The sequence below is a fragment of the Kitasatospora cystarginea genome (genome assembly GCF_039533515.1).
Taxonomy (GTDB): domain Bacteria; phylum Actinomycetota; class Actinomycetes; order Streptomycetales; family Streptomycetaceae; genus Kitasatospora; species Kitasatospora cystarginea.
This window is the reverse complement of record NZ_BAAATR010000050.1, coordinates 1-52648: the sequence shown is the minus strand read 5'-3', so window position 1 is coordinate 52648 and position 52648 is coordinate 1. Positions and strand designations below refer to the sequence as shown.

32 protein-coding genes and 2 pseudogenes are annotated in these 52648 nt (G+C 68.3%); 7 read left to right on the top strand and 27 right to left on the bottom strand.

Features of this window, described 5'->3' with window-relative positions; all coding sequences use genetic code 11:
- Positions 1-99 precede the first annotated feature (99 nt).
- Positions 100-243 (top strand): annotated as a pseudogene (locus ABD369_RS35150) (ATP-binding protein); the annotation flags it as partial.
- A gap of 23 nt (positions 244-266) precedes the next feature.
- Here ABD369_RS35150 and ABD369_RS35145 read toward each other — a convergent pair.
- The gene (locus ABD369_RS35145; protein ID WP_344640695.1) at positions 267-584 is read right to left on the bottom strand and encodes a hypothetical protein; all 318 of its coding nucleotides are present in this window, start codon (positions 582-584) and stop codon (positions 267-269) included.
- 593 nt (positions 585-1177) lie between these two features.
- On the opposite strand from ABD369_RS35145, the gene ABD369_RS35140 reads away from it, so the two are divergent.
- Positions 1178-2206, top strand: coding sequence for a tyrosine-type recombinase/integrase (locus ABD369_RS35140; protein ID WP_344640694.1), 1029 nt, complete (start codon positions 1178-1180; stop codon positions 2204-2206).
- An 18-nt stretch (positions 2207-2224) separates the two neighbouring features.
- Here ABD369_RS35140 and ABD369_RS35135 read toward each other — a convergent pair whose 3' ends face one another.
- On the bottom strand, positions 2225-3004 hold the full coding sequence (locus tag ABD369_RS35135; RefSeq protein ID WP_344640693.1) for a hypothetical protein: 780 nt from the start codon (positions 3002-3004) through the stop codon (positions 2225-2227).
- Between the two features lie 1028 nt (positions 3005-4032).
- Here ABD369_RS35135 and ABD369_RS35130 point away from each other — a divergent pair.
- Positions 4033-5421 (top strand): phosphotransferase family protein, encoded by a 1389-nt coding sequence (locus tag ABD369_RS35130; RefSeq protein ID WP_344640692.1) that lies wholly within the window; start codon positions 4033-4035, stop codon positions 5419-5421.
- A 220-nt stretch (positions 5422-5641) separates the two neighbouring features.
- On the opposite strand, the gene hemC (ABD369_RS35125) is transcribed toward ABD369_RS35130, so the two are convergent.
- Entirely contained in the window at positions 5642-6577 is a 936-nt protein-coding gene (gene hemC / locus ABD369_RS35125; protein WP_425557843.1) for a hydroxymethylbilane synthase, read from the bottom strand.
- Between the two features lie 103 nt (positions 6578-6680).
- Here hemC (ABD369_RS35125) and hemC (ABD369_RS35120) point away from each other — a divergent pair, with 103 nt between their 5' ends.
- A complete protein-coding gene (hemC, locus tag ABD369_RS35120) occupies positions 6681-7607 on the top strand; it encodes a hydroxymethylbilane synthase (RefSeq protein WP_344640690.1) in 927 nt (308 codons plus the stop codon).
- Here hemC (ABD369_RS35120) and ABD369_RS35115 read toward each other — a convergent pair.
- The 5 genes from ABD369_RS35115 to ABD369_RS35095 form a co-directional block, all read right to left on the bottom strand.
- Positions 7604-8572, bottom strand: a complete 969-nt coding sequence (locus ABD369_RS35115; protein ID WP_344640689.1) for a hypothetical protein — start codon at positions 8570-8572, stop codon at positions 7604-7606. The genes hemC (ABD369_RS35120) and ABD369_RS35115 overlap by 4 nt on opposite strands.
- A gap of 118 nt (positions 8573-8690) precedes the next feature.
- Positions 8691-8858, bottom strand: a complete 168-nt coding sequence (locus ABD369_RS35110) for a hypothetical protein (protein WP_344640688.1) — start codon at positions 8856-8858, stop codon at positions 8691-8693.
- Complete coding sequence (locus ABD369_RS35105) at positions 8855-9277, bottom strand: ATP-binding protein (RefSeq protein ID WP_344640687.1); 423 nt, start codon at positions 9275-9277, stop codon at positions 8855-8857. Before ABD369_RS35105 ends, ABD369_RS35110 begins: the two co-directional genes overlap by 4 nt.
- Positions 9274-9432 carry a hypothetical protein gene (locus ABD369_RS35100; protein ID WP_344640686.1) on the bottom strand — a complete coding sequence of 53 codons (159 nt, stop codon included), beginning with the start codon at positions 9430-9432 and terminating at the stop codon, positions 9274-9276. The genes ABD369_RS35105 and ABD369_RS35100 overlap by 4 nt, the downstream gene beginning before the upstream one ends.
- Before the next feature lie 156 nt (positions 9433-9588).
- Positions 9589-10788, bottom strand: a complete 1200-nt coding sequence (locus tag ABD369_RS35095; protein WP_344640685.1) for a helix-turn-helix domain-containing protein — start codon at positions 10786-10788, stop codon at positions 9589-9591.
- Between the two features lie 216 nt (positions 10789-11004).
- Here ABD369_RS35095 and ABD369_RS35090 point away from each other — a divergent pair, with 216 nt between their 5' ends.
- The gene (locus tag ABD369_RS35090) at positions 11005-12051 is read left to right on the top strand and encodes a hypothetical protein (RefSeq protein ID WP_344640684.1); all 1047 of its coding nucleotides are present in this window, start codon (positions 11005-11007) and stop codon (positions 12049-12051) included.
- A 132-nt stretch (positions 12052-12183) separates the two neighbouring features.
- On the opposite strand, the gene ABD369_RS35085 is transcribed toward ABD369_RS35090, so the two are convergent.
- The 11 genes from ABD369_RS35085 to ABD369_RS35035 all read right to left on the bottom strand — a co-directional run bounded on the left by ABD369_RS35085 (position 12184) and on the right by ABD369_RS35035 (position 41356).
- Positions 12184-12819 carry a hypothetical protein gene (locus ABD369_RS35085; RefSeq protein WP_344640683.1) on the bottom strand — a complete coding sequence of 212 codons (636 nt, stop codon included), beginning with the start codon at positions 12817-12819 and terminating at the stop codon, positions 12184-12186.
- A gap of 68 nt (positions 12820-12887) precedes the next feature.
- Positions 12888-13631, bottom strand: coding sequence for an aminoglycoside phosphotransferase family protein (locus ABD369_RS35080; RefSeq protein WP_344640682.1), 744 nt, complete (start codon positions 13629-13631; stop codon positions 12888-12890).
- Positions 13632-13964: 333 nt separating this feature from the next.
- The gene (locus ABD369_RS35075) at positions 13965-16313 is read right to left on the bottom strand and encodes an RNaseH domain-containing protein (protein WP_344640696.1); all 2349 of its coding nucleotides are present in this window, start codon (positions 16311-16313) and stop codon (positions 13965-13967) included.
- A gap of 422 nt (positions 16314-16735) precedes the next feature.
- A complete protein-coding gene (locus tag ABD369_RS35070) occupies positions 16736-20080 on the bottom strand; it encodes a pPIWI_RE_Z domain-containing protein (RefSeq protein ID WP_344640681.1) in 3345 nt (1114 codons plus the stop codon).
- Positions 20073-21221, bottom strand: coding sequence for a pPIWI_RE_Y domain-containing protein (locus ABD369_RS35065; protein ID WP_344640680.1), 1149 nt, complete (start codon positions 21219-21221; stop codon positions 20073-20075). Before ABD369_RS35065 ends, ABD369_RS35070 begins: the two co-directional genes overlap by 8 nt.
- Before the next feature lie 188 nt (positions 21222-21409).
- The gene (locus ABD369_RS35060; RefSeq protein WP_344640679.1) at positions 21410-22489 is read right to left on the bottom strand and encodes a PDDEXK family nuclease; all 1080 of its coding nucleotides are present in this window, start codon (positions 22487-22489) and stop codon (positions 21410-21412) included.
- 84 nt (positions 22490-22573) lie between these two features.
- Positions 22574-24871: a UvrD-helicase domain-containing protein gene (locus tag ABD369_RS35055; RefSeq protein ID WP_344640678.1), complete on the bottom strand. Its 2298-nt coding sequence runs from the start codon at positions 24869-24871 to the stop codon at positions 22574-22576.
- Positions 24868-31671: a DEAD/DEAH box helicase gene (locus ABD369_RS35050; protein ID WP_344640677.1), complete on the bottom strand. Its 6804-nt coding sequence runs from the start codon at positions 31669-31671 to the stop codon at positions 24868-24870. The genes ABD369_RS35055 and ABD369_RS35050 overlap by 4 nt, the downstream gene beginning before the upstream one ends.
- Positions 31668-37055, bottom strand: a complete 5388-nt coding sequence (locus ABD369_RS35045; protein ID WP_344640676.1) for a hypothetical protein — start codon at positions 37053-37055, stop codon at positions 31668-31670. Before ABD369_RS35045 ends, ABD369_RS35050 begins: the two co-directional genes overlap by 4 nt.
- A gap of 5 nt (positions 37056-37060) precedes the next feature.
- Complete coding sequence (locus ABD369_RS35040; protein WP_344640675.1) at positions 37061-39862, bottom strand: SNF2-related protein; 2802 nt, start codon at positions 39860-39862, stop codon at positions 37061-37063.
- A 327-nt stretch (positions 39863-40189) separates the two neighbouring features.
- Positions 40190-41356: a serine/threonine-protein kinase gene (locus tag ABD369_RS35035; protein WP_344640674.1), complete on the bottom strand. Its 1167-nt coding sequence runs from the start codon at positions 41354-41356 to the stop codon at positions 40190-40192.
- 888 nt (positions 41357-42244) lie between these two features.
- Between ABD369_RS35035 and ABD369_RS35030 the strand changes: the two genes are divergently transcribed.
- On the top strand, positions 42245-43147 hold the full coding sequence (locus tag ABD369_RS35030; RefSeq protein WP_344640673.1) for a DUF5655 domain-containing protein: 903 nt from the start codon (positions 42245-42247) through the stop codon (positions 43145-43147).
- Between the two features lie 71 nt (positions 43148-43218).
- On the opposite strand, the gene ABD369_RS35025 is transcribed toward ABD369_RS35030, so the two are convergent.
- From ABD369_RS35025 to ABD369_RS35005, 5 genes are all read right to left on the bottom strand, one after another.
- Positions 43219-44499 (bottom strand): MFS transporter, encoded by a 1281-nt coding sequence (locus ABD369_RS35025; protein WP_344640672.1) that lies wholly within the window; start codon positions 44497-44499, stop codon positions 43219-43221.
- A gap of 362 nt (positions 44500-44861) precedes the next feature.
- Entirely contained in the window at positions 44862-46127 is a 1266-nt protein-coding gene (locus ABD369_RS35020) for a DUF317 domain-containing protein (protein ID WP_344640671.1), read from the bottom strand.
- 22 nt (positions 46128-46149) lie between these two features.
- Positions 46150-46599, bottom strand: a complete 450-nt coding sequence (locus tag ABD369_RS35015) for a hypothetical protein (protein WP_344640670.1) — start codon at positions 46597-46599, stop codon at positions 46150-46152.
- 105 nt (positions 46600-46704) lie between these two features.
- Entirely contained in the window at positions 46705-47442 is a 738-nt protein-coding gene (locus ABD369_RS35010; RefSeq protein ID WP_344640669.1) for an SPDY domain-containing protein, read from the bottom strand.
- Positions 47443-47561: 119 nt separating this feature from the next.
- A complete protein-coding gene (locus ABD369_RS35005) occupies positions 47562-48416 on the bottom strand; it encodes an SPDY domain-containing protein (protein ID WP_344640668.1) in 855 nt (284 codons plus the stop codon).
- A gap of 311 nt (positions 48417-48727) precedes the next feature.
- Here ABD369_RS35005 and ABD369_RS35000 point away from each other — a divergent pair, with 311 nt between their 5' ends.
- A complete protein-coding gene (locus ABD369_RS35000; RefSeq protein WP_425557842.1) occupies positions 48728-50452 on the top strand; it encodes an IS1634 family transposase in 1725 nt (574 codons plus the stop codon).
- 44 nt (positions 50453-50496) lie between these two features.
- Here ABD369_RS35000 and ABD369_RS34995 read toward each other — a convergent pair whose 3' ends face one another.
- The 3 genes and pseudogenes from ABD369_RS34995 to ABD369_RS34985 form a co-directional block, all read right to left on the bottom strand.
- The gene (locus tag ABD369_RS34995; RefSeq protein WP_344640666.1) at positions 50497-51246 is read right to left on the bottom strand and encodes an SPDY domain-containing protein; all 750 of its coding nucleotides are present in this window, start codon (positions 51244-51246) and stop codon (positions 50497-50499) included.
- Between the two features lie 43 nt (positions 51247-51289).
- Complete coding sequence (locus ABD369_RS34990) at positions 51290-52048, bottom strand: hypothetical protein (protein WP_344640665.1); 759 nt, start codon at positions 52046-52048, stop codon at positions 51290-51292.
- 73 nt (positions 52049-52121) lie between these two features.
- Positions 52122-52556 (bottom strand): annotated as a pseudogene (locus tag ABD369_RS34985) (DUF317 domain-containing protein); the annotation flags it as partial.
- Positions 52557-52648 lie beyond the last annotated feature (92 nt).

Here is a 52648-nt window from a genome sequence, read left to right as displayed (position 1 = left end):
CGCGCTTTCGCGCTCAGGTGAGCTCGGCGACCCAAGAACCCCCCTCCAAGTTCATCCCGACTGCGTCGGGGATACAACGAAGCGCCACGCGGCGCACGCTGGACCAAGACCTTCACCGACCCCCGCCTCTGCGCGGCCATCGTCGACCGCCTCACCTTCAACGGCACCATCATCGAAACCGGCACCGACTCCTACCGACTCGCCAGCACCCGTGCCCGCGCCGACCAGCAAGCCGTCGGCTGATCCACCGCCCGAAGCGCCGGCCGCTACCGGGAGTTGGCGTTCCCGACCTCGACTGCCAACGCGGCCATGTCCCGCAGGCGCTCGTAGTACTCGATCGCGCCGCCCTCATCATCGATCGACGGCAGGACCCTTTCAACGGCCGCGAGGCAGGCGAGAAGGATCCTGCGGCGCTTCTCATCGAGAGGTCCTGACAGCGACGAGGAGACGCAGCCGGCGATGTCCGCGTCCAGCAACACCATGTCTTCGCCATCGATCTCTCGACCGCGAATGTGTGGCGGGAATGGCGCGTGCATGTGCTCTTCCCACAGCCGTGAGAGCAGGTCCAGTTCCGGTTCGCTCATGTTCGAGATCATGCCTCACAGACCAGGCTTCGCGGGAGACAGCTCCCGCAGAGCCGCCGGATCACCGCTCAACCTGCTTCCTCGGCCGCCGACAGGAAGCCTGCCTGCCGACGCGCCGGTGCTGCTAGATCTCGACAATATTTTCCCGGCGCCAGGACATCGTCCGCTCTCGAAACCCGCCGATAAGTGCTCTCCGTAGTCACCTACGCAGCCACCGCTGGATGAAACATGGCCACGGGTCGGGTTGGGGTGGACGCAGTGTCGTGCGCTGTGGGTGTGCTTCGCGCCCCTTTGCTCGGTGCGACTTCGTGGCTGCTGGGTGGGCAGGCACGTGGAGGAAGTTGCTCGTGTGGAGGGAGAGTTCGATGGCGGGTAGTGGGGCTGAGTTCGAGCGTGGGCGGGTCTATCGTCGCTGCGGTTGCCGGGGTGTGGATCGCCGTCCGATCGGGGCCCGCTGCCCGCGACTGATGGCGGATCCCCTACACGGGAGCTGGGCGTACGCGGTGGATATGCCGACGAACGGGGAGGGGCGCAGTACCCGGCGGCGCAGCGGTTACCGGACGCGGGAGGATGCCGCGTACGCGCTGCAGTCCGTGCTCAACGCGGAGGTCACGGGCGTGTTCGAGGACCGCAAGCTCACGGTCGGTGCGTTCCTGCTGGAGTGGGTGGCATTGAAGAAGCGGACGCTCAAGCCGTCCACCGCGGCCGCCTACGACAAGTGCGTCCGCCGGGAGCTCATCCCGGTGTTCGGCCGGATGCGATTGAAGGACCTGAGCTCCCGGCATGTGGCGGCCTGGCAGGCCGATCTGCGTCAGCAGGGCCGCGGCGCACCAACAGTCTACCGGCTGGGGGCGACGCTGCGCAGCGCCCTAAGCCATGCCGTCCACAAGGAGCGCCTGATCAGCTACAACGCGGCCGAGGGCGCCATCGGCGCGCGGCCGGCGGCGGCCGAGCGTCTGTGCTGGACCTCGATCCAGGTGGCGGCGTTCCTGCGCCATAACGCGCTGCACTACCGCGACCAGGCTGCGGACGTCTTCGAGGTGATGCTGGGCACCGGAATGCGGCGCGGGGAGGTGTTGGGGCTGCATTGGGAAGACGTCCACTTCATGGAGCGCAAGATCTTCGTCCGCTGGACCCTGGCCACCATCGACAACAACGAACTACACCTGTGTGCGCCGAAGACCAAGGCAAGCCGGAACTGGGTCAGCGTCAACCCGCGGGTCCTGGCCGCGCTGCAACGCCAGGCCGACTATCAGCAGGCCCTGCTGCCTCCGGGAGCCCCATTGCGCGGACTGGTCTTCGCGAGCGCCGACGGAGCCCCGCTGCGCCCGCAGTACCTTCTGAACCAGTTGCGCCGCCGCCAGGCCGAGGTCGGGCTACCACAGATCACGATTCACGATCTGCGGCACACGGTGGCCACCATCATGATCACCTCCGGGGTGCCCATCGCGGTCGTGTCGAAGGCCCTGCGTCATTCGACCATCGCGACGACGATCAACATCTACGGGCATCTGCTCAAGCACGCGGCCGACGACGCGGTCAACGCGCTCACCCAGGCCTACGAGCTGGCCGCGACGGACCTTGACGACTGGCCGGGCTTCGGGGCTCGCGACGCTGCTTGACCACCGGGAAGGGCGGTGTCAGCCGCGCAGGAGCAGGTCGGCCACCTTCGGGGGAGCCGCGAGTTCGACCCGGCCTACCGACCAGTCGACGCCGGTCTGAAAGGCCGCGATCGCCCCTGCTCCCCAGAGGGTGAGCGGGTCCACCTCGCGGCCGGTGAGCGGCTCCACTTCAAGCAGCGGGATTGCCATCCTCACCAGGTGGAAGGGCTCGGCCAGCTGCGCGTCCGCGTGCTGCCGCGCCTGGTCGGCTGAGGACGTGATGAGGCGCTGGACACTGTCCAGCGCCTCATCACGTGCTTTGCGGCGACGGCCGAACGCCTCGTAGACCGTAGCGGACGCCGCTCGTACGCAGTCCGCCACCGGCGCCTCACCTTCGGCGCAGGCGTTCTGCCAGCGCTCCCAGGCCTCCGCCAGCAGCCACTCCCCGTCGACCCCCCAGGTCCCCGCGCAACCCGGCAGCACATCCCGGAGCCCGATCGGCGCGGGCAGGGCCGCAACGCAGGCGGCCGTCAGAAGTTCGAGGGGGTCCATGGATCGGGCAGCCGCGCCGCGCGCCTGCTCGACGGCACAGGTCAGCGCGGACAGCCTGGGCCCTGCCCAGGGCTCCAGCCAGGGGAAGGCTGCGGTGGCCGCGAAGCCCTGAAGCGCGCGTGTCTGCGCGCGCCGCCACACCCGCACCGCCTGGGCGGGCTCGGCACCCGCCGGCCCTGGGGTCGGCGCCGGATCCGTCTGCGCACCGTCACCCAGTACCACGGCTGGAGTTCTCAGTCCTGCCACCGCGACAGCAAACTCGCTCACGGGATGGTCCGCCGGCAACGTCCACACGCAAGACCTGCACAACGGCCCGGCCGGAAGCCCGACACGGCCCGGCCGCGCACCTGGACCCAGCCGACGGCAGGCCCGGTCACCGTGCAGCACAGCCGGCCCCCCGGGGACGCTGTAGCAGTCCAGAAGGACGGAACCCAAGGGACCCAGCGGCACGTCATCGCCGAGGATCTGGCCCAGCCGCACCCGGCGCGCGCCGGCCCTCAACACGCCGTGCCCCGCAACCCGCGGCGTGCCGGGCCCCTTTGCGCCCCAGCAAGGAAGGACGACTGGCCAGGGCGGCTCCCGCCGACGTGGTGGTCGCATGGTGGTCGCAGGCCTCCGCCATCCGGAACCACCTCGACACCGACGTCCGGCCCAGAAAATGCGGACAGAACGGAAGGAAGCTCATAAATTGAACAACGCTCACGCTCGACCGCGTCAACCCTGCGACGAAAGGTCACCCGACGCAGGACATCCGAAGCGATTGACGATCCGACCACCGATCGGGCCATGTGCGCCAACTCCAGCCATAAAGCGGCGAGTTGACTGAATCAGCTCGCGCCCGGCTGCGCTCCGCGGCCGGACGAGATGCGACCACCCTGCGACCACTACCCCGCGACACACACAAAAGGCCGTCCCCATCTTCAGATGAGAACGGCCTCCGACCTGCGGTTACGCAAGTCGGGACGACAGGATTTGAACCTGCGACCCCTTGACCCCCAGCTCGCAGCATCGGACTGATAGTCAGCCCGGATGCCTGCAATCATCCTACCTCACACGCAAGTTCACCTCTCAGGCCCACAAGGCTTCGAACTCGCTCCCGAGTACGCCCCAGTGACTACTTCGCGCAGGAATGTCCAGATCTGCCCATAGGCGCTCATCGCCGCTCATCAGGCGTGGTCCCCAAATGGTCCCCAGGGCCTCCCGGGGCTCCACATCACCGACCGTAAGCCCGGCTGTTCCGGCCTTCTTTCGGCCAGGTTAGACCCAGCCACCTGCACGTGTCCAACGTCACATCTATGGGCGGGTTCGTCAGTCGAGCAAGACACAGGTCTGGCCGCAACGGTTCCTGTGTCACCGTCCGCAATCACAGTGAGAGCGCCGATCACCGCGACGGCCGATCCGCTCCGGCGCAGCCTCCGCATGCCGCGATGGTGCCGCACCCGGCCGATACGGAGAGGGCGCCCGCTGAGTGGCCGCCCGCGAAATTCACTCGTTCGGGTGATGCCTGGAGGCGGCTCCGTAGAGCCGTGTGTCCCCGTGGCGCGGAGCCGTCACGGGGATCCTCCGGCGCTCCGCCGGGCCTCCCCGGGCGCGGCGGTTACGTCAGCGGGCGGGGCATCCGAGGGATCCGGCCGACCGGCGCTGACTGGCTATCCGCGTGTGGCTGGTGGAGCTGCATGTTGTTTTGGGGATGTGGAGGTTTGTGGGGCAGGCTCGTACTCATGGCTGATCACGCAGGCACCTCCCTGGGGCCAGGGACCCTCGAGGTCCTGAGCAAGCGGGTCCTCGGGGGCGAGCTCGTTGTCGACGAACGGCGGCTGTCCGGCGGTTTGAGCACCGACAACGTGCTGCTGCGCACGGATCGCGGCAGGTCCTTTGTGCTGCGGCGCTATCCCGGACGGAACACCAGCGCGGTCGAGGCGGCCCTTCTGGACCTGCTCCAGGACCGGGCTCCGGTTCCGGAAGTCGTCTACGCCGATGACAGCGGGGACCTGCTGGGCGAGCCGTTCATGCTGACACGCTTTGCCTCCGGGGTGCCGCTGACCGCGGTCTTCGCCGGCGCGGCTGAGCAGGACGGGCCGCAGCTGGCGGAGGCCGTGGGACAAGCCCTGGCGGCGATTCACACGGTGCGGTTCGGCCAGCCAGGCTTCTTCTCGGACGGAGCCCTGCGGCCCGATGCGCCGCCGCCAGAGCACCACGATGATCTTCCGGCCTTCGTCGAGGCATGCCTGGCCCGTGGCCACGCCGACGCCGTGCTGTCGGCCGATGAGCGCCGTGCACTGGTGCAGATCGCCGCTCGGTCGGCCTCGCTCGTGGCTGCTACTGCCGGTACTGCTCAACTGGTCCATTCGGACTTCAATGCCAAGAACCTGCTCATGCGCCCCGGTGACCACGGGACCTGGCGCGTCTCTGCGGTCCTGGACTGGGAGTACGCCTTCTCGGGGTCCGGTCTCTTCGACGTGGGCAACATCCTGCGATTCCCGCAAGAGCTGTGCCCCGGCTTCGGGGATCACCTGCCTGGGGCGTACGAGAAGGCCGGCGGGGAGCTGCCGGACCGCTGGCGGGAGATCAGCGAGATGCTCGATCTGTTCGCGCTCTCGGACCTGCTCACCCGCTCGCCGGACCACCCGCTGTTCGTGAAGGCCGCGGCGGCCGTCCGGCACCTGGTATCCCGGCACCTGTGAAGCGCGCTGGCCATGCGCGGCGATTGTCACTGGGCCGTCCCCGCCATGGCGACGAGCACCTCGCGGGCTCCCTGATAGGGGTAGCGTCCGTGGGCTACGGCGGCGTTGTCGACGAGGATCAGGTCCCCAGGCCCCGGCAAGGACGGTGAGCGACGGGGGCCCGAGTCTTTCGAGTGAAGCGGTGCGGGGCCCTCGCTGCGGCAGGGGCCCCGCACCAGTCTCAGTGGGCGATGGCGTCGATCAGGGCGTGTGCGCCGTCGCGGATCAGTGCTTCGGCGACGGCTTTGCCGAGGGCCTGGGGGGTGAGCTTGTCGCTGGTGCGGCTGGCGGTCAGTACGGTCGCGCCGTCGGGGGTGAAGACCATGGCCCGCAGGGCGAGGCGACCGTCCTTGAAGGCCCGGGCATGTCCGGCGATCGGGCTGTTGCAGTGGCCGCGCAAGAGGTTCAGCACGGTCCGCTCTGCGGTGATCTCCCGGGTGGTGAGGTGGTCGCCGAGCGGGGCCAGCAGCGCGATCATCTCGGCGTCGTCGGCACGGCACTGGAGCCCGAGGACGGCGGCCCCGAGCGGCGGGCACATCTGCTCGACCGACAGCACCTCGCTGATGTGGCGTTGTTCGCCGATCCGTTCCAGGCCGGAGGCCGCCAGGACCAGGGCGTCGACCTTTCCGGCCTTGAGGGCGGCCAGCCGCAGGTTCGCGGTGCCCCGCACGGTCACCAGCTCCAGGTGGGGGTGGCTGGCGGTGAGCTGGGCGATCCGGCGGACGGCAGCCGAGCCCACCCGGGTGCCGGGCGGCAGCTGGTCGAGGGTCAGGCCGCCCGGGTGGATCAGGGCGTCGCGGATGTCGGCGCGGGCGGGGTGGGCGGCGAAGACCGTGCCCGGGGCGTTCAGCGGGTAGCCGGCCACGTCCTTCATGCAGTGCACGGCCATGTCACAGACGCCGGCGAGCAGGGCTTCCTCGATCTCGCCGGTGAAGGCGCCCTTGTCGTGCAGCTCTGCCTGCCGGCCGGGTTCGAGGTCGCCGGCCGCCGTGAACGGCACGAGCTCGATCTCGGCGTCCGGGTAGCGGTCGCGCAGGTCCTCGGTGACCCGGGCGACCTGGGCCAGCGACATCGGGGAGGTGCGGGCGCCGATGCGGATGGTCCGGGTGGTGTCCAGCACGAGGAGCTCCTTCCAGGGTTCCGACATACCGTCGGAAACCGGGCGTGTTCGATGCGAGTAGCATGCGGTCAACATCTGGTCAGGTACTGGGAGTTGGCTTATGAGCACACTGGTGGTGGGGTCGCGGGCCAGTCATCTGGCGAAGGCCCAGGTCAGGGAGTTCCTGGCGCCGCTGCGGGAGCGTTTCCCCGACGTGACCTTTCGCCAGCGGGTGATCACGGAAGCCGGCGACCAGGACCGCAGGTCGGCTCTCAAGGAGGTGTCGGAGCGCGGCGGCGGCTCGGCCTTCTCCGTGAACCAGGTGGACGCGCTGGTGTCCGGTGAGGTCGATGTGATCGTGCACTCGCTCAAGGACCTGCCGACCGCGAACCCGCCCGGCCTGATCCTCTTGCCCCCGCCTACCCGCGCGGACGTGCACGACGCGCTGTGCGGATCGACGCTGGCCGGCCTCCCGCACGGCGGCAGGATCGGCACCTCGGCGTCGCGCCGGATCGCCCAGCTGCTGCACGTTCGCCCGGACCTGGTGCCGGTGGAGATCCGGGGGAACGTCCCGACCAGGCTCGGCAAGCTCAGGACACAGCGGCTGGACGCCGTGGTCCTGGCAGCCGCCGGGATCAAGCGACTCGGCCGCGGCGAGGAGATCAGCGAGATCCTGCCGATCGAGCTGTTCCCCCCGTCGCCCGGCCAGGGCGCCCTGGGCATCCAGATCCGGGAGGACAACGAGCTGGCCCGCGAGATCCTGGCCGGGTCCGGCGACCCGGTGACCGACGCGGAGGTGCGGGCCGAGCGGGCGATGCTGGCCGAGCTCCACGGCGGGTGCTCGGTGCCGGTCGGCGCGTTCGGCAAGGCGGACGGCGACGTGCTGACCCTGCACGGGCAGGTCACCTCCGTGGACGGCAGGCGGCAGGTGGAGGCCCGGCTCTCCGGCCCGCTGTGCGAGCCGGAGAAGCTGGGCGTGCAGGTGGCCGGCCTCCTGCTGGACCAGGGCGCGGAGGGCATCCTGGCGGAGGTCCGGCCCGCCGCTTAGGCGCGCAGGCGGGCCAGGTCCAGCGCGGCATAGGTGATGATCCGCTCGGCCCCGGCCCGCTTGAGCATGGTGAACAGCTCCGCCAGCGGGCGGAAGTCCCGCTTCCCGGTGGCCGGGCCGAGCGGCGCCAGGCGCGTGTACTCGCCGGAGACGGAGAACGGCATCAGCGGCGCCGGGGTGCGGCGCTTGAGGGCCGTGAGGATGTCCACCGACAGCATCCCGGGCTCCAGCAGCAGCATGTCCGCCCCCTCGCCGAGGAACGCGAGGCCGGTGTCGACGGCGCTCTCCGGGCTGCGGGGGCTGATCTGGAACGGGCGGCGGGCGCCGGAGGCGGGGGTGGCCCGCATGGTGGTGCGGTAGCCCTCGTAGAGGGCGGAGTCGAAGATCAGGTGCGGCATGGTCGCCACGTCGCGGTGACCGGCCTCGTCCAGGGCCTGGCGCACGGTCCAGGTCGTGCCCCTGGTCATCGCGGCTGGGCCGACAATGTCGGCGCCGGCCCCGGCCTGGATGACGGCCTGGGCGGCGGTCAGCGCGGCCGTCGCGCCGAGGTCGATCCGCCCGTTCACGGTCAGGTGGCACTCGCCGGTGTCCGTGTGGCCGCACAGGCAGTTCTCCGTCATCACCGCCATGCCGGGCTCGGTGTCCTTGACGGCGTGGATGGCCCGCACCATCAGGCTGTCCGGCGCGACAGCGCCGCCAGCCTGCGGGTCGCGGTGCAAGCTGTTGGCGAACACCTTCACCGAGCGGATGCCAGCGGCGGCCAGGTCACGCACGGCCTGCGGGATCTCGGCGACGGTGACGGTCGGCATCGGCCGGTCGGTGTCCTCGCCGTCCTCGCGGACCAGCAGGACCATGCTCAGGTCGGCCGCCGTCAGCTCTGGGCCCTCCAGGAAGCTGCGGACGGCCGGGCGGCCGTGCAGCCGGTCGGAGACGGCATGTGCGGCGGTGTTCGGGGTGGTGGTCATCTCGTCCTCTCGGTCCGTGGTGTGTGGTGCCGAGGTGCGCGGATGGGGGGCGCCGGCCGGTGTCGTCGGCGGGCGGCGCCCCGGGCCCCCCCGCGGGGGGCGCGGGGCGGGCGGGGGCTCAGGTGGTGTCGGGCGGGTCGCTGTCCGGGGCGGTGGCCGCCATGGTGCTCTGGGAGATCTCCTGATGGTGCACGGCGATGCCGAGCAAGCCGATCACCGCGAGGTGCCCGAGCACGACCAGGGTCTTGAGGGCGTCGTGGACGGGGTCGCGGTGCTGGCCGGTCATGACGCACCCCGCATCTGCAGGTCCGCATGCACCGTCTTCCCCAGCGGCTCCAGGGTGCTGCCCCACCGCCCCTTGGTGAGCTGGTGCACGAGGGCAAGGCCCCGCCCGCCCTCGGCACTCAGGCTGGCGTCTATCAGGACCGGCAGAACCCGGCTGCCGTCGGTCACCGAGATCCGCACCGCCGTGGCGGTGATCCGAGTGACCTCGAAGGTCATCCTGAGGAGACAGCCGGTCTTGGCGGCGTTGCCCACGAGCTCGGAAGCGATCAGCTGGGCGTCGTCGATCAGCTCGTCCAGGCCCCACTCGGCCAGCTTGTCGCGGATCAGACGGCGGGCCGCCGAGGCCGATTCGGGCCGGTAGGGCAGGTGGGCGACGGACGGCTTCTCGGTGACGGGCGCCGGGGCGGTCGCCGTGCTCACGAGGCCGGGCGCATCCGGGGGTCGGCGGCCGGGGGGAAGTCGGCCCATCCGGCCGCCGCGGTGGCCAGGGCGCTCCGCCGCAGGCGGTCCCCGGCGGATCTGCGCGGCCCGGACGGCGTCGGGGCGGGGTGCGGCGGGCGGCGGGTAGCGGCCATCACGGCTCCAGGGAGATCAGTGGTGTGGTGGAGACGCCGGTCCGGACCGCGTACGGTCCGGACCGGGCTCATGCCCCGGGGCTTCGCCTCTTGGGGGCCTGAACACCACAATGCCGCTGATGTAAGGCCGTGAATTTCACCAGAAGTGAAAGATCGTCAGATACCCGTTCGTGTGATCCAGGTTGACAGCCGTAGACTCCGGCGGCTAGCGGAGCGTGATAGGGCGGTTACCGTTTCGCGGGCGAGCGGGTGCCGGGAGACCTGCTCGGGCGCGACCGCGTACGCCGCATCGAGCTGGTCGAGCGCGGCTTCGGGCTTGGCCATCCACCGGTAGGCGCGGGCCAGGTCGATGTAGTGATGCCCGATCCTGGTCGGCGCCCACCCGGCTGGGAACCGCATGCCCTTCGCGGCGGCCACCGCCTGGTCGTGCTCGCCGGCCTCCACTAGCGTCATCACCCGGTGGACGTGCACGTTCGTGGGCCCGAAGTGCAGCGACAGGTCCAGCCGTTCGCCGGTCTGGGCAGCGACCTTCTGGGCCTCGTCCAGGTGGTGCTTCATCACGTCCGTCTGCCGGGCCCGGGCGGCGACCACGGCGGAGCCGAGGTGGAGCTGCCCGGCCGTGACCAGCGCGCTCGGCGTCTTGGCGTCGGTCCCGTCCAGGTGGCCGCGGCCGGACTCCTGGAGGCGCCGGCATGCCGCCAGGTCGCCGACGCGCAGGTAGGCGGTGACCCGCAGGTACTCGCGGGCGGCCCGCAGCGCGGGCGCCCGGTCGCCGGCCCGCTGGGCGGCCCAGTCCATCCGGGCCAGTGCGGTCGCGGACAGGTCGCTCAAGCCGATCGCGATCCCGACCGAGTGCCCGCACCGGTAGGCCTCCGCCAGCAGGCCCCACGCCTGCCGCTGCTGTTCGCCGGTGAACTCGTGCGCGGCCGTGTGCAGCTCGACCAGCAGCCCCGGCAGCATCGCCACCATCGGCTTGTACTTCGCCGCCTGGGCGAGCGCGTTCACCTGCCGCACCGCCGCCCGCAGCGCGGGCAGGGCCCGCGGGCGCACGGCCTCCTGCGGCGGCAGGTCGTACAGGTCGAGCGTCGTGCGGATCGGCCCCATCAGCGGGACCAGCGGGTCATCGGCCATGCCGTCACTGTACGAGGGCGGCTGAAGGTCGCCCGGCTCAACTCCCAAGGCCCTGGCGACCGCTGCCACGAACTCGGGCGTCGCCGGCTTGTGCCCCGACACCACCTTCGTGAGCAGGCTGTACGAGACGTGAGCGCGGTCGGCGAGCTGCCGGTGGCTCAAACCCCTCACGTCTTCGTAGGCCGCGATCCGCTGGCCGATGCTGATTCCGTCCGGAGGTGCCATGCTGGTCCCCATCCCGTGCACGCCTTGAACCCGTGTGCACGGGACCGTACCCCCAAAGCCGCCCGCCCACAGATCGTTTCAGCAGCCGGCGCTGAGTGCCCAGGGGGACTTGATGTGCGCGGGTGAATCTGGGAGCACGGGCCCACGCCGAGTTCTGCTCGCCGAGGATTCGCGTTCCAGGCCGAGGCGGGGTGGCGCCCTCGGCTGCGGAAGCGGGTGGCGGCAGAGCAGTGCCGGCAAGGCCGCGTGCCCGGCGTGCAAGGCCACTTCGAGACACGCCGAGCGCTAAGCTGCGGCCAGGACAAGCCCGGCTGGGAGAATGCCGGTATGGACTGGGCTCGCTTGGGTGTTGACGCAGCTCGCACCTTGGTATGGCCCGTCACGATCCTTGCCGTTATCTTTCTCTTCCGTCGCCAAATTCGCGAGTTGCTGCCTCACGTGCAAGAGGCTGAGTTTGGTGGGTTGAAACTGCGACTTGACACACTTCAGAAGGAAGTCAAAGAATCTCCTGAGAATACGCGTCGCCGATTGTCGTCGGAGGATCTAACGGCCACACGATTGGCGATTGAGGAACAGCTCATTGAGCTCAGTCAGGTCAGGCTGGGATTCGACCGGCATCGGACCCTTCGCCCCGAGGTCTTGGTGTCCGCGTTGTCCGACAAGGACGTCCTCAGCGAGTCTGTCGCCGCATCCCTGACGGACTACTTCTGGATCACTGATCAACTGCTGCGCGCACCCAGCATGGACGACAATGAAGCTATGCATGCTCTTTGCGTCGGAGACATGCTGTTCGCCAATGTGCGTCATAGGTACTTGGTCGACCATCTTGTGCATGACTTCATGGGTCATGCCACCTGGCGGCCTCCGCCAGGCGAACCGAACAAGTACCATTTCTGGTCGGCAATCGCCTCCGAGGCGCCCGAATTTGATTACAGATACGAGGTGCTGACCGAAGCGGTTAGGAGATTCAAAGAGCGCGACCAGCGGGCCGAGATGCCACTTCCAACGCTAGCGGAATTTGTTGAGATCCTGAAGTTTAGGCGTGAGGAGATTCGTCGGGTTCTGGATCTCCCGTGGGGGACTGAAGCTGCGGCGAGAATGAGGGATCAGGGGCGTAACTGGAATTGGCCTGAAGAATGGGGGCACATTGGCTGGCATGGGCCCGTTGTCCGGCCTGATACCCCTTTTGAGGTGGAGAAGCAGTTCTTCCTGACCGCGCGGGCGATCGAGCTTTACTCCAACCGATTGTCAACGCTCGGTTGAGTCGCATACCCTCTGTGATTCCCAGTCAAGTGCTTGTGTTCAGACTTCGAGGCCAGACTCTTCCAGCAAGCCCAGGATGGCAGGGCCTGCGATGAGACGGCGCCGGCCGGCGTCGACGCAGCTGCGGCGAGGCTACTCCGGACCTGCCTGCGGTCCCGGAGGGTTGGCCAAGCCAGCCAGTTCGGCCGCCTCGTTGCCGCTCAGGTGCATCCGGCGGGCGAGGCCCCTTCCAAGGCTGGCTACCCTGTCCCAGTTCACCTGCAGCAGGGCGTCCGCAGCGGGCCTGAACTGCCAGAAGAGCAGTGCCGGGCCGATGAAGGCAGGCTCCGGAAACCGCCCCTTGAGTACCCCGACAGCCTTGCTCTGGTCGTCGCGTGCTCCTCGTTCGACAGCCCACGCCCGCTCTGGCGACCACAGCCCCTGGGTGATAAGCCACCGCTGGTGAGCCCGTTCTCCGGCCGCCAGCATCGTTAGATAGGCGGACTCGGGCACCTCGTACGTGACCGAGGTGCAGCCGTTCACCGCGACGACCGGGGCGCAGTTCAGGTCCACCGACTGGGAGGTGAGCTCGACATCGACGACGTGGATACCGAGGAGGAGAGCGGCAACGGCGTGCCCGGCCTCGTGTACCGCGGCGCCGACGAGATCGACTGCCGGTTCCAGGTCGAGTACGTGCGTATCGCAGCACCAGGTATCGGGGCCCTGAAGGTACGTCATGGTGGGGCTGCCGTCGGGCGCGGTGCCTATGTAGTAGCCAGGGTGCATCACCCGCTCAGTCTGGCAGCCGGTTGTCGGAGCGACCCACGGCTTGCCTCAGCTGTCGACGAACGTGGAAGTCACTTCAGGGCGTCTTCAAACACCTTGCGGTGCTCAGCAGTGTGTTCGTGCTCGCGCCGGGACCAGGTGATGCGATCCGAGATCTGCTGGGCTGTGGCTTCGACGACCTTGAAGCCGGCCTGCACCTCTGCCCAGAAACGGACATTACGGGCCTGCCGTTCCAGCATCGCGTCGACGAGCACGGCACGCTCAGGACCAGCCAGGCCATAGGCGTCGGCCAGCACGCGCACCTGAGTGGCCTGAACATCCACAGGAGGAGTCTCTGGCTTCGAGGACAGACACCACAGCCAGGTCATATACCCGACGTCCTCCAGCGGACTGCCCGGCGCAGCCATGTCGAAATCGATGAAGGCGACCGGCATCTCGTCCTGAAAGACGGCGTTGTTCGGCCCCAGGTCGTGGTGGCACACGACCTGATGCTGACCAACAAGATCACTGCCCCGGGTGGCCTCGTGCATGGCGCGGGCCAAGGCGCCGGCTGCGGCAACCTGCGCGTCGGTCCATGGCCGGAACTTGGGTGGAACCCAGCCTGGCACATAGCTGAAGGTGTCCCGGCCTGTCTGATCCTGACCGAGATATCGCGGGGCCCCTGTGAATCCTCGGCTCTCCAGTAGATCAAGCAGGGAGGCGACGAACGGCGAGGCAGCCGAGGCTGGCCTCCGGACCGTGTCACCGATGCGGACGACCCCGGAGGTGATGCGGCCTCCCCGCAGAGGGACGACCTCGTCGACAATCTCGGACATGCAACTGGTTCCTTTCAATCGCCACTGTCCATAATGCGGCCAGCGGACACGCCGGCCGCTGCCCCGGCAGGTCGCCCACGCGAGATGGGGACTCACGACCGGTGAACGCGAGTGCGCGACAGCAGTTCAGGCCGATGGGCCGTGCGTGCCGCTGGCGACCGCGATCCCGACAGGGTCCAGGCGCCAGTCGAGGACGAAGGCGTGCACGGTGGCTCCGGTCTCCGCCCTCAACTGGTCGGCCAGGGCGCCCTGCTCCTCGGCGAATCCTGCGAGACAGCCGTCGCCCCACCTCCAGCTTCTGGCGTGCGCTTATGGCGGCGGGACGGTCGCGGCTCAAGAGTCAGTGTCCTCTTCGGAATCAGCTCCCAGCGGCAGAAGGTACTCACCGAGCTTCTTGGCCAGGTGGAGTGGGAACGGCAGTGCGAGGAGAGCGTCGTAGTAATCGGTGGCGCGCAGGTAGTGGGCGAGATGTGCCCACATCTGGGGTTCCAGGTCGGCGGGCTGGCAGGCCACGACCGACAATTCGAGGGGACGCGGGTTCCAGGACGCCTTGTGCGCTTCGATGACGAGTTGGTCGTGCACCATCCGGTGGATGAGCGTTGAGGCGTCGCGGGACAGATCGCTGCGGCTGCCGGGCTTGCCACCGGTGGAGTGGAACACGCGGGTGGAGCCGTGAACGGGCCAGACATTGCTACTGAATCCATACTCGGGCAGGGGCTGTGCTTCGGTCGTATCCTCGGTTTCTGACACAGCCGTGGGGGGCTTGACGGCGTAGGCCTGGGGTGTTTCGAAGGTGCTTCCGCAGCTACGGACGTGGACGTGGCGTAGGCCGGGATAGAGCGCGATGGAGCGTGGTGCAGCCTTGCCGATGGTGACGCTGTCGAGGGCGATCTTGGCGTTCTGCAGGCCGGGGGCCATCGTGCGCAGGTTGTGCGCGTCGGTGAGCAGTAGCGTTGGCCGACCTGTGGTGTTGAGATCTTGGAGAAGTGTCTGGAGGAAGGTGGCGACGGGATCGATGCGGTCGTTGAAGGCTGAGGGCATGGGCTGGGCGATGTCGGGGAGGTGGAGTGCGAAGTCTGAGAGGTCGCACCAAGGGACGTCGCGGGCGCATGCCTGGGCCGTCTGCTTGACGGGGTCGAGCAGGACGGCGATCGGGCAGAGGTAGCGGCGCCCGCCTCGACCACCGTTCCTGGCGGTGACGGCCCAGAGTCCGACGTACTGGATGTCGTCCGGGAGGCCCTTGAGGCGGGGGCGGTGGATGACGACGTCGCCCAGGTGGCGGCGGGCGTCGAGCCAGGTGCTGCCGATGCGGCCCCATGTCTCCTTCTCGGCCTTCTTACGTTGTGCCGGGTCTTCTTCGGGGGTGAAGGGTTTGACTGGGGTGAAGAACTGGGCTCGGTAGCCGGAACGGGCAAGGCCGATGCGCAGGGCGTCCTTGGGGTCGCCGATGGGGTAGTGGTCCGCGTTGGGGAGTTCGACAAGGGCGACAGCCTTGCGGGGAGGCGGGGCCATGGTCGCGATCACTTCTCGGATGCGCGCGTCGGTGGCCTCGGCGAGGACACGGGCGCGGTCCGCTGCTTTGAGCTTCGAGTAGCCTGCGGGAAGTGGGAGTGCGGCGGCGAGCTTGCCCAGGGGTGCCTGGGTGATGGTGAGGGTGAGGCCGTCGCCGGTGAAGCGTAGTGCGCCGCCTGGCAAGTGCTGCGCGTGGGCTTCGTCGAAGCCCAGGTCGTCGAGGATGACGCCGATCGCGGTACCCGGGCCGGCGATCTTGTCGTCCTCTGCCCGGATGGACGGTGTGTCAGATCCGGTGGTGTGGAGGATATGGACGGCGGCTTCCCCGCCGGTGCGCGTGGCGAGGCGGGCGCGGCGTTCATGGTGTTGCTGCTTCTTGCGGGGCTTGGGCAGTGTGCCGGGCCGCGGGCTCAGCGTCCCGTCGGTCGTTGTCTGGAGTTTGAGGCCGTAGGCGCCGAAGCGATGGGCGATCCAGTGGTTGAGGGGCTGGCGGTCGACCGGCATGAGGCCGGCGCCAATCTCGTGCGGGGCGCTCAGCGTGGTGTGGTGGATCAGGCCAGCGCGGGTTCCGCCGATCCCGTCGAGCCATTTCTTCGGCTGATCGATGAGTTCCTCGGGCGAGGGAAGGGCGGCGCGGTGGGCCAGGGCGGTCAGGACATCGGGGAGGATGCCCCGCCAGCGCAGGCCGTTGCGGTAGACGATCCCGGATGAGGCGAACCCCGGGGTTTCACCCGCGCCTTCGACCCAGGTGTCCCCTGGCCGGATGGTGACGCCGATCGCCTGGTTGCTCGGGACGCGCACCGGTTCGGTGATCCACCGCCGAACTCCTGTGTGCACGTACACCACCGGGTGGGGAATCCCGAGGACGGTCTGAAGGGTGATGCGCACCGTGAGCGAATACCACCACATCTTCTTCTTGACGGGGTGGGGCATCGGCGGCCAGGAGACGACCTCTGCTCCTTGCCACGTCGGTGAAGGCAGGAAGCGGAGAGTGCGGGCGGTTTGGGCGAGGGGGTCCTGCATGGTGAAGTCGACGCCGCACAGCAGCGCCGCGAGGGTGTCCGGGGCGGTGCGGAAGAGCAGTCCCGCGGGGGCTGCGGTGCCGTTGGCGGCGGTGGCAATGCTCTCCAGCGCCGGGGCCAGGTCGAGCGGTGTCCAGGTCGGGGTGATCGTGTCGATGGCCTCGTAGACCCGGGCACGCAGGTCCGGTGCAGCCTTCTTGATCTCGGTTGTTCTGAGCGAAGACCCCTGTGATGTCCTGGACGAGCTCGGGGCTTGCGAGCCGGGGCTCGTCCTGCCATGTCTCCGCGGTTCGGGGCGTCAGCAGCCAGGACGTGGTGTTGCGGTCGGCGTCCTTGGCGAAGCTCAGCAGGCCCGGGGCAAGCGTGTGGAGGGCACTGTTGATGGCCCCCAGGGGGATGCGTGACTTGTAGGGGTTGCCGGGTACTTCGAAGCAGGGCAGAAGGGCTTGGGCCCAGGGAGCGGGGATGCCGGCGGTCCACCAGCGGGTAGGGAAGCGCTCGAGGTCGGGCGTGAAGGAGAACTCGCTGGTCTGGAGCTGGGGCCGGGTGGCCATGAGGTCCTCTCCTTGTTTACAGGCCGTAGTGGGTCAGCATGGTGCTCAGTGCCTTGTAGAACGGCCCGTACAGGGCGTCGGCAATACGCTCGGCCGCATCCTGGTCGTCTTCCTGCTTGGTGAAGTAGGGCGCGAGCGCGTCGCGCATCCCGATGAGAAGGCTGTTCCTCGCCGTATCAACACCGGCGCCGGTCACGGTGCCTGGGGCGAACGCCTGGTCGCAGAAGTGCACGCGTGCGGGTACGTTGCCGCGCACCAGCCGGCCGATCACCTGATTCAGGCACACGATCAGGTCCCACGACAGGGCAGTCCGGTCAGAGTCGCCGAGGCGGCTGTAGGCGAGGTAGCGATGCAGGAGGCGGTGCCATTCGGAGCGCATCCAGCGGCGCGCCAGGACGGCGCTCTCGTCGAGCGTACGGTCAGCACTGGCGAGGACCTTCTGGAAGACGGGGTCGTCGAAGAGTAGGTCCGCGTAGGCGTTGATCGCCTGCACGGCGAGGTGGATGTCGTCGGGTCGCGGGTGCGGGCGGGGGATGACGAACATGGAGCCGAAGGCGGCGGTGCCGCGCTCGTTGAGAATGTTGTGCCCGCGTTCGATGGCCTGCAGGGGCGCCACCAAGAGCCAGGCGCCGGTGGCTGCGAAAAGGCTGACGTCCCCGCGGCGCAGGGGGATTGTTCCCTCGGGGCCGACTTGGCCGGTGTCGCCTGGGGCGTCGTCGGGCACCAGGTAGCAAACCTTGCCATGGAGCTCCGGCTGGGCATGTACCAAGGCCGAAGCCCCGAGAAAGCTGTCGGTGTAGCTGCCTACCAGCAGGATGATGCGTCGCCGCAGGTCGTCCTTGATCCCGTGGTCGCGTTCGTGTTCGAGAGGGCTGAGCCCGGAAAGCCCTCGTGTGGCGAGTGCCCGCATCATGGCCGTGAGTGCGCGTTCGCGCTCGGGGCCTGGCGGCAGTCCCGACATCGGGATGGGTTTTCCGGTCAGCGGGTCAGTTTGGGGGCTCAGGAAGAACTCGCTGTTGCGGATGAGATCGTCGGGGGCACGCAGGATCCCTCCGACGGGCACCGGTACGTGGTAGCGGTGGGATGTGCCGGCCCAACTGGTGCCCGACAGCAGCAGGACATTTGGGCTCGGTTTGGCGTCGGCCCCCTGGAGGCTGGCGAGTTCACGCAGGAGGACGCGGCCGGTGCCGACCGCCCGGAAGAACCGCAGCTCGGCGCTTGCCTGGTGCGGCTTTGTCCCCCGGTCCTGGAGGTATTGGAATCCAATGATGTTGCCCATAGGAGCGTCGGGGACAAAGGGCTGGTAGTCCTCAGGCGGACGCTGTCCGAAGACGTTCTCGGAGGGGTCGAGCCCGAGCAGCCGCTGGACGCGGGGCCACAGGGTCGTGGCTCGGGCGAGATGGTGCTGGAGGACGGTGACGAGGAGTCCGAAGGCCAGCCGCACGACGGACTCTCCGAGGCGTTCCTCCTCCCATTTGCGGCTGTCGAGGAGGTAGCGGTGGTGCCAGTCCACGATCTGGCCGCTCGCCTCCTCGGCGCTCAGGTTGACCAGGGCGTGCACCAGCGCCGTGAGATCACGGCCCATCCCCGCGTTCTCGCTCACCTCGACCGGGTCGTCGTCGATGTCCTCGGCTGCGACACCGAGCGGCGCGTCGAGCCAGGCGTGGATCTGCGCCCGGAACCGGTCCGGGGCGTCGGGAATGCTCCCGTTCTCCTCCCAGGTCGTGACCAGGTCGTTCAGTAGCAGCCAGTTGTTGAAGTAGTTGAGGTCGACGTTCCCGACCAGGTGGTCCTCTTCGCGGAGCATCAGGTAGATCAGGTCGACGATCGCCGGCATCTGTCTGACCGCCTGGACGAACATCGTCACGTCCGGGATGCGCAACGCCATGCGTGCGTCCTCGGCGACGGTGCTGCTGACCCTGCGGTTGACTCGGTCCACCCACGAGGAGAGGCCCTTGCCGGCCAGCACTCCGGCGGGGAAGAACTCCCCGTCCAGGTATGCCTGTACGCGATCCGCCTCGTCGACGACGACCAGGTCGCTGCGCAGCAGGGCCTGCTCGAGATATCGCGAGGAGATCTCATTCATGGGGGCGGGTACGGAACTGTACAGAAGGCTCGCCGGGGTGGCGACCCAGATCTTTGCGTGGGCGAGCTCTCGGGCGGCATGGTGGCGTTGGCAGCTCCACCATCGCGGGCAGTCGAACGGCTTGGGGGGCGAGGAGTCCTCTGCGCTGTTGTCGGCCACGGGTTCCAGGCGGCCTCGGCAGGGGGCGTCGTGGTATGGCAGAGGGGTGGGGTCGTCGTCCTGCCTCAGGGCTTCCAGGCCGCACGCGGTACTGAGGTCGGCGAAGCCCGGGTGGGCGTGGTCGAGCATGGAAGGCTGCGCGGCCGACTGTCGGCGGTGCAGGCGCAAAAGGTGGGTTTCGCGGTTCCCATCGCCGCGGACCGCGGCTGCCGGAGCGCCGAGGGAGTTGAAGAAGCGGACGAGTTCGGTCTGTTCGGTCACGTCACCGACGACGATGAGGGTGGTGCCGTTGTGCCACGCGAGGTGCACGGCCAGGATGTCGCGCAGGGTGCTCTTTCCGGCTCCGACCATGCCGACGATGTGCAGCAAGCCGCTGATGGTGAGCCGCTTGGGGTCTGGGGAGAACGTGCCGCTGACCGCGTCGAAAACGTCGATCTTCAGGTCGTCGAAGCGCTTGCTCCACTTCTCGTCCGCGTGACCGGCTTTGGCGCGAAGGGACTGCATCTTGCGGGCCGTCTTCCTGAGGTCGCGCCAGAGCGGCTCGACCGGCTCGGCGTCCGGCCGGCCATCCAGCGAGTGGGGAAGACCGGACTTGGCCGTCGGGAGGGTGTCAGGGATGTGGAGGGGGATCTCCCGGCCGCCGCTGCGGACCCGGTAGTCGCCTGCTGGGGCCGGCCGATAGCGGGCGGCGGTGAAGGCGGGTGCCTTCAGCAGCGTTTGGGCGAACAGTTCGTGACGAGTCGGCTCGATGCCGGGTGTCCTGCGGCGAACCAGGCCCGTCTCGGGTTCCCGCTCGAAGGCCCGGTTCAGCAGAGGCTCGGCCCAGTACCTCTTGAGCGCGTCGCGCCACGCTCGGCGGCGGCGCATCGGCCAGAGGTAGTGGCGGGCGACTGCAAGAAGCCTGCGTCCTTCCGGAGTGAGGGGATCCTTCAGCAGTCGGGCGTACTTGTCGCGGCTGAGCAGGCACCACAAACCGTCGGGTGGTTCCGCCACCCCGAGCTCGAGCCAGAGCGTCAGGCCCAGCTCGACCTGTGCGAAGACCAATGCGTCCCAGTGCGAAGCATGGCGCTCGGGTGCGATCTTGAGCGTCTTTGCCCAAGCGGTCCACTTACGCATGTGAGCTCCTGGACACCCTGCTTGCGAGACGGGCGGCCTGCCGGACGACGTCCTCGACCGAAAGGACCTCGAATCCGTACTCGGCCCTCGGCCGGAGGCTGCGCACTCGCTCCAGGTAGCCCTGGGCGCGGTCGATGCGATACTGCGGCACCGCGACAATTGCCCGCCGGTACGGCGGCAGCGGTTCCCCTCGTGGAAAGCGGTGCAGACCTTCTGCCAGGAGATCCGGGTTGGCATGGTCCTTGACGTCGATGGCCCAGCAGGTGCCGTCAGCGAAGACCACCAGGAGATCGACCAGGTCGACGCCTGGCCACATGAGCACGTCCACCACCCCGGGCATCCGCAGCGCGTCTTCGAGTTGGGTCTCGGCGAGCCCGGGGCCGTGGGTGTACAGCCTCAGAGCTGTTCGGAGCATCCACAGGGGTTTGTCGGCCGCGTAGCGTGTGCCTACCCGGCGCCAAGTCCCGCCGAGCCGGCACTGGTCCAGCGCGCAGATCCAACCGCCCCGGGACCTCGGTGCCATGAGCCCGCAGCACGACTTGCAGGCCGCGAAGACCCCGTGCACCTGAAGCGCCGACGGAACCGGCAGGTAGAACTGGGCGACGAGGTCCATGACCGGCTCCAGCACAGCCGTCCGCTGAACCTTGGCCCAGCGTCTGGCGTCCAGGATCGGCTCGCGGACGCACAGTCGCCGAAGAGCCTCGTAGGCCGCCTGGAGGCTCTGCTCTCGGCATCGCCGAACGGCCTCGCCCATGAGCCGGTTCTGCACCAACTCGAGTTCGGGGTTGCCAGCCGACAACGCCAACGAAAGGCACAGCTGTGTAGGGCCGGCCTCGGTGACCAGCGGTTCGTCCTCCGCGACGAGTCCACCGGGCAGCGGAAAGGGCCACTCCTTCAACGGCTTCCGGCACCAGCGGACAAGATCAGTCATGTCCTGGGGTGGGAGGCGGCCAGCGTTCCAGCTTTCGAGCGTCAGCCTGTTGAGAACCCGCTGCAGGACTGGAGGATACGGTGATGCACCTTCGCGGAGGACGGCTGCATCCCGCTGCGCCAAGAGGACGAGCCCACTCGCGGTCAGGCGGACGAGGTCACCCTGATCTGCCGTTTCCGGACCCGCGCTCTCCGGTCGGTCCTGTGCCACCGGCCCTCCGTTGCCGCCGACTCGCTTGGCATACGGATGGATTCTGGCAGCGAGAGCCCGTCGGACTCGACTCGGCGTCGCTCACACGGGTGACTTCAGGCTAGATTGACGACTGCTGAGGCGAACAGTGGTATGACTCAGCGCTGGATGCGCCGGTGCCTATGCAAGAAGGTGCTCGATCAGTCTGGTCATGCCGGGCCGTTGGCCATCGCGGCACGGTCATAGAGGAGTTGGTAGGTGGTGGCGCCGCCGGCCGGCCGGTCGCGGTAGATGGTGATGGCGGAGAAGAAGTCCCGCTTGATCTTGACGGCGCGGGCGCGCTCGCTTTCCTCGATCTCGCTGATCCACTGCTCGACATGCGGGGGTAGCTTGAAGGCCAGCTCGTAGGCTCCGGTGTTGTCGAGCGGCGTGACGGTCCACTCAGCGTCGGTGTGGTGTCCGCGGCGCTGTATCCGCACGTGGTGAGCAGGGTGACTCTCGGCGTGCTGGAGGAACGCGCCGGCATCCGAGGTGGCGAGCGGCAGGATGAACGGGGCTGCAGGGAATCCGAGGAGGAGTTCGGTGGAGGTGTGGGCGGTGAGGGCGGTCGTGAAGCGCATGATCACGTCGATGAGGGCATCTCGCACGGGCAAGGCGAAGTCCTTGTCCGGTGGGACAGATGCTGTGCCGAGTTCGTAGCGGAGCCGGGCTCGGACATCTGTGAGCGGCAGTTTGTCGAGGACGTGCTTGGTAGCGAGCGCCAGCAACTCGTCGGCGGTTCGCTCGATGACCGTGAGGAGCCGGGCGAACGAGGGGCCGGAGAGGTCGACCAGCGAGATCTGGTGGGCTATGGCGTATCGCTGGGCGTCAGAGGTGAAGCCCGAGGTGGAGAAGAGGGCGTAGACATACTGGTAGCGCCGCCGTGGACGGCCGGCACCTGCCCCCTCCCCCGGGTTGCTCATGCCGCCGACGGCGAAGTTCTGGTTGACGTCGTGGAGGACACCGTGGGCGTTGCGGACGACGGCCAGGTCGCACGGGCGGTTCTTGAATTTGGCTTCGAGGAACATGCGGACGGGGAGCGAGAACGCCGGCGTGAAGGCGAACTCGCCGAGGACGTCGACTTGGTGGCGTGCGCTTCGGCCTCGCACACACAGTGCCCCGCCATAGCCGATGGTGAGTTCTTCCGGGTCATGCCTGACCTCGGTGAGGAGGCTGTAGCCGCTGTTGCGAAGGAGCCAGGAGAGGGCTTCTTCCAGCAGGTAGCCCTGGAGTGTGGACTTGGCGATCACGCTTCTCCGTCAGGTGGAAGGCGCCGCCGAGTCTGCATCTGGCAGGTCGGCGGCGCCGCGGGCAGGGGTGCTGGTCCGGGCCTGTCAGCTCGGCAGGAACGGGCTCGGCTTGCCGTGCCAGGAGATGGTGAGTGCGTCGCGGGCTCGGGTGGTGGCGACGAACAGCAGGGCGCGTGCCTTGCGTAGTTCGCGTTCGTAGCGGGCGGGGTCCTGGGTACGGTAGGCCTCGACGGCTGCGGTGCGGGGAAGGATGCCGTCGCTGGCGGCGACGATGGCGAGCTTCTGGTACTCGAGTCCCTTGAAGCGGTGCATGGTCCCGACGTGGACCATGCCGTCGCCGCGTGGCCCGTCTTTGGTGAGTTCGGCGCAGGTGATGTGGGCCTTGGTGGTGAGGTAGTACATGACCTCGTTAACCTTGTCGCGCTCGGCGACGGCGATGGCGACCAGACCGCGGGGGTCGCGGGGTGCGCCGGTGGGGTCGGTGGCGAGTTCCTCGTGCCAGGCGCGCATGGTGGTGGCCAGGCCTTCGAGTTCGTCCTGCCATGTGTCGTAGTGAACGAACTGCGGTGCCGGGCCGTGGAGGACGGAGCGGTAGCCATTGAGGGTGTCGGTGCCGTCGTCGAGGTCGTCGAAGTTCTGGTTGTCCACGACCTTGAGGGCCTCGGCGAGGATCTCCTTGGTGGTGCGGTAGCTGAGGGTGAGTCGGGAGGACCGGCCGCGGATCTTGATGCCGAGGGCGCTCAGGGCGACCTGGTTGTCGTAGATGCGCTGGTGGGTGTCGCCGGTGATGAACATGTCGTTGGGTCCGGAGGCGACCATCGCGCGGAGCATCTTCCAGTGTGCCGGGCGCAAGTCCTGGGCCTCGTCGATGACGATGTGCCGGTAGCGGTGGTTGAGGTAGCGCATGCCGGAGCCGTCGTCGCGGTGGCGGAGGTCCTGGGCGCCGAGTTCGTCCTTGTAGCTCTGCCGTGCCGTGATTCTGGCGGCACGTTCGATCTCGTAGCGGGCGGCGCGTTCGGACGCCTGGCCCCAGGTCTCCATGCCGGCCTTGTCGAGGCGGGTGGTGAACTGCTCGATGAGCTTCCAGACGGCGTTGCGCTCGGGACGGGTCAGCGGGCGGCCCCGGCCAGCGCGGCGGGCCTGGAAGTAGGCGGAACGGGTGGGGATGGACTGGCCAAGAATGACCTGCTCCCACTCCTCCATGAGGAACTCGGGCTCCCAGGCTCGTTCGTCGAGCTCGAAGAGCATGGTGCGCAGTTCCGCCAGGGCGACCTTGTCGTCGATGCGGTTGCGGGTGCGGCCTGGCTGGGCGTTCTCACCGAGGACGCGGGAGGCGAGCTGGTCGATGTGGACGATGTCGACGCGGTCCATCAGCTCGGGCTGTGCTTCCAGAAGCGAGGCGAGGCGGTTGCGCAGGTCAGTGGTGAGGTTCTTCGTGAAGGTCGTGAGGAGGATCGGCTTGTTCTGGCCGGGAGGGAGCTGCTTGGCGAGATGGTGTACGCGGTGCAGTGCGACGATCGTCTTACCGGTGCCCGGCCCGCCCGAGACGCGGGCTTCCCCGCTGTAGTCGCGGTTGACCAGGCGGGCCTGGGTGGGGTGGAGGAAGTACTTCCAGGCGCGGAAGTCGCCCTGTTCAATGGCCGCGGCCACGTGCTCGTCGACGCTGGTGACCGCAGTGCGGGCGAGGGCGGTGGTGAAGTCGTCGGTGTCGACGGGCTCCTCGATGGCGACCCGGGCGGTGATCTCTGCCCGGACGTCCTCGATGGGCATCTGTGCGGCGAGGCCGTACAGGACGTCCTGGGAGAGAAGCGGGGCGTTCTTGACGAGTTGGTCGAGCTCTTCGCTGGTGGTGACTGCGAGGGCAAGGGCGATGAGGGGTTCGGCGACGCCGAGTTCGCTGAGCTGCTCTGCGGTGTAGCCGGCCAGAAGTGCTTCGGTCGCAGCTGGCTGCTGTGGCTGCGTCGCCTGTGTCGTGCCGGCCGAGACGTCCTCGGGTTCGGCGGGGGTGAGGTTGATCCCTGCTCGGCGCAGGGCGCTCTCGCCGACGGTGGAGAGGTCGACGAACTCGATCTCTCCGGTGACGCGGTTGACGGCGACGGAGAGCTGCTCGTAGACGGCGCGACGGTGGCGGACCGCGATGACCAGCCAGCTCTCGTCACCGTTGGGTTCGGTGCCGGTGCGGGTGAGCAGGACACGGTAGGAGTCGTCCAGCCAGGCAGAGTGGATCTTGGGGTTGCCCTTGAGCGGCCTGAGTTTCAGGCTGACGTGCCGGGGGTTTTGGCGGAAGCGGTCACTGAAGTCGTAGAAGGTGGCCTTGACCGAGCGGTCGAGCTTGTACAGCTCCTGTTCGGCCTTCGGGTACAGGCTGAGCCGGGCGGTCATCGGGTCGGGCCTTCCACGTGGTTGTCGCCGGGTTCGGTGGCGGTGTTGGGCAGAAGCATGGTGAGCGAGTCGAGGTGGTCGAGCCACTCGCCAGCGGCGCGCACGGTCCAGCCGGCGGCGGTGTAGGCGGCATCGCGGCGGTCGACGTCCTGGTCCTGGTCGTGCTCCTGGTCTGGATCCTTGTCGCGGTCAGGCACGACAGCGATCTTCGCCTCAGGGCTGTCCCAGGCGAAGTCGGCGGGCCAGCGGCTGTTGCCGAGTTCGTAGCCGAATACGGGTGCCTGCTTGCCGCGGCTGGCGAGGGCGAGGGCAAGGGCGCGCAGGTTCGTGTCCTCGTCCTCGTCGAGCAGCGGGAGGATGTCCTCGTCCCAGGCCGGGTCGCGCACGATCTCGGCCTGGTCCTTCGGTGAGGCATTCGCTCGGTCGTCGGCCGTGGATGGTTGTGTGGCGGGTTCGGCAGGCCGCGCGGTAGCGGCGCTGCAGACGGCGAGCGTCTCCACGTCGAAGTGGGACACCTGGCTGGCTGTCAGCTGGATTCCGTCGCCGCCTGAGTGTGCGAGGAACTGCACGAGGTTGGCCCAGTAGAGCCAGGAGCGCCAGCGCTGCCGGTGCTCGATGGTGTCGAGGCCGCCGGCGGTGTCGTCGAGGACGGCCAGCACGCTCCAGGCCAGGGCCTCGGGGTTGCTGGCGTCCACGGTGAACAGCAGTGGCAGTCCGGTGGCGTCGGTGGCGCGGAAGATGTGGATCGGCCCCACCGTCCTGGCTCCCGGCTGCTGTTCGCTGGCGGGTGCTGCCTGCCCGGGGACGCACGCCGCCAACCCGTTCCGCAGGGCCGCCACGAGCTCGTCACGCCGGTCAGCCTGTGCCAAGGCGGTAGTACCGGGAGCGGCGGTCAGCCCGGTGACCAGTGCACGGGCACGGCGGGCCCAGCTGTCGCGGTCGGGGTCTCGCAGGTAGGCGAGCAGGGTGTCGATGGGATTGGTGAAAACGAGGTCTGTGAACGACGCCCGGTTCCCGCCGTACTGCTCGTAGGCGTTCTTGGCAGTGTCGGGCGCGTCACCGCCGTAGGGCGGCCAGACGCGTGCGGCCTTCGTCGATCGTCCCTCGAAGAGGTCGACGTCGTGTGCGGTGATCTGGAAGACGATCTGGCCGTCGGCGCCCAGAACTGCGCGCTTGGCGGCGTCGGAGGCGGCCTCGTTGTGATCCTCACTGGAGTGGAATCGGCGGCCGTCGAGGTAGACTTTGAGGCTTTCGCGTGGCCCGTCCTCCCTGGTGAGGGTGAAGTCGGTCCGGGTTCCTACCAGTCGCTCCTGGGCAGTCAGGCGCCATTTCACGCTGCCCGCCTCGGTGGTGATCTTCAGGTGTCCGCTGGCCAGTCCGTCCTCCTCGAGGACCGCGTCGCTGCTGTCGCTTGCCCACTGGCGCAGGGCAATCAGGAAGCGGGCCTCCAGGTCGGATTCGACGAGCCCGTCCAGGCCGATCTGCCCGGTGGTGGCCACCTCAGAAATGATCCAGCTGTTCTCCTGCTCGATGCCGTCCTCGTCCACGGGCCCGAGCAGGTCGGCGATCAGCTTCAGCGCCATGGCACGCGAGACGTGCTGCTGGTACTGCTCCCTCGTGTAGCGGTAGAGGCACCGGTGGCAGGCGTTGCGGCTTTCCTCCTCCCGGCACGGGCACTCCAGCAGGGCCTTTCGCGCCGCAGCAAGGGTCGCGCGGAAGGCATCGGGGTCTGCGAGCCGGTGCAGGTATCCAGTGCCGCCGGGCAGGGTGTCGAACAGCACCATGGACCAGCGGCGTGCCCCGCTCTTGCCGTCCGGTTCGGACACAAGGGCACTGTCGAGGTGCTGCGGGTCGCCACCGTAGTGCCGGTCCACGCCCAGGCGAAGTGCGGCGCGCAGCGAGTGCACCTTCTCGTCCACCAGCACGGTGCCGGCCGGGAGCAGGATGCGCAGCGCGTCGGTGGTGAGCTCGTGGGCGAGAAGGATTCGGATCTGGTCGGCGTCGTCCTTCTTTCCGCGGCGTAGCGGGCACCAGGGGCGGTGGTGCTTGAGCCGGGGGTCGCGCGCGGCCGAGGAGCTGAGGGAGTCGGTGTGGTGGTCGAAGACGGGCCTGCCGCCGGCGGAGGCGGCTCCGCAGCCGGTGCACACGTGGAAGGGGTTAAGGCGCACCGTGTGGCCGGCGAAGTCGTCCCTGGCCGGGGTGTCGTAGCGGGTCGGGCCGAGGTTGAAGGTGCGGATGACGGCGCGGCGGCTGAAGTCGACGCCGAAGGTGGCGCTGGCGTGCCGCCAGGAGCCGCGTTCGATCACCTCGGCCGGCATGTCAACGGCGTGGTAGACCTCGTAGAAGCCGGGCTCGCGGTCGTCGCGGTCGTCGCGGATCTTTGCGTCCTCGCGCCGGTCCCGGGAGGTCACCAGGGTCGGCTGGACGACATTGAACAGGCAGGATCCGTCGTCGGCGATCTGCGTGGTGTGGCATCGCGGGCAGGGGTCGCGGTCGTTGCGGGCGTTGTCGGTGCGTACGTAGCCGCAGTTCGGGCAGACCCGCCACTCCTGCCAGGAGCGGCGCTCGGGGGTGCCGATCTCCAGTCCGGTGATCTCGTGCCGGTAACCGTTGACGTAGAAGGTGTTGCCCGGTGCGAGTTCCCTGATCGCCAGTCGGCGGGGTCGTTCGTAGGTGCGCTGTGTGGACTTGTAGACGGTCTTGCCGGTGGCCTGGTCCTCGGAGCCTGCCCAGTAGAGCGTGGCGTCCAGTTGGGTGCGGGTGTCGATCAGCGCGTAGTTAGGCAGAAGGCCCAGGTCACACAGAGCCCCCTGCGCGTGTGTCTCACCGAGGATGCGAAGTCGGCCGCCGATGCCGCGCCGTTCGGCTTCCAGCTCAGCCTTCTGCCTTGCCTCCTCCGGGTCGGCCTCGTGCAGCTCACGGATGGCTTCGTCGATGGCGCGCAGGCGTCGTCGCAGCAGGTCTCCCTGCTCCTGCCACGCGCGTCCGGCCGCCTCGATGGCGCTGCGAAGCCCGCTGGCGGCGAAGAGCTGCAGCTGTTCGGCTGCCTCCTCGGTCACTCCGGTGTCCAGGCCGTCCAGATCGGGGAACAGCTCCAGGAATCCCTTTACGAGCTGCTCGCTCTGTGCGAGAGCGACCTCCATGAGGTCGTCGAGGTACCCGGACGGGCCGAACAGTGCGCTGACGCTGTGGGGCAGGGGCGCAAGCGCGGTGCCGTCCTCACGTAGCAGGCGGCCGGCGGCAGCGAGGTCCAGCAGGTGCGCCATGTACTGACGACGCAGGATCTCCACTGCGGACAGGTGGCAGCCCGGCGGGACGATCTGACCGTCGATCATGTCCATTGGCTTTTCCAGGAAGTACAGGTCGCGCCTGCGCCGTTCCGGGATGGTCAGCAGGAAGGCGTTGCCGTCTCGGCGCCCGGCACGGCCGACTCGCTGGGCGTAGTTCGCTGGGTTGCGCGGCAGTGAGGCGAGTACGACCGCGGACAGGTCACCGATGTCGATGCCCAGTTCCAGGGTCGGCGTGGCGGAGAGCACGTTCGGGTCGTTGAAGCCGGTTCGCTCGCGGAAGGCCTTCTCCACGGCCTCTCGATCGGGGCGGTCCAGCAGCGCGGTGTGCTCGGCTGTGATGACCTGGTACGGACCTGACTTCAGGTACAGGCGCCGGTAGTAGTCGTGCTGGTAGTCACGGTCGCGCAGGTGCGTTCCGAGTTTCTCGGCTCGGTCGCCGGCCACCAGCCGGCCCTGCCCGCAGCGGTAGGACGGGCATCGCTGACCGTGCCACTGGTCGAGCAGGGACGGGTGCACGGTCTGCTCCCACGCGCACACCTTGCACCGCACGTATGCCAGGTTGACCTGGTCGTCCGTCAGCTTCAGCACGTCGATTCCACCGGGCGCCAGCCCGTAGATGCGGGTGGTGCCGTCCCGGCCGATCCGCATCGACAGCAGGCCGGCCTCGTGCAGTTGCGGCAGCAGCCGGCTCCAGAACTCCGGGGCCATCTCACGCTGGAGCTCCAGGCAGCGCTGTGCCCAGCGCTCGTACCAGGCCAGACGTCCGGTCGCGGGGTCGAACTCGCTGCCCTCCTTGACGGAACCGAGGAGGAACCGCGGCGCGGCGACCCTCTTGGGGAAGGCCGGCATGCCGGGCGGGCGGCGGCCCAGCACGAAGAACCGGCTGGTGCCAGCCTCGTGCAGGTAGCCCTCGAGCCACCGGTGCCTGACCGCGCCGCGTGAGCGCAGCCGCTCCAGGAAGACCCGCAGAAATCCCAGGTATCGGGCATCGTCCTGCTCAATGGGTTCGGGGCCCCGGTTGGTTGGCTCCAGGTGTGCACTGCGCACAAGGTCCACCGCGATGTCCACGTTCGGAATGCGCACGTGGGCGGCTGCGGTGCGGGTCAGCTCCAAGGTGCGGCCCTGGCGGGAGCGGAAGCCGAACTCCATTAGGGTCTGGAAGGCCAGCCGCTCCCCGATCAGCCGCCAGGTCTTCAGGTCACCTCCGCGGTTGGCCTTGCCGGACAGCAGCCGCGCCACGCCCTGATGGTCGTGCAGGTCCGGCGGGACCACAGCGGACAGCACTTCCGCGTTCGGCTTGCCGGTGACGGGATCGGTCGTAGCAGCAACGAGGTCGGCGACCAAGTCGTTCAGAGCAGTTGGCTTCTTCTCCGACAGCCGGTCGGCAAGCAGCGCGCGCAGTGAGAAGGTGTAGGAGCGGCTCGCCACGAAGCCGGCGCGGTGCGCGGCGTCCTGCACCGAGTCGCTAAACATCAGCGTCTTTCGGTCGCGGGGTTCCTCCGCGAGTTCGCCTCCTGTGAAAAGGCGCGTGATCGAAGCGGCAGCCAGGGCGGCGCCCCCCGTGCCGAGGAAGCGGATCGCGTTGTGCTCTCCGCACATTGGGCACCAGTCCTCACCCGCTGCCGTGTTCGCTGTCTCGCCTAGGTTGACCAGGACGAAGGCTGAGTCGCGGGCCGTCAGGTTCGGCTCGTGCGTGATGGGGTCGAAGTCCTTGATCGGGTCGGGCAACCGCAGTCGGCCATTCACTCCGTCGAGGACCATGACCCGGCCGCTGCTCCCGTGCAGCCGCCCCCGGCCGCCGGCTCCGCCTGTTCGGGTGCTGGCCGGCATCGGCGCGGCCCCGGACCCTTCCCTGGCCTCCTCGTCGGTCGCCGCGATGAGGTTCCGCACTCGGATCTTGTCCTGGCCGACAGAGGCCCGCCGGATCGTGCTGGCGTTGAAGTCCGCCTGGAGGTCATCACTCTCCGGTGTGAACACCGCCCAGCCCGAGCGGCCGCACTCGCGGCAGTACACCGCCGGCAAGAAGACATTCGCGCTGACCCCGGCCGTCGCGGTTGTGGCGGGAGCCGATCGCTGCGCATCCACCCCGCTCGCATCGGAGGCGTCCGCCGAATCCCAGCGAAACTCCGCCTTGGGCCACGGCAGCACACCCCGAAGCAGCCGAGAGACCGACCGGGCCCACTGGTGCACCTCGACATGGACCAACGGCCGCGGCTCCTCCGGAGTCGACTCCGGGTCACGGGCAATCGACAGCAGTGCCACGAACCGGGCGAGCGCGTCCGCCGCCTGCTCCGGGCGGGTGGCCACTGCCTGTCCCCACGAGTACGCGCCGGACCTCCACATCACGTCCAGCACCTCGTCCGAGGTCTTCACCCCGCTGCCGAGGGACTGCATGACCGCCTGGGTGAGGATGTGCCGCTTCAGCGTCGCGCCGAGCACGAAGGGGTCCATGTTGCGGCTGTTCGTCACTGCGAAGACGAGGTCGGACAGCGCTTCCTCGCCGAGAGCCGGATCAGGCAGCGCCGCCAGCTCCTCCGGGGAAGGGAGCGGTAGCCGATTGTCCAGCTGGCCCGGGTCGATGAACTCTGCTGGCGACTCGCGGCGCTCCCCGATGACCGCGCCGTCGGAAAACTGCGTGCCGAACACCTGCGTCGCTACCCTGAGCAGGTCACGCTTACCGTCACCGCCGGTCCCGGACGCCAGCGTCGCTGACGTCGCCACCGGGCAGATCGAGCCCAGCGGGCGGCCTTGTTCTGACACCCCCACCGCAGAGGCGAGCCGCCGAAGCAGCATCGCCACATCGGTGCCCTGCGCGCCGTCGTAGGTGTGGAACTCGTCCACGACTACGTAGCGGATCTGCGAGTCCCGCCACATCGCGGCATCTGCCCGGCGCTGCAGCAGCAGGTCCAGCATCCGGTAATTCGTGATCAGGATGTCCGGGGGCGTCAGCTGGATATCTGAACGGTTCGTCAGCACCCGCTCGTAACGCGTGGACGCTTTGTCTCCGATGTACAGGCCGGCCCGCACAGCCGACAGCTCATCATTCCGCTTCAGATACTTGTTGATTCGGTCGGCCTGGTCGGTCGCCAGCGCGTTCATCGGATACAGGAGAACTGCCTTCACCCCGGCGTTCCCCGCCGCCCGCTCACGCCGGCAGTGGTCCAGGATCGGCAGCAGGAACGACTCCGTCTTGCCCGACCCCGTGCCCGTCGTCACCAGCGTCGGCTGCGGCTCGTGCCCGAACGATGTCAGGCGCGCGAATGCCTCGGCCTGGTGCGCGTACGGCGACCAACCCTCAGGCGCCCACTCCAGCAGGGACCGCCACGACGGATCCGCCGGAATGAACGGCGTGCGAATCCGCAGGTACGGCCCTCGGAACATCCCCGACGACTCATCACCCAGGAAGCGGTGCAGCGCCTCTCGCGCCCCCTCGTCCGACAGCGCGTACGTTGTCGACAGGTACTGCAGCAGGCTCTCTTTCAGCGCCCGCGCCTCAAGCGTTGGCCTCACTTCGACGGCACCTCCTGCCGAACTGGATCCCACTCGCCCCGCGCCACGGCAGCATCAAGGCGAGCCTGGAACACCGCGTGCGCCTCCCGCATCTCCCGCTCACGGTCAGCCTTGTAGAAAGAAGGCGTGTAGCCAGCTGGCGGTGGAGATTCGGGCACCTTGTTGAACGCGAGGAGCTGCTCATAGTGCTCCTTCGTCTGGCCGTGACCGTAGGAGTAGCGGTTACCTGCGATCTTTCGACCACGCGCGTCGAACCAAGTCACCGAGTCGAAGTCTTGAAGGATCGGGAACCGCGCCCGGTACATCGCGATCAATGCGTCAGCGCTGACCCCAAGCCAAGCCGCCACAAGCGCGTCAATTTCAACCAGCGCGGCCCGCCGAGCACAGTCTGAGCGTAGTGGAGTTCCCTCAGTCCACTCTGAGGATGAAGTATGAAGAACCTCGGGAGAAGACCAGCGAACCGCCCACTGCTCGCTTGCCCAGCTGGGGTCATAGAGCTCAGCCCAGAGCGACTGATAGGCGTCCGTCAGGCAGTTCAGGCGCATCACACGGAGGCACAGCGCCGATGCCAAAGGGTGGCCCGGCGATGCTGCAGGCATGATCCTCGCGGCATTGACCTGGAGGTCGCCCCTGCCGCTAGTACGCAGGAAGTAGTCGACTGGTAGAGCAGCCCAGAACCCGGCAGTCAGCACGGTATCCTCTCGGGTCGGGAGGGCTGCACTGTGAATCCCGTGGACATGAGTTGGCCCCTTGGGCAGGAGCGCCGCATACAAACTCCGCTCGGTATCCGGCGCGATCTGTCGCCGCCAGGCCAGTCGAAAGAAGTCCGAGTACGGGTACCGTGCACGGTTGGTCAGTTCCTCATCGATTTCCTGAGCACCGACTTCCGAGTCAGGAATTTCACGGATCTCCGCAATGGCTGCCCGGGCGGCCGAAATCTCACGCTCGTCGTTGCGTAGGCGTTCCAGTTCCTGGTAGTCAATCCACCGGTCCTGCGCCTCAACGTACTTCTTAGAGGAAGCGACACGGCGATACTCCGACTCCGGCACCGCACCTGAGGGCAATTCCTGCAGGTTGAGCCCGAGTACCGCGCTGGCTCCCTGACTTGGTTGCTTGAACATAGAGTTAGCCACGCCGAGCTGGGGACCCTTGAGAATCACGTCGTTCCACCCCGTCACGGCGTACTGAGCGTTGTCTTGCTCCGTCGATGCACGGTTGTAGTCGATGAGTCCTGCGGTCTTGGCCAGTGCTTCGTTATAACCAGCCGAGATCTGCGGGTTGAGGTCAGCCAACCGCCATGGATACTGCGCCAGTGCCTTGATCGCGTCGGCTTCTGCGGTACTCACTGGTGACAGCAGCCTGGCCTGCCGAACGGACTGGTCCTGCTCGCCGGTGAGCCGCTGCCATTGTGCGAGGGTGGCCTCGTCGACGCGGACAATCCGCTTGCGGTGGGGGCGCTCGTCCCAGCTAGAGCCAAAGCGGACGCCAGGGTCAGGGACAGTCGGGTCATCGGGTGCAGTCGCCGAGAGGCGAAGAGCGTCCACCGAGAACAGCCAGGAAAGGTGGTCGAAGCCGATCTCCCCGACCGAGCCATAAATGTGGACACCGAAGTGGCTAGATCGACCGACGGGCGGCGGGAAGAAGCGGTTGCCGGCGTTTACGAAATCACCGTGCACGCGCAATCGGGTGTACGCGGCTTCTCGGAGCGATGCCTCGCGGTCACCGTTGAAGTGAGTGTCCGGGTGGACGAGTCCTACAGTTCCGCGTGCCGCCGCGTGAGACCACGTGCGGCACATGAACGCTCGGTAGAGGTCGGGCCGGGTGCCGTCCAGCAGCGGGTACGCAAGTGCAGAACCCAGGTAGGCCACCGTGGCGCTCGTCGTGGTCAATTCAGAGAGCAGGTATGTCCGTGGAACTGTTGCGTTGAGCAGTTCTTCTCGGCGGTTTTCCTTCTCGGACGCGGAGGCCTTCTCCGCCAGCATGAACCACGGCTCATGCTCAGCAAGGACGGCTGGCTCGTTCCAATCGGGCCGCACCCAGGGCGGGTTGCCGACTTGGAGGTCGAAGCCGCCGAGGCGCGCGAAGACCACGGCGAAGTCCAGCTCCCAGTGGAGGAATCCTTGTTCGGTCGCGATCTCGCGAACGGTCGTCAGCCATGGGAAGCGACTGGCGAGCTGCCATTCGGAGTCCATGCCCATGAGGCTGGGCAGGGAGTCTTCGTAGGGCTCGAGCTGGTCCAGATCCTTGAACTGGGAGACGAGGGAATCAGCGGGTACGTCGTGGGCACCCAGGACGGCTTCCGCGAAGTCCAGCCAGTCGGCCATGCTGGCGAGCGGAATCGCTGCCCTGCGAGCGGGGGTCTTCCCACGCGGCTTGCGGGTGATCGGCGTCCTACCGGCGGCCGTGACCGACTGGGCGTCAGCCATCGCAGTGAGCAGAGACTCCTGCACACCGTCCATTGTGAGAAGCAAAGGCTGTGCTGTGTAGTTCAGCGTGACTACTGGCTGCGCCTGCGCAGCCACTGTCGGTTCTCCAACTTGAGGAAGGCCGGCCAGCGCCGAATCCGCCGAGCGGCCCGTAGCAACATACGCGGTGTCACTGCCATCGAGGAGACCGGCCGACTTGACGGGCCAGAACCAAAGCGCGCACCACGTGTCCATAACGGTCTTCAAGCGCCAGTACGGTGTGCCGGTGGCCTCGAAGAGGTCCGCGTAAACCTTCTCCTTAGGCACGACCGCGTCGGGCCGGGCAAGGAAGGCATACTCGGCGTCGCCTGGGTCAGCTCCCCAGACGTCTATCCGACGTGAGATCTCCCGCTCTGAGATCTCCATGCGGCGAACGACCAGCGCCCACAGGTATTCCGCTCGGCGAGCTACCGCCTGCAGTCGGGCGAGTTCCGAGGCCTTGCCTCGGGGTGCCTTGGCACTGGGTGGCTTGAGGATGCCCCTCTTCCACGTCGCGAGCCGCTTGGAGTCCTCCGCGGCGAGGCTCTTCGCTTCTTTCTCGGACGCGACCGCGCCCCAACCCACGGCCGGGAGGAGAAACTGGTGCACAGCGCCATCGGGTAGCGGCTGACTCAACCCGTTCTTGAGGAAAGGGATCTCGGTCGGGGCGAGCGCGCCCTTGGCCTTCAACCAGGCCTTCTCTTTGCCGGCCACGTCCTCGGCCGCGTATACGGCTCGGCGGGCGCCGATGAGGGAGTTGCCGCGTCGCAGGTGAAGCCCGAACCATGGGGCGCGCATGCCGGGGTGCATGGTGTTGAGCCAGAGCGATACCTCAGCGAGTTCGACGCCTGTCGCGTTGAGGTCGACGCCGTAAGCGTTGTGCAGCGCGATGTACGCCTTCGCCCGCCGCTCCTCCGTCACGGCTTCGGAGGCTGGGATGGACGTACCCAGTTCGTCCTGGCGGCGCTTCAGGTACTCCTTGGCGACCTGGTTGATTGCCTCGTTGAGGAAGGCCCCGGAGCCGAGTGCCGGTTCGCAGATCTTGTACTTGAGCAGCTCGGATGCACGGGTCTTGACGACGTTCCCGGCTTCATCGCGCTGCTGGTCCAGCCGGTGTTTGAGGGCGAGTTCGACGGTTACCTTGGTGAGTGACTCCGGGGTGTAGTAGGAGGCTGTGGTCTGTCGGTCGCGGCCGGCGAGGCGGTAGACGAACGAGCCCTTGGGGTATTTCTTGCGCCCCCGCAAGCCCTTGCGGGCGTCGTCGTCGCTGTACTGGACAAAGACGTCGTCGGGGTACTGGTCCTGACGGGAGGCGGGGATCATCCAGGAGCCGTTGTCGGTCTTGCCTCCCTTGGCGACCTCGAGGAGTTCCTCCTCAGCGATGAAGCCGGTGAAAGACATCAGGCCCTCGTACACGGCGCCGAGCTGGTTGATGCCGAGGTTGCGGTAGGAGATGAAGCCGCCGCGTTCGCCGCGCCGACCGCCCCTCTTCATGGTGAGCAGCCGAAGGATTTCGTGGAGTGCGGAGTTTCGGGGCCGTAGGTCGAGCCAGCGTGGGTCTTCATGCTCGTCCACGCGGGGGTCGAGGACCTCGGTGCCGATGAGGCGGATCGCTTTGGGCTCGAAGAGTTCGCTGCGCAGCGGTTCGAAGCGCAGTCCGCGGTCCTGGCTTCGGCGGGCTGCTTTCTCGGCGCGGGTTTCGTTGTCGTCGCCGGGCTGGTCGTCGTCGGCTTCGCTGCCATAGGGGCGGTGACCGTAGTTGACCTTGGCGAAGAGGACATCGAGCGATTCGTAGAGGTGGAAGCCGTCGCGGGCTTCGGGGTCGATGAGTTCCTCGTCGCGTTCGACGAGTTCGCGCAGGCGGGCCATCGAGTAGCCGGCTTCGTAGCTGCCGTCGTCTGCGGGGAGGATGCCGAGTTCGGGGCGGGCTTCGGCGAAGAGGAGGAAGAGGATGCGGTACAGGTAGCGCAGGGACTCGCGGGTGAGTTCCTTGGCGATCGAGGTGCGGCCGTCTTCGATGTCGCCGGCAGCGAGCCCGGTCTCGGCAAGGCGCGCCAGCACCTCGTTGGCGAGGATTTCGACGGAGCGCTGGAGGCCGTGGCGCAGTTCGCCGCTGACGCCGACAGCGTTGTCGGTGGACGCCTTCAGGAGAGCGTCGATGGTCGGGCTCTCGCCGTTGTCACCGGGCCGGAGCATGTCGTGGCTGAACAGGGCGGCGATGGTGGCGAGTTCACCGCTTTGGCGGCGGTCGTTGCGTTCGAGTGCGGCGTCGATATTGGCGGCCAGGTAGCGGCCTTCGCCCCACGCGGTGCAGTCGGCGAGAACGATGACGCCGCCGACGAGGAGCAGGATGAAGCGCGGTGTCGGGCCTTCTGCGTCGCCGATGTTGCTGTGGAAGAGCCAGGAGGCGAGTTCTGGTCCGCTTTCGTAGGCCTCGGCGGCGCTGAGGCGTAGCGGGTTGAGTAGCTTGGCGGCGCCGTTGTGGTCGAGGGCGGCGTCGTTGTCGGCGGCCCAGCCGCAGTCGAGGGCGACGATGCCGTCGCCGTAGTAGGCCACGGGGACGGTGTGCTCGCGGCCAGAGCGGTGAACGGTGATCTCGGTCGGGCCGGCGGGGTAGCCGAGTGCGCTCAGCAGTTGCCGGTGCCATTTCGTGAGCCGCTTGGTCCACTCGGGGTCGCCATAAGTGCGGCTGAGTAGATCGTCTTCGGCGTCCAGGCGCGCGGTGTCGGCGAAGAACGTGCGCCCGTCCTCAGTGAGGTACTGGCGGCGCAGCTGGCGCAGAAGCTCTCGCGGTGTGACGCGGTTGTCCAGGTCGTCGCTCTCGCGGATGCCCCAGGTCGTGAAGAGACCTTTCTTGAGGTCGAGCTCGAGTTGTTCGGCGAAGTAGTGAGCGGAGAAGTACTCGCCGCGGTTGCTGAAGGAGTCGAAGTCGGTACTCATGATCGTCAGTTCCCCTCCAGCGCAGCCAGCAGGCGAAGCATCGGTGCACCGGCTGGTTCCAAGGACTTCACCAGGTCGAAGCGCCTGCTGGCGGTCAGCTCGACGCTTCGCTTGTCGGAGCGGGAACCGCTGAACAGCGCTTCCTGCTTCCAGTCCCGCAGCTTCTTGCGGTACGGCTCGAGGCTGGCATTGATGCGGTCGCGGTACGCCTCCTCGCGGCCCTTCAGGTAGTGCTCGGCAGCGTCGATCGCAGCCGGGACCTGAGCCTGGAGCCGGGGAAGGTCGTTCGGCTGGGAGCGGCCGGGCATCTTCGGTCCGACGTGGACGCGAGCGAGGAAGGCGTCGTCCATCGGCTCGACCGGGTCGGCTGCGCCAGGGGTGACGGCCATCCACTCGACCACGGTCGGACGGCCGCGCCGGTTGGAGTAGATACCCTGCACGAGGAATACCGGGGCTGGCACATCTGCGGCGAGGACCGGAGCCTGGTGGCGGCCGATCTCGACCAGGACCTTGTCGGTGAGCCACTCGAGCACTGGGTGGATGTCGGTGACATAGGAGACGTTCGGCCACATCGACTCCGAGGACTCGCGGGCGGCCTTGAGTCGCTCGTTGGCGAGTTGCTTGGAGAAGGTGACGCGAAGGCGGCCCGGCGCGGTGCGACTGGGCAGGATGCGTTGCTCGTCGAGATAGGACTTCGGCAGGGCCCGGAAGCGGTAGGCGAGGTCACGTGGTGGTTCGAACGCAACGGTGCCGTCGGCGTCGCGGCGCAATGACAGCTCGTCCTCGGGGCTGGTGCGGCAGATCTGGCGCAGGGCCTCATCGAAGTAGTCGGCGGTTGTCTCGAAGAGGTGAGGGACGACTGCCCGCGGTACTTCGCGGTGTTTGGGGGCGGCGCCGACCTGGCCGAGCAGGCCAGCGAGGAAGGCGGTTCCGCTCTGCCGGGACTGCTTGATGGACTCCTCGACGGTGCGACCGGCGATCAGGTCCTTGGTGAGACGGCTTTCCTCGTCCTGGGCGCGGTAGAGGCCGGTGACGGCCTCGGCCGTCCCTTCGATCTTGTGGGCCTCTTCCTCGCGCTTGAGGAGCTTCTCCCCGACAAGCCGGTCGTCGAGGCTGCGCTCGCCACGCCAGGGCACGTCGCTCGTGAGGATGAGCGCGCGGAACTCGGGGCTGATGGCCTGGCCGTAGCGGTCGATGCGGCCGTTGCGCTGTTCAATGCGGATCAGCGACCACGGCAGGTCGTAGTGGATCAGCAGGTGGCACTGCTGGTGCAGGTTGACGCCCTCGGAGGCGATGTCGCTGGTGAACAGGATGCGCATCGGGTCGTCGCGCAGGCCGAACCTCTCAAGGATCTTACGCTGTTCCTCATCGTTGGCGGCGTCGCCGTGGACGAGCTGGACTGCTCCTCCGTAGGCCAGCCAGGGTTTCTTCTCGTCCGGGCTCGTGCAGACGGGGAAGTCGAGGGCGGCGGGGACAGCGGTGGCGAGCCAGGTGAGCGTGGGGACGCTCTCGGAGAACACGACCACGCGTGTGTCGGATCCAGGTCCGACGCCGAGCTTGCGCAGCTCTTCGCGCAGGGCGGCCAGCTTGGCCGAGTCGCCGTCGCCGATCCGATCCGCCAGGTCCCGCAGGTCCTTGAGGGCCTTCCTCTCGGGCAGCGAGGCGGGGTCGTCGAGCTTCGCGAGGTTCGCGAGCCGGGTGGTGATCGTCGTCTGCAGGGCTCGGTGGGATGAGAGGAACGCCTTGAGCAGGGTGTAGGGGAACAGCTGCTGGCGGCTGACAGAGGCGGACGACTCGTCCCGAGGAATCCAGCGCGCGGCCAGCTCCTCGATGACCGCGTTCTCCTTGTCGGTCGCTGGCGCCGGAATCGGCAGGGACGGCCCTCGGTCGGCCCACGAGTCCTTGAGGGAGTCCTTGACCTCGGGAGTGGTCTTGGTACGCCGGATGTAGAGGTGCCCGAGGTCCGCGACGTCGTACTTGGAGGTGTCGGCGACGGCGGCTGGGTCGAGCAGGCGAACCAGTTCGGCGAAGGACTTGGAGTCACCGTTGTGCGGGGTCGCCGAGGCAAGCACCAGGGCGTCGGTCCGCGGGGCGAGCAGGCGGGCCAGCTGATTACGGTACGAACCCTGGGCAATGAGGTTGTGCGACTCGTCGATGACGACCGCGTCCCACTCGGTATTGGCCAGATGGTGCCCGTAGAGGTCCTGGTTCTTCAGCGTGTCGACCGAGACGATCACCCGCTTGAAATACGCGAAGGGGTTGCGCCCGGAGGGGACCTCCTGCTGAACACGCTGGATGCCGGTCGAATCCAGACGGACCAGCGGGATGGCGAAGCGTGTCCACAGCTCCCGCTGGAACTGCTCGAGTACGTGCTGCGGGGTGACCACCAAGATCCGCTCGCCGCGGCCCCGGCGGATCAGCTCCGCCAGCAGCACGCCGATCTCAAGTGTCTTGCCGAGGCCGACTACATCGGCGATCAGCAGCCTCGGCTGGGGGTTTCCCATCGAGAGTGCCAGCTCGGCCGGCCGCAGCTGATGGACCTGGTCGTCCATCAGGAAGTTGCCTGCCAGTCCCAGGCCGTGCTCGGTCTGAGGAAGGAACGACTTGCGGATCACCGCTTCCAGGTACAGGCGGGCTCGGCGGTGGTTGGGCGAGTCGTCTGCGACCAGCCGAGTCTCGCGCGGGTCGAGGACCTTGATGTCGTCGAGACGCTCGTAGAACACCGCTTCCATACCGCGCACGAACGACGAGACCCCGGTGACCTCCACCATCCAGCCGTCATTGGTGGTGGGGATCACGTTCCGCACAAGCCACTGCTCGTCCCGGACAACCACCTGGGCACCCGGCGGGTAGACCACTGCGGCCCTACGGAGACGATGATCACCATCACCGATGGGCTCCGCGCTCTCAGGCCGCCACTCCTGCGACATGTCGTGCCCGCCCTGGCCCGGCCCCTCAGGGGCCTCGGCCGTTCCAGCGTCCACTCCGACGGTCACGCGCGCACTCCCACTACTTCATCCACCACTGTCACTGTGATCGCCCGTATGCCGGTTGTCGCTCACCGGGCACCAGCTGTGCGCGACCCGTATCCGCAAGCCTGGCAGCTGGCACCGACACGTCACCGTACCCGCCAGCTACAGCTCCGGCTTCTGCGCGTAAGCATCCCTGAGCTCCTCAGCGATCCGTTGCGCTGCCGGAACCCGAGGCCGACGCTCAGGTACCCCGTCAGCGGGAGTCTCGTCCGACATCGCCTCCATCGGCCGCTCGTCGACTGGCGGCGTCGGTGTATCGGCGAACTCCACCGTGGGTCCGAGCGCCCCAGGTGGGCCATCGAGCGGGCTGACCAGGTCGTGCTCGTCGAGGAGCACCGCCTGTTGCAGGATCCGGTCCTCTACATTCCGGTCGGGCGACGCCGTACGATCGATGTCGTCCTTGCCATTGCGCCGCGCAGTGCGGTTGATGAGCGCGCGACGCGCCTCAGCCGGCGGCAGCTGGAGCTGCCCCATGAGGTCAGTGCACGCCTTGGCCACCTGATCCAGATCTGGTCGGTCCGCCGCCTCGTGCGCAAGCATCGACGCGATCAGCGGCAGCAGCGCTTCCGGCACACCGCTCAGATCCGGCGCGCGGTCCCGGTTCGTCACCTGGGCCGCGATAGCCTCCCACCGGGCGCCGTCATACGGATAGTGCCCAGCCGCCGCATAGAGAAGCACCGTACCCAGCCCATACACGTCAGCGGCCGAGCTTAGCTGCGTTGTGTGGCCGGCGGCCTGCTCCGGCGGCATGCATCGGATGGTCCCGATGATCGACCCGCTCTTCGACAGAGAGCCCTTGGCAGCATCAGCGAACGCCGCCAGCCCGAAGTCGATGATCACCGGGCCGTACTCGCCAAGGATGATGTTCTGCGGCTTGAGGTCCCGGTGTAGCAGCCCAACAGCGTGCACAACGCCAAGCCCCTCGGTGAGGAGCGCACCGAGACTGGCCACCAGCAGCGGCGGGAGAACCGAGTCGTCGTCGACGCACTCCAGCAGCGTCCGCCCCGGCACGTACTCCATGGCCATCCAGGGCCGGTCGGCGTACGGGTCGGCATCCAGGAACCGGGCCACCCGGTTGGTGCCAATGACGGTACGGGCGACTCCCGCCTCTTTCTCGAAGCGGGCCCGAGTCTCAGGATCGAGGCGGTCCGCCCGAATCAGCTTCACCGCCACCGGATCGCCGGCTGGCGAGTAGGCCAGGAAGACCTCGCCCATGCCGCCGCAGCCCAGCTTCCGCGCCACCGTGTAGCGGCCAATCCGCGTGGGCATCCCCGCCATGACTGTGCCCGCTCCCCTTCGCAACCATTGCCCGACACCAGCCGAGACTCTTCGTTGCCGATCAGCCTAACGGGTGGCGCTGACCGAACGTATGGGATCTTGCAACCTGGGGTGACGCAGCAGGCGGCTTGGAATCCCCCATGCGTATCTCCGTACGCACGATGGCTCGGCTTCCCGGTGGGGAGCACCAGGCTGGATACCGTGATCGACACAAATGTGACCGTGCCGGCGCAGGGACTCTGGGCTCCACTCTCACCGCAGGAGGTGACCGAGCTGCTGGCCGAGGCAGCCTTCCCCTGGTGGATCGCAGGTGGATATCCCATCGAGCTGGCCGTTGATGAGGCGTTCGCGAGCACGGTGATGTCGACGTCAGCCGATGATCTCCACAGCAACGACCGGCAGCACCCTCCGCGAAGAACCCACGCCAATTCTAACTGCCCGCCAGCTGATGCACCGTCCGACGACATCCGGTCACCCCGTGGATACCCCGCCGCCCAACCGGCCTTCTGCTGGCCTCGACCGGCGTCTTCCGGGCACCTCCGCACGAGCCCATCGCCCAACGCGCCGCCTTGGAGGAATCGAACAAGAAGGCGCGAGCCTGGCGCTTTGCCACCTGCGGCTCCGTTGCGCCCGCTCGAGCATCCTGCGCGTACGCCTCGCTCCCGCCTCGACGGGTGCGCCCCCGCGCAGTGCCAAGGTGCCGAAGTGGCGGTGCGGCACCGGTTCTCAGAGGCCCGCTCGGAACATCGGGGTCACGCGCTCCATTCCTTGTCGACGCAAGTGAGATATGGGCAACATGCCCTAGTTTTCAGTAATTAGAGCAGATAGGTTGTCCGGCCTGCCCACCGGATCGGTCGGTGGCGAGGTCTAGGGGGGACCGTGACGCTGAGGATGTTCCGCTTGGATGGCGGCAAGGCGGTGGAGATCGCCAGCTCGGCGGCGGCGCTGGAGCGGCACCTTCAGACGTGCATCGAACACAACATGACGACGATGCTCGGGATCCGATTCCTGGACTCGGAGGTGTCCACCGGCCCGGTGCACGCGGGACGGATCGACTCGCTGGGCCTGGACGAGGATGGCTCGCCCGTCGTGGTCGAGTACAAGCGCACCCGCGACGAGAACGTGATCAACCAGGGGCTGTACTACCTGGCGTGGCTCCGTGATCATCAGGGCGACTTCGAGGCCTTGGTCGCGCGCGTGCTCGGCCCCGAGGCGGTGGAGCAGGTCGACTGGACGAGCCCGCGGATCATCTGCATTGCCGCCGGCTACAGCAAGTTCGACCGGCATGCTGTTGGCGAGATCGACCGGCGCATCGACCTGGTGCAGTACCGCCGGTTCGGCGACGACCTGCTGTCGCTGGACCTGGTGACCTCCAGTGCCGGGACGTCCGCGCGCGCAGCCGAGCGCCAGCCGGGCCTGCAGGCTACCGGTCGCAAGACGATGGCGCAGCGGCTGGCCGGTGCGCCGGCGGCGGTTCGGGATCTGTACGAGGATCTGGATGGTCGGCTGCTCGCCTTTGGGGATGCGCACGCCGTGGAGTTGAAGCAGTACGTGGCCTACCGTCGCGGGGGCAACTTCGCGACCGTTAAGGTGCTAACCACCGGGCTTCGTGTCTTCCTTCGGCTCGACCCGCGGTCGATAGTGCTGGAGGAGGGCTTCACCCGGGACGTCACCGATGTCGGGCACCACGGCACCGGAAATCTTGAGGTGCGGATCAACTCCGCGGCGGATCTCGACCGGGCGATGCCGCTGCTTCGGGCCTCCTACGAGGCGGTGGCGTAGCGGTTTTCTGACGGCCTGGGTCTGATTCGGTGTGAGGCCCGGGCGTTGTAGTGCTTCGTCGGTCTTTCCCCTCAGAGGCTGTCGTGCAGGCGGGCCGGTGCGCTGGCCGGGCGATCCGCGGCGCCCGGCCCGTGGGCTGCGGGACGGGGGCTCAGGTCACTTCGGGCACAGGCCAGAGCGGCAAGTGCTACAGCTCCGCCGATGGCCAGGAGAGCCGCCGAGGCGAGCGGATGCGTTGCGAAGGTACCGGCCAGGGCGGTGCCGGTCGCGCTGCCAACGCCCAGGGTCAGGATCAGCCACGCGTACGTCTCGGTCGTGTCGCCAGCGGTGAGGCTGTCCACCATCATGTATGCGCTCGCGATGACGACGGGCAAGAATAGTCCAGGCAGTACCGCGAACGCGGCGGCGACGGTTGGGCTCGGAAGTGTGAGCAGGGGAAGCCAGCACAGGGCGTATCCAGCGGCGGCTGCGAGGAGCTGGGAGTGGAGTGTTCCGGGCCAGGTGCGACGGCCGAAGATGAGTCCGCTGGCGAAGGAACTGGTCGCAAAGGCTGCTGGGATGGCACCTGCCAGGAGGTCTGCGTGGTGTCGGGCTGCCATGTTGACGGCCCAGACCGTCATGGCGCCGGCTGCGAAGCCGGTGCCGGCAAGGGCCAGGAGGAGCAGGCGTATTCCGTTGTGGCGCAGGGGGCTTGTGGCGGTGTGTCTGGGTGCGATCGGCGTCCAGGTGCGTGAGGCGCTTGTGGTCAGGACGGTCGCTGCACCGGTGAGGCCGAGCGCTGCGGTCACGACGAGCGCGGTGGAGGGGCGGTGAGTGCTGGCCAGGACGGCGACCAGCATGGGTCCGACGATCTGGAGGATGCCCTGGCTGCCGGTGTCGAGAGCGAGGGCGGCTCGGCGTTCCCCTGGGTGAGGCAGGACAGTGCCCCACAACGCGCGGAGGCCAGCCTCCAGCGGTGGGGTGCATGTGCCTGCGAAGAGGATCACCGTGGCGGACAGGAAGGGATGTTCGGGTCCGCCAACAGCAGCGAGTGCCACCAGGCCGCCGGCGTTGATGGCTGCGGCAGGACCAGAGACTCGGGTCTGGCCGTAGCGGGCCATGAGTCGGCCCTTGACCGGCTGGGAGAGCGCGGAGGCCAAAACGTACAACGCGCTGAGCAACCCGCCGAGCGCACCCGTGCCGGAACCAGTAGCTGTGATCAGCAGGATCCCCAACGGCGCCATGGCGTTGGGCAGACGCCCGACGAGGGTGCCCGCCAGCAGCCGGAACACGGACTGCGTCCGCAGGACTCCGAAGTAGGTAGCGGGTCTCTTGACGGCCGGGTCGGTTATGCGGGAGCTGATAGTCGTCACCGACCCCGCCATCGCGATGCTGGCGCGTCGGCAGTGGGTGGCCAGTTGTAAAAGGAGGCGCGGGCGTTGGGGACGTCGAGGTCGAATAGCGCCGACGCGGGGACGTGATGGCCTGCGTAGCGCAGATCCTCGTCGGAGTGGGGGCGGCGTTCCACGGAGCGTTCCTTCGGTCGGGGTTGGCGTGGCGGCGGAATGGTCGGCGGGTTCGGTGCGTGGGTGGCATCGCTGGCGAGAAGGTCGTCGGCGCGGCCGGGCTGGGGCTGGCGCCAACGGATTGGCTGCTCCAGAGTCGGGCGGCATGGATCTGCTCCGGGCCGGCGATGGGCTCCCGGCAGAGGGAGCAATCGGTCGCCTGGTGGTGGTCAGCGTCCTCGTGGATGCGGTCCGCCCGGCTCCGGGCCTTCGGCACCGCCGCATGCCTCCTGGCGGGGCGCGGCGGTAACGGTGCGGGCGCGGGCGGCGGCTGCGCGCGTGGTCCCATCAGCACTTGAGTTCGCCGCGTGGTCGACGGTCTGGTCCTCGTTGTGTGTCTCGGCTGGTGCCGGTTCGTCTTCCAGGCCCTGGCCAAGGTGGGCGAGAAGGTCCTCGTCCATCCAGTCACGGTCGCGCTTCAGCGGGGCGGGGTCGGTGAGCGCGCGGGCGAGGGCGTCGACGATGACGGCGGGTGCTGCGGTGGTGAACATCGCTTGCCAGTACGGGGGGTATCCGCCGTTGCCGCGTGGGCCGATCTCGACGTACAGGTGGGGGTGGGCCATGAGGTCGAGAGGGTCGCCCGGCGGGTCGAGTCGTACCTGGACGCGGGCGAGTTCGTCGGGCGCCTCCAGGTCGAGGACACCCTGCTTGTAGGTGCTGCGCCAGCCGGCGTCGCGCAGCGTGCGGATCAGGGCCTGGCGGTCGGCGGGGGTCTGGAGGGCGGGGTGTGCCTCGCCGGTCCAGTCGGTCGAGGAGCCGGTGCGGGCGAGTTCCTCGGTGACGGCCATGATGATTTCGGGCGGGACTTCTTCGGAGAACGCTGCTTGCCATTCGGGCGGGCCGAGCGGCTCCTTGGCTGCGGCGATGCGCCACCGGGCTCCTGGGTCGAGCTGGCCGTCGCCGAGCCGGAAGCGGTGGTCCGGAGACCAGGCGAAGGTCTGGCCCAGCTCGTGCGAGGTGCTGCGTCCCCAGGCCCACTGCTCGACCAGCCGGTCGAAGACGCGGTCGGTGTGCTCGCGACCGGCCAGGTAGGTGGGGGTGATGTCGATCGCGGTGTCTGGGTCGGCGGGGATGTGGGGCCTCCTTGCAGGTCGCGCGACTGTCGGGGCAGGGGCGAGCGGCCCCGGCTGCGCGTGGGCGTGGCCGGTGCGGGCGAGAGCGGGGTGTTCACGGGCCTGGCGCTCGAACACGCTGGTCAGGTAGGGGTCGATGCCGAGGCCGCCGATACCGGAGGCGGCGAGGAGGTCGGCGGCGTACTCGATGCGCACCATCGCGTCCAGCGGATGGGTGCCGACGGGCAGTTCGTGGAACCCGACGGCGGGCTGGTAGGCGAAGCCGGCCTTCTCCAGGGCCTTGGCGGCCTCGGGACGGCGTTCGGGCCGGGCGCCTATGGCGACGACGGTGGTGCCGAACGTGCCGAAGGTGATGTCGGACATGGTCTCTCTGGTGGCGGGGGCGTCAGCGGGTGCGGCCGGGCTTCGGCCCGGTTCCCGGTAGCACCGCCGGTGGAGTCATCCGAGCTGTCCTGCCATGGGCCGGTGCGGCGCGGGTGGTGGCGGCCTGCTGCCGTTCGGCCTCGTGTCGGTGCCATGCGAGGCCGATGAAGCGAGCGGGAGTATCGCTCAGGCGTCGGTCGATCTCGCCCAGGTCCCGTGCGGCCTCCGCGAGCAGGTCGGAAAGATCGTCCGCCGGCGCGGTTACGAGCCGTGCGCACCAAGCGGAGGCGGCTTCGGTCAAGGTGGTGAGTTGGGCCAGTACGCCGCCGGGGCCGAGTACGCCTTCGATCAGCTCCGCAGCCGCGTTGTGCTCGCTGCCGCAGGTCAGGAGTTGATCTGCCTGCTGCGCGAGGGCCCGGGTGAAATCGGCGATCGGCGTGGGCTGGAGGGGGCCGACGGGCGGTGCTGCCACCGCGGCGGCGGTCGGCGAAGGGGTGGACGAGTGGTGGTCGCGCTGGACGTGGTCGATGGCGGTGTCCTCGTGAAGTGCTGTGGCTGTTCTTCCCGTTGAGCCGCTCTACCTGGTGCGTCTGGTCTGGGCGGGCAGCGGGACGGTGGGGGCTGTCGTCGGGGTGGCCGGCGTAGTGCTGCGGTCGGCGGTGCGGGCCTTCGCCGCTTTCGTACGGGGGTTGAGGCGCACGTCGTCACGGTGGAGGGAGGGGATCTGGTCGGCGCTGCGGGCGACGGGCTCTGGGTTGAGGGTGGCCTCCAGGACCGCGACGACCAGCGTGTGGGGGACGGGGCCGTCGAAGCTGGCGTACCAGCCCTGGTACGCCGTCTCGGACGGTTCCGGCTGCTGGCCGGCCATCAGTTGGAACGCGAGGCGCTGCGGGTCGGCTTCGGACTCGCCCCGGCCGAGCCGGTGGCGCCAGAGCACGGCGCCCGCCAGGCCCTCGCCCGGCGAGCGGTACTCGGTGATGGTGGCGAACTGCCCTTCGTTGACCCAGCCCTGGCGGCGCAGTGCGCGCAGGAGCGGTGCCGGCTTGCCGGGGCTCTGGAGGGCCTGGTCGCCGTCGTGGGCGAGTGCGTCCGCAAGGTGTCCGGTGATCTCGGAGACGATCTCGGCCGGGGTGCGCAGGTTGATGTCGATCGTCCACATCGGCGCGGCGGCCGGCTGCTGGCGTGCCTGGATGCGCCAGACCTGCTGGTCGAGGGTGTCGGTGGTGTGGGTGATCACCGCTCGCCCGCAGGGGCTGGCGGCCGTGGTGGTGTCGTTGCCCTGTGTCCAGCCGCGGTTGGCGAGCGTGTCCCACACGAGGGCGGGATCGCCCGGTCCTGCGAGGTGGCGGGGGGTGACGGGGATGGGTGCGGTGATGGTGCTCTCCTGCTCGGGAGATGAGCCGCCAATGCGACGAGGGTGCTGGGTGAGCGAAGTCAGCGCCGCCGCCCGGCGGGCGTGGTGGATGTCCAGACGACATTCGACGCCCCGATGGCCGGTGCGCTCCGGATGATCCTCGGTGCGGAGCGCACCCGGGCCGCCGCCCGTTGCACGTCCAGGGGGCTGGGCACGGGGGCGGTGATCGGTGTGATCGTGGCCGTCCTGCGGGCGTAGTAGTCGAGTGCGTCGCGGTATCGGACGACGGGCGCAGGGTCGAGCGCCGCGGTGGCGGCGGCCTCAAGGATGCGGGCGGGCGTGCCGCTGCTGAACCTCCCGTACCAGCCCGCAGAGTTGATGGTGCCGATCGTGTAGCGGCCGTCCTGGCCAGCCTGTTCGGCGTCCTGTGGGTGAAGTGGTTGCTGCCGGTAGGTGATGCTGGCCAGATTGTCCGGCGAGCGCAGCGTCAGACGTCCGCGCTCGACGTCCCGCGCATTCCATCCGGCGGCGGCGTAGGGCGCGATCCACTCCACCGGGTCGGCGGTGCGCTCGCTGAGCCAGGCGTTGTCGTCGAGGCGGTACATACCGGCGAGTTCCGTGGTGACCGCGGTGACGATCTCGATCGGGGTGTCGGCAGAGAAGTTGGCCACCCATGCCGGCTCGGCGAAGGCGTCCGGCGCGACGGCGATCTTCCACAAGGTGTCCCAGTCCTGCTCGGGGATGAACCCGATCCGGATGCGGCCGTCCGCAGTCGAGACGAAGAAGTTGCCCAGCTCGTCGTGGTGGCTCTCGGTGTGCGGCAGGTCCAGGACGGGCTGTAGTGCGGGGTCGCCGATGTGCAGGCTGCCGGCCAGGTAGACCGGGTGGACATGGACGTCGCCGTCGATCTCCTGCGCCTGGGCGGCAGTCGTCATGGTCAGGTGGGCCTCCGTACGGGGCGGGCTGCCACCGAGGGCGCCAGCGCCGGGGTGTGCTGGGCCGCGGGCGGCCCGGCGGGCACGGTGCGCCGGACCGCGGCCTGCATGCGGACCGGGCGCGGGCTGGGCCGGATGTCGAGGCGCCCACGGTCCTGCGTTCCGCTTAATTCGGGGGCTCTGGAGTTCCTGCCGGGTTGAAGGTGCAGGTCAGCAGGTTGAAGGCTGGTGACACGGGCAGATTCGCCTAGAGACGCGATTTCGCGGATTCGCCTGCGCTGACCTGGAGTTGGTCCGTAAGGTCTGGAGTCGTGTATGTGAAGACGACGAAGCGGGAGAACAAGACCGGCACTGTCCGGTACCTGCACCTGGCCCACAACGAGTGGGATCCGGTGAAGGGCCGGGCGGTTCCGAAGGTCCTGTTCACGTTCGGCCGCGAGGACGACCTCGACCGGGACGCGGTGAAGCGCCTGGTCACGTCTCTATCGAGGCTGCTGGAGCCGGGTGAGGCGCTGGCCTCGACCGCGGCGGGTGACCTGGAGTTCGTCTCGTCGGTCCCGTTCGGCGGCACCTACGTCCTCGATCATCTCTGGCGGCGGCTGAGGATCGACCAGATCGTCGGGCAGGTCGGACAGCCCAAACGGGGCCGGCGCCGGGACATGTCGGTGACCGAGCGGGTGCTGTTCTCCCTGGTCGCCAATCGGGCCCTGGCGCCGTCGTCGAAGCTGGCCGCCGCGGACTGGGCCACGCACGACGTGCATGTCGAGGGCCTTCCGGCCACCGACGACGACGCCTGCTACCGGGCGATGGACTGGCTCCACGAGGTGACCGAAGACCTGGAGAAGCGGGTGTTCGACGAGGTCGCGAACCTCCTCAACCTCGAGGTCGACCTGCTGTTCTTCGATACCACCAGCACCTACTTCGAGCTGGAGGAGGCCGACGAACCCGCCGCCCGCGACGACAGGGGCCGCCTCCTCACGGACGACTGCCCGCGCGCCGACGACGGCGAGCCCGCGGATCAAGCCGGGTTCCGCACCTTCGGCAAGTCGAAGGACTCCCGCGAGGACCTGCCGCAAATCGTGATCGGGATGGCCGTCACCCGGGACGGGATCCCGGTCCGCGTCTGGTCCTGGCCCGGCAACACCGGCGACCAGAAGCTGATCCGCCAGGTCAAGGACGACATGCGGGACTGGACCCTGAGCAAGATCGTGTGGGTCACCGACCGGGGATTCTCCAGCGAACGCAACCGCCGCTACCTCCGCCAGGGCGACCACGCCTACATCGTCGGCGAGAAACTCCGCTCCGGCAGCCCGGAGGTCAAGGCCGCCCTGTCCCGCCAGGGCCGCTACAGCGAGATCACCGGGAACATGCGGGTCAAAGAGGTGCGGATCTCCGACACCGAACGGTTCGTGATCTGCCACAACCCCGAAGCCGCCACCCGTGACCAGCACATACGCGAACAACTCGTCGCCCAGCTCACGTCCCTGATCGAAGACACCGACAAGCTCAGCGACTTCAAACGCGGCGAACTCCGCGGCAAGCTCACCGACAAGCCGGGCCTGAACCGCTACCTCCGCACCACCCCGACCGGCAAGCTCCGCATCGACACCGCGAAGGTCAAGGCCGAGGAGAACCTCGACGGCAAGTACCTGCTGCGATGCTCCGACCCGCATCTGTCGGCCGAGGACATCGCCCTCGGCTACAAGCAACTCCTCGAAGTCGAGCGGGGCTGGAGGGACATGAAGCAGATCATCGACCTGCGGCCCGTCTATCACCGGCTCGAGGAGCGCATACGCGCACACGTCGTCCTCTGCTGGCTCGCCCTGCTGCTGATCCGCATCGTCGAGACCACCACCGGCGCGACCTGGACGACCGTCCGCCGCGAGCTCGACCGGCTCCACCTCGGCACGTTCACCGGCCCTACCGGCCTGTTCCGGCAGGTCACCGCCCTCACCAAGCCCCAGACCGACCTCCTGGCCAAGCTCGGCATCCCCGCACCGAAGCAGATCATCGCCCTCGAACCCGCACCCCGCTGACCAGCACGAACACCAGCGCCTAGAGAAACGCCTCTCAGGCGCCGTCACCCATGTCCGCGCAGGTCAGGCCCCGTATTCGTGACTCCAGGCCGCTGAATTACGCGGAACGCAGGACGGTGGGCAGTGGGGATTTCCGCGCGGCGCCGTATCGCGGGCTGCGGGTCGGTGAGGTGGTCCAGGGCCACAGCGATCAGGCGGGTGGGCATGGCCTTGGAGAGCTGCGCCGTCCACGCCGTGTGCGGGAATTCCTCGGGATGCCGGACCCAAAGGGTGACTTCAGCCATGTGGTCCTGACCGTCGGGCTCGTCGTAGAACGCTCCGCCGTCCCACCGGATGAGTCCCGCGGTGGCGTCGGGCGCCCGGAACGCCATGCCATCAAGTGTGCTGACGTCCTGCCAGCCGCACTCGCGCATCTGGTCCACCAGCTCGACGCGGGTACTCCGCCGGCCCCACAGGGCTTCGTCCCGCACTGCCTGGCTGCCGTAGGACAGGGCGTGCGAGTACGCGCTGGCGACGGCGAGTGGGATCTCGTGTGGGGTGCCCAGATCGAAGCGGGCATGCCAGGCCAGTTCGCCCACTGGGGAGTCGTATCCGGCAACGGTCCACCGGGTGTGGCTGACACCGGGCTCGTAGTCAAGTTGGATGCGGCCGGTGAGACAGTCGCTGATCGCGACGCTGGTGTCTCCACCGTCGCAGGCGTAGCGGGCCCAGGAGCGGTGCTCGATGAGGAAGTCGGCGAACGCGGCGTCCCCGCTGGCCAGGTCGCCGGGCCCGGCGAGAAAGCCGGGGCTCACGAGCACTTGCTGCCTACCGGGCACGGTGATGGCGCCGACGCCGTCACCGGCCACGGGCTGCCTCCGAACCGCGCCGCGCCACCGGGTGGGTGCGCAGGAAGGCGCGGTGGGCCATCGGAATCTGCGAGGCTCGGCGTGTGTATCGGCCGGGGTCGGTGACGGTGCGAAGGGCCGCGAGGATCACGCTGGTCGGCACGGTCAGGCTGAACTCGGCGGTCCACCAGTCCTCTTCGCGGCCTGGCGCTCCGGCGCGCAGGACGTAGGCGACGCGACCAGGCACGGGGTCGTTGTCGGTGTTGCGCAGGTGAAGGGATGCGGTGCCGGTGGGCGCGGTGAAGACGCAGCCGTGGGGGCAGCAGGGTGACCAGTTGGCACGGGTTGCCTCTGCACGCAGGGCCTCGGTCGTGTCGGCGTGGGCGTCGTGGCTCCACAGCTGCTGCGCCCGCTCGGCGTCGGTGGGCTGGTCCAGGAGGTGGGCCAGGTGGCGGGCGGAGGCCATCACCACTTCGGCCGGGGTGCGCGCGTCGAAGGCGGCGCGCGAGTAGTTGGTGACGTCAGTGGTGAAGATCTTCCAGCGCTGCTTGTCCCAGGGCTCCTCGTCGAGGTCGAGTTCGATGCCTGCGGCGCCGCTTTCGTGCTCGGCGACGAGGCCGTCGTCCGCGGACAGGGACCAGTCCTCTCGTCCCTTGGTGAACGCCCAGAGCGCGTCGAACTCGGTGTGCCGGCCGCCGGGGCCGGCGAGGTACCCCGGGTAGACCACCATCGGCATGTCGTGGGCGGTCGAGGTGGCAGGCGTCGTCATGTGTCGTCTCCGGTAGCGGTGGTGGGGCAGCGGCCCCGGACGGGTCCGGGGCCGCCGGGCAGGATGGGAAGGGTCAGAACAGGCCGGCGGCGCGCTCGGCCAGCAGGATCGCTGCGACCTTCCGCGCGCGCCTGGCGCTGACGGGAACGCCTCGGGCGCGCACTCCCTCGGCGATGGCCCGGGGTCCGGTCCGGCCGGTCTGCGTGACGACCTCGCGGGCGAGGGCGAGGACGGTCTCGAGCGGCACCCACTGCGGGCCGTTCGGGCTCCGGTCCGGTCTCTGTGCCTGCTCGGCGGAGTCGGCGCCCTCGTGGTGGGCGCCGGGCTCGCCTGCAGGGCCGTCATCGTCCTCGGTCTGGAGGTAGGCGCAGGTGCGGTCAGCGGCGAGCAGGTGACAGGCGGCGGCGATCAGATGGCCCGGCATCGTCTGGTCGAACCAGGCCCGCCAGCGGCGGCCGTCCGCGGCCCGGCCCCACATCCGCCATTCGGCTCGGCGCGGGTTACTAGGGCCTGTGTGATGTTGTGATCAATCAGCGGTCAGCAGGAGATCATCGATCCAGATCATCGAGGCGCGGAGGTGAAGGCCGGCGAGGTAGCTTT

Coding starts and splice junctions, on each gene's coding strand:
- ABD369_RS35145 (WP_344640695.1), bottom strand. CDS start 584: ATGAGCGAACCGGAACTGGACCTGCTCTCACGGCTGTGGGAAGAGCAC.
- ABD369_RS35130 (WP_344640692.1), top strand. CDS start 4,033: ATGGGCGGGTTCGTCAGTCGAGCAAGACACAGGTCTGGCCGCAACGGT.
- hemC (WP_344640690.1), top strand. CDS start 6,681: ATGAGCACACTGGTGGTGGGGTCGCGGGCCAGTCATCTGGCGAAGGCC.
- ABD369_RS35115 (WP_344640689.1), bottom strand. CDS start 8,572: ATGACCACCACCCCGAACACCGCCGCACATGCCGTCTCCGACCGGCTG.
- ABD369_RS35110 (WP_344640688.1), bottom strand. CDS start 8,858: ATGACCGGCCAGCACCGCGACCCCGTCCACGACGCCCTCAAGACCCTG.
- ABD369_RS35100 (WP_344640686.1), bottom strand. CDS start 9,432: ATGGCCGCTACCCGCCGCCCGCCGCACCCCGCCCCGACGCCGTCCGGG.
- ABD369_RS35095 (WP_344640685.1), bottom strand. CDS start 10,788: ATGGCACCTCCGGACGGAATCAGCATCGGCCAGCGGATCGCGGCCTAC.
- ABD369_RS35080 (WP_344640682.1), bottom strand. CDS start 13,631: ATGTCCGAGATTGTCGACGAGGTCGTCCCTCTGCGGGGAGGCCGCATC.
- ABD369_RS35070 (WP_344640681.1), bottom strand. CDS start 20,080: ATGCGTAAGTGGACCGCTTGGGCAAAGACGCTCAAGATCGCACCCGAG.
- ABD369_RS35055 (WP_344640678.1), bottom strand. CDS start 24,871: ATGACCGCCCGGCTCAGCCTGTACCCGAAGGCCGAACAGGAGCTGTAC.
- ABD369_RS35045 (WP_344640676.1), bottom strand. CDS start 37,055: ATGAGTACCGACTTCGACTCCTTCAGCAACCGCGGCGAGTACTTCTCC.
- ABD369_RS35035 (WP_344640674.1), bottom strand. CDS start 41,356: ATGCCCACGCGGATTGGCCGCTACACGGTGGCGCGGAAGCTGGGCTGC.
- ABD369_RS35020 (WP_344640671.1), bottom strand. CDS start 46,127: ATGTCCGACATCACCTTCGGCACGTTCGGCACCACCGTCGTCGCCATA.
- ABD369_RS35005 (WP_344640668.1), bottom strand. CDS start 48,416: ATGACGACTGCCGCCCAGGCGCAGGAGATCGACGGCGACGTCCATGTC.
- ABD369_RS34990 (WP_344640665.1), bottom strand. CDS start 52,048: ATGACGACGCCTGCCACCTCGACCGCCCACGACATGCCGATGGTGGTC.